We start from the raw sequence: 57,671 nt of genomic DNA on the forward strand, positions 1-57,671 counted from the left end.
TGTTCGATTTCTTTAACAAACAGACCTTTCCCTCCCACCTTTGATAAAGTCACATCCAGGATTTCGTCACCTTTTGTAACGATTTCCTTAACCTCAAACTCAAAAGGCACGCCAAGCTGCTTAAATTGGTCAATGACCCAATTTGTTTGCGTTAGTGCCAGCTTACTTCTCCTTGAGCCCACGATAATTTTTCTCATTTTATCCTCCTATGTATACCAGAAGTGGAATTTTGAAAGAGTCCCGAACAGGGAAAAATTAATAATCACGACTAAAAATGAAGCTATATTGATTAAAGCCAATGTTTTACCGTAAACCTGCTTCCGTACTTTTAAATATAGATATACACTGTAGGCGGCCAATACTGTGAACGAGCCGATGATTTTCGGATCGAACCAGAAAAGGTCAGGAACTTTAATGTAAGCCCATTGCAGTCCGAGAATCACTGAGAATAAAAGCATTGGCACTCCAATGACTGAAAGAACATACGACATATGCTCGAGTTTCGACAGATCTCCCAGCCTTACGAGCCGCTTCCCCCATTTTTTCCTCTTAAGTAAATCATATTGTATTAAGTAGAGCAATGAAAACACAAAGGCAAGGGAAAAAGCTCCATACGAAAGGATAGCCATTGTTATATGGATAAGGAGCAGTTCCGAAACCAGTCTCTGGGCATGTACGGATGACTCCATCTGTACCGGTGCGAAGGTGTGTACGGCCATCACGATAAAACCAAGTACATTTGTAAAGAAAACCGTAAAGTCTACTCTTAGCAATCTATTAATGGCAAGTGACAGGGTAATCAAAACCCACGCATAGAAATACAATCCTTCAAAAATGGTGAGCACCGGGAATCTTCCCGTCTTTACCATATAAAGAAATAAAAAAATTGTTTGTAAAAGCCAAACAATTGCAAGAAGCCAGAAGGCAATGCGGTTTGCCTTCCGGTTATTATGAAGAAAATCGATAAAATATAATAGCACGCTTAACGCATACAGCAGTACGGTACCTTCATGCAATCTAGTTAATGATAACTCTAACATAGGATACCCCGTTTAGGCCTGGGCAGGCATGGAATGTAGAGCTGGTATTGAATTCTCTTTATGCTCTTGCACTGCCGGAGTCTGTTCCATCACCAAATCCTCAAGATTGAAGATTTTCATAAATCTGTTCAATGCATCACTTGCATCGGGATCATCAGCAATTTCCTTCGCATATAGTATAGGATCCTTCAGCATTTGATTAATAATGCTCTTCGTATGCTTGTTCAGCACCTTAAAATCTCGTTCGCTTAAATGAGGCAGCTTTCTCTCAAGGCTGTTCATCGTTTCTTTCTGGATGGTTAATGCCTTTTCACGTAGAGCTGAAATAACCGGTACAACGCCAAGAAGGTTAACCCACTGGTTGAATTGCACAATCTCAGCTTCAATCATGATCAAGATTTTTTCGGCCGCAACCTTTCGTTCCTGCAGATTGGCCTGCACGATTCCTTCAAGATCATCAATATCATAAAGGAATACATTGTCATTCTTCGCAAGCTTAGGGTCTAAATCCCTCGGAACAGCGATATCCACCATAAAGATCGGCCGTCCCTTTCTCAGCTTGTTTACCGAATCCATCATTTCATGGGTTACAACGAAATCCTTTGACCCAGTTGAAGTAATTAATATATCAGTCTCTATCAATGCACACTGCAATTCCTGCAGCTGTCTTGCATGTCCCGAAAAACGTTCTGCAAGTGCCACAGCCTTTTCAAATGTACGGTTAATTACAGTGATATGATCCGCACCGTTGCTGTAAAGGTTTTGAATAGCAAGCTCTCCCATTTTCCCGGCACCTAAGATGAGGACATTCTTACCTGAGAGACTGCCAAAGATTTTTTTAGCAAGCTCAACAGCAGCATAGCTTACAGAGACAGCATTTGTGTTAATTTCTGTTTCTGCATGCGCCTTTTTAGCAAGCGTCAGCGCCTGCTGGAATAGATGATTGAAGACAGTTCCGATGGTTTGTTCCTGTTGGGCAAGCATGAAGCTGGAACGGACCTGTCCAAGAATCTGCGTCTCTCCAAGAACCATTGAATTCAAGCCGCAGGTTACATGGAAAAGATGCTCGACTGCACCATCGCCTTCATATATAAATAGAAAAGGAGAAAATTCTTTTTGATCTATTTCGAACCACTCAGATAGAAATTCTTTTATATAGTATCTGGCTGTATGGAGCTGGTCTGCCACAGCATAAATTTCCGTTCTATTACAAGTGGAAACAATGATATTTTCCAGGATACTTTTTTTATTTGAAAGAGCCTTCATTGCATCCGCAAGTTCGGCTTCGTTAAAAGATAGTTTTTCACGAATTTCTACTGGGGCGGTCTTATAGTTTAATCCAACTGTCAGAATATGCATGCTTAACACCCCCAGCTAAATAAGAAGTTTATAATCCTCAACCATTATAACATGTATAATACAAATTAAACGCAAAAAATATGAACAGTTAATGAATTCATATGCTACCATATTAATGATACAAACAATATTCATCCAACATTCAATATTTACCCAATTCGACATACCGTACAAAAGTACCATACCAAAATCGATACATAACATCAAGTATTCGAACTGACTTAGGAGGCTATAATTTGAAGACACAAAGAATTTTCCCTGGCGTCATACTTATAGGTTTTGGGCTCTATTTTTTTCTGGAACAGTCCCAAGTGGATATTTTCCCTGGTTTTTATACATGGCCCACTCTTTTATGTATTGTAGGGATTGCTTTTTTGGCCCAGGCCTATGCTGGCAAGGATAATGAATCCATTCTTCCCGGAGTGATTCTTTTCGGGTTTGGACTGCATTTCCATATGATTGAAAGATTTAAAGCCTGGCCTGATCACATAGGGATATTCATATTGATCATCGCCCTGGGGTTTATTCTGAAGGCAAGAAAGACGAACAGCGGGATGTTTCACGGGCTGCTTTTATTAGTTGTTTCCATACTCACCTTATTTTATGACAAGGTATTTACCTGGCTGGGGACTTTAGAATCAAGCTTTTCCAACGCATTAAAATTCTGGCCATTTGTCCTGATTGCTGCAGGAGGTTATATGCTTTTCTTCAAAAAGAAATGAGAATCAGGCTTATTCCTGATTCTCATTTCTTTCTCTTTCAAAAACAGCCCCAAGCCTCTGTTGTAAAAAAAGATTAAAGTAATCATTCATGGGAGTCACTTCTTCATTTATTAACACCCTGTACCTTACATTCGCCGTTTTTGCTAGAGTCGGCAGCATATTGACAGGAGAGACAGAAAGGGAAGTGCCCATCACCAGGAAAAGGTCAGCTTTCATGACTGCTTCTTCTGCTTCTTCCCATCCATGTATGGCGTCCCCGTATAAAACAATCCCTGGATTCAAGACTGTGCCGCACTGTTTGCACACCGGGGTATCATATTCCAGCACATAAGAAAACTCATAGGAGCATCCGCATAATGGACATTCTGGGGTCATTACAGAACCATGGACTTCAATCACCTTGCTGCTGCCCGCCTTATGATGCAGGCCATCAACATTTTGAGTAATAATCGTGACATCCTTTCCTTGCCTTTCAAGGGCTTTAAGAAATAAATGTGCGGAATTTGGTTCATACTGATCCAGGGATGAGAGATGAAAAATTTGTTTATAATTGTTCCAGAATTTCTCCGGATTCCGGTTGAAATAGGGCCTTGAAAGATAGGCTTCGATCGGCTCATCCTTGTTAAACCATCCCGCCTCTGAGCGGAAATCCTTTAGGCCGCTTTCCGTGCTCACACCTGCCCCCGTCAAAACAGCTATCCTGATGCTGCTGTCTATCCAACTCTCCAGTTTATCAAGCTGCTCTGCCTCTTTCATCGGTCAACAACCCTTCCGTAGGATATGTATGTAGTTCCTTGTTCGTTCTATAGCAACACTGCAGCTAGCGTTAATATAAGAAAGTAATGGCATTTTGATAAAAAGAGGCAAGGGGATCCCCCTGCCTCTTTAACTATCTACATAAAACTTTGCAGGGCAGCCCAAGCCTGATCCTTCCCCTGGCCTGTTTCCCCTGAAAACAATATCAACTCATCTTCTTTATCCATATCAAGAGTCTCTCTTGTTACCTTTAGATGCTTTTGCCACTTTCCTTTAGGAATTTTATCTGCCTTGGTAGCAATGACGATACATGGCAAGTCATGATGCTTTAAAAAATCATACATCAACACATCGTCCTGTGTTGGCGGATGGCGTAGATCTACAATCAACAGTGCAGCTCTTAATTGCTCGCGCATGGTAAAATACGTCTCGATCATTTTTCCCCAGGCTGCGCGCTCGGACTTAGAAACTTTGGCATAGCCATATCCGGGAACATCCACAAAATGCATGGAGTCATTGATGATATAAAAATTCAATGTCTGAGTCTTTCCCGGCTTTGATGAAGTCCTTGCAAGGTTCTTCCTGTTTATCATTTTATTGATGAAACTTGATTTACCTACATTCGATCTCCCAGCCAGAGCAAACTCTGGATATGGTTCAGCCGGGTATTGTTCAGGCTTGACAGCACTGATTACAATATCCGCGCTTGTCACTTTCATTCATTGTCACCTGCCAGTGCATGCTCAAGAACTTCATCGACATGAGAGACAAGAACAAATTCCAGTTCGTTGCGGACTGTTTCTGGAATATCCTCGATATCCTTTTCGTTGTCCTTAGGGCATATTACTTTTGTCAGGCCTGCCCGGTGTGCGCTTAAGGATTTCTCTTTAAGTCCGCCAATAGGCAAGACCCTGCCTCGTAATGTAATTTCCCCTGTCATACCGACTTCCCGTCTTATCGGTCTTCCAGTAAGGGCGGATATCAGTGCAGTAGCAATCGTAATACCTGCAGACGGTCCATCTTTTGGCACGGCCCCTTCAGGCACATGGATATGAATATCATATTTCTCATGGAAGTTTGGCTCTATGCCCAGCTGTTCTGTTTTGGAACGGATATAACTGAATGCAGCCTGAGCTGACTCTTTCATAACATCCCCAAGCTTTCCGGTTAACACAAGTTTTCCTTTTCCCGGAGCCAATGATACCTCGATCTGCAAAGTGTCCCCGCCTACAGTTGTATATGCAAGTCCTGTTGCCACTCCTACCTGGTCCTCAAGCTCCGCCTGTCCATAACGGAACATTGGCTTCCCTAAAAATTCCTCCACATTCTTATCAGAGACCACTACGCGTTTCTTGTCTCCTGATACCACAATTCGAGCGGTTTTGCGGCAAATGCTTGCAAGCTGACGTTCCAGGCTCCGCACACCTGCCTCCCTTGTGTAGTAGCGGATAATTCTAAAGAAACCATCATCACGGATTTGAAGCTGGGATTTTTGCAGCCCATGCTCCTCCAGCTGGCGTGGAAGCAAATGGTCCTTGGCAATGTGGAGCTTTTCGATTTCAGTATAGCCCGCTATTGAAATGATTTCCATACGGTCTCTCAAAGGGCCCGGTATCGTGGCCAAATTGTTGGCCGTTGCAATAAACATTACTTTTGAAAGATCATACGGTTCCTCAATGTAATGATCGCTAAAATTATGATTTTGTTCAGGGTCCAATACTTCTAACATTGCTGCGGATGGGTCTCCCCGGAAATCATTGGACATTTTGTCGATCTCATCAAGCAGGAATACCGGATTGACGGTTCCCGCTTTCTTCATACCCTGAATGATCCTGCCCGGCATGGCACCAACATATGTCCTTCTATGACCGCGAATTTCTGATTCATCCCGTACACCTCCCAGTGAGACACGGACAAAATTGCGGTTTAACGATGTAGCTATAGACTTAGCCAAGCTCGTTTTACCGACTCCCGGAGGTCCTGCAAGACAAAGGATGGGACCTTTCAATGAACGTGTCAGCTGCTGCACTGCCAGGTATTCCAATACACGTTCCTTTACCTTTTCAAGACCATGATGATCACGGTTCAGGATTTTTTCTGCCTTTTGGACATTTAAGTCATCCTTGGTCGAGTTTGTCCACGGAATGGATACCAGCCAATCTATATAATTGCGAATTACAGCACTTTCAGCTGAAGTCGTAGGCACTTTTTCATATCGATCCAGTTCTTTGAACGCTGTTTCCTTCACATGGTCCGGCATCCCTGCCGCCTCAATTTTCTCGGTAAGCTGCGCGACCTCTCCGGTTTTCCCTTCCTTGTCTCCCAGCTCCTTCTGTATTGCTTTCATCTGTTCGCGAAGGTAGTATTCCTTCTGTGTTCTTTCCATAGAGCGTTTGACCCGCTGGCCAATTTTCTTTTCGAGATTAAGGACTTCCTTTTCGTTGTTGATGATCTCGATTACACGGCTAAGGCGTTCCTTTACGTCTATTGTTTCAAGGATCTCCTGCTTTTCCTTTGGTTTCAGCGGCAGATGGGAAGCGACTATATCGGCCAGTCTGCCTGGCTCTTCGATGTCAGCAGTAGAAGAAAAGGTCTCATTTGAAATTTTCTTGGACATCTTAATGTACTGCTCAAAATAATCGAGCAGGGTCCGCATAAGGGCCTCATGCTCGGTTTCTTTCTCTGTGCTATCCTCATATACTTTAAGCCGGGCGCTGAAATATATGTCATTATCGTAAAATGCGTCTATTTCCGCACGGTTTAATCCTTCGACTAAAACACGGATTGTCCCGTTAGGAAGCTTAAGCATCTGCTTTACTTTTGTGAGTGTTCCCATTTGATATATGTCATCTTCGCCTGGCTCATCCAGGGATATATCTTTTTGTGTCGTTAAAAAGATAAGATGCTCTTCCACCATTGCTTTCTCAAGGGCTTGTACAGATTTTTCCCTTCCAACATCCAAGTGAAGCACCATAGTCGGATATACAAGCAGTCCTCTAAGCGGCAGGAGGGGGACGATGATTTCGTTATCAGCCATTGCCTGACACCTCCAAATCTAAAATTGCATGGTTATGCATTTGGTCTATCGGTTTCTTTTGCTAAAGTGTAACATTATTTGTGTCAATGCGTTAATGATACACTTTGAAATTTTTCCAAAGAGTTAAAAAATATTACCAGTCATGCCAACCTTTAAACAATTCTAACTTATTTACAAACAAATTGTCTATCTGTTTGTATCACTGATGTTTTTCCCTATATTAGATAAGAAAAAACGGTTTATTTTCGATTGCTCCGTACAGATACTTCGATGCATGCGCCTAAAATTAAAAATCAGATGCTCTCTCTTTTTGGTAAATCTCCCAGCTCTGAAAGGATATCCTCCGCTATAAGTTCCTTCTTTAGCGTTCTTTCAAATACTTCTTTTACATGGCGGACAGGAATTATTTCTATTCCCTCTATATCCTTAATAATCGACTGAGCATTATCTGCCGGAATGATCACAGCAGTGACACCGGCCTGCTTCGCCGCCTTAACCTTTGGTATTACACCACCGATTGGTTTTACATTCCCATGTATGCTTATTTCGCCTGTCATGGCAATGGTATGGTCCACCGGAATTTTATATATGGCAGAATAGATGCCTGTAGCCATTGAAATCCCCGCTGACGGTCCGTCGATCGGCACTCCTCCTGGAAAGTTAACATGGATATCGAAGCGGTCTGCAGGAACACCAAGGGATCTTAGAACGGTGATAACATTTTCGACAGAGCCTTTCGCCATGCTCTTTCTTCGGATGGATTTTCCGCCGCCTCCAATGCTCTCTTCTTCAGCGATTCCGGTTATATTTATGCTGCCTTTTTCAGCTGCAGGCACCACAGTGACCTCAATTTCCAGAAGCATCCCGCTGTTCGGTCCGCTTACCGCCAGGCCATTAACCAATCCAACTTTTGGCTTTGTTCCAATTTTAGCATCCAGACGCGGATTCAGCTGGCTGCTATTCGCAATCCATACGATATCCTCGTCCAAAATTTCTGTTCTGTCCTCCGTTATTGCCAAACCAGCCAGGGTTTGAACCATATTTACAGCTTCACGGCCATTCCGGGCGTAATCGGAAATCATTTTAAGCCCATTCTCACTTATACGCAGGTTTACTTTGCGAACCGCGTTCATTGCGACCTCAACAATTTCATTCCTGTCAAGTTCCCTGAAAAATACTTCCAGGCATCTTGAACGAATCGCAGGAGGAATTTCATTTGGTGTTCTGGTGGTGGCTCCGACCAGCCGGAAATCTGCAGGGAAGCCATTTTTGAAAATATCATGTATATGTGTCGGAATATTTGCATTTTCCTCTTGATAATAGGCGCTTTCCAAAAACACTTTACGGTCCTCAAGTACCTTTAACAGTTTATTCATCTGGATAGGGTGCAATTCACCTATTTCGTCGATAAAAAGAATCCCGCCATGCGCATTGGTGACAGCTCCCTGCTTGGGCTGAGGTATTCCTGCCTGCCCCATTGCGCCTGCCCCCTGATAAATCGGGTCATGAACCGAGCCAATGAGCGGGTCTGCAATTCCTCTTTCATCAAAACGTGCTGTAGTTGCATCCAATTCAACAAACACAGCAGAAGACTTAAAAGGAGATTTCGGGTTTCTTTTTGCTTCCTCTAATACTAGTCGGGCGGCTGCTGTCTTGCCCACTCCCGGCGGCCCATAGATGATAACATGCTGCGGATTGGGGCCGCATAATGCAGCCTTCAAGGTTTTGATCCCGTCTTCCTGGCCAACAATGTCAGCAAAAGCAGCCGGGCGGACTCTCTCGGAAAGAGGTTCGGTCAACGAGATTGACCGCATCTTCCTCAATTGGTCCATTTCCTTTCTGGATTCCCTGTCTATGGTAACCTTTTGTGACCTTTGCCCCTTTAATAAATTTAAAAAGTAAAGGCCAATTACAATTCCAAAAAATAATTGGATTAACAACGCAATTCCAGTCCAGCTCATCACATTCCCTCCTGCAACCCTTGTATGTAGTACTGCTAGTATCCCCCTTGATGAATCTAATTAATCCAATTATTCAGAGGATCGTTTTCGTACATTGCATCAAAAGTTTGTGCAGCAGGGCGGTGAATTGATGCTTGAAAGCAATAAAAAAGAGCGGCCATGTTGGCAGCTCTATTCTAATGCTTAAGCAGAGGTTTTCTTTTCTTCACCTTTTACAGTCGTTCCGTCAGTTAACACCAGCTTTGGAGGTTTGCCTTCAGAAACAGTTTCCCCGGTGATAATACATTTCTCGATATCGTCACGGGAAGGCAAATCAAACATGACTTCCAGCATGATTCCTTCAATGATTGATCGTAAGCCACGTGCACCAGTCTTGCGTTCAATTGCCTTTTTAGCGATCTCGACAAGTGCTTCTTTTTCAAATTCCAAGTCCACGTTATCGAGCTCAAGCATTTTTTGATATTGCTTGACTAGAGCATTTTTTGGCTTTGTAAGTATTTCAATAAGCGCATCCTCATCAAGTTGTTCAAGGGTAGCGATTACCGGCAAACGACCGATAAATTCAGGAATTAGTCCGAAACGCAGCAAGTCTTCAGGCAACACCTTGGAAAGAAGTTCTTTTTCCTTTACATCATCCTTCTTATTATCTGAACCAAAGCCTATTACTTTTTGCCCAAGTCGGCGTTTGATGATTGGCTCAATTCCGTCAAATGCTCCTCCGCAGATGAAAAGGATGTTCGTTGTATCAATTTGGATGAATTCCTGATGAGGGTGTTTGCGTCCTCCTTGAGGCGGCACGCTTGCAACCGTTCCTTCAAGGATTTTAAGCAATGCCTGCTGAACACCTTCACCTGAAACGTCACGAGTGATGGATGGGTTTTCGGATTTACGGGCCACTTTATCGATTTCATCGATATAGATTATGCCTTTTTCCGCCTTTTCTACATCATAATCGGCAGCCTGGATTAGTTTTAGCAGGATATTTTCTACATCCTCCCCCACATAGCCAGCTTCTGTTAAGGAAGTAGCATCAGCAATTGCAAACGGAACATTCAATAATCGGGCCAATGTTTGTGCAAGAAGGGTTTTACCGCTTCCTGTCGGTCCTATTAACGCAATGTTGCTCTTTGAAAGCTCTACATCGTCTACCTTGCTATTGGAGTTAATCCTTTTATAATGATTGTACACCGCAACCGCAAGGGATTTCTTCGCCTGCTCCTGCCCGATCACATACTCGTCAAGAATTTCGCGGATTTCTTTTGGCTTTGGTACGTCCTTAAATTCCACTTCTTCTTCAGTACCAAGTTCTTCCTCCACGATTTCTGTGCAGAGCTCAATACATTCATCACAAATATATACACCAGGACCCGCTACGAGCTTGCGCACCTGTTCTTGTGTTTTGCCGCAAAAAGAACATTTTAGCTGTCCTTTTTCATCATTAAATTTAAACATGAACTCTCACCCCTTTTAAACTCTTCCAATCTATACACAGAGAAGGCTCTGTTAATGTTTAGACATTCCTTCTTTGTAAGCACCTAATGTTATGTGTTGATTTGCATTGTAGCATGTTCCCGCCCGTAATGTAAGAAAAATGCTTATAACAATGTAAGTTGTCCAAAAAAAATCCATTAATATGTATTTTGCCCTTTACCAGTTTTCCCAAACCTTTAGAAATAAAAAACAAGGATCATACAAATATGTATATGCAGCGTTAGCATTAATCTACACTGAAAATAGCAAAAAATCAATCAGGAAAAATTTGCAAAAGTACAAAAAGGGGCCGCTAACTTTTCATCCATTCAAGATATGTATAAAACAAGGCACGAATATTCGCGCCTTGTCCCGTAATATGCATTATTATTCAGCTGATGCTTCTACAGTTTTGCTGTTTTCAACAAGAAAATCAATGGCTTTGCGGATTCTTAGATCGGATTTAACTCCGTCAAGGCTTCCAAGCGCTTTCTTGATTGTTTCAGCATCCATGTTATACATTTCAGCCATTTTTTCCACTTCTGCATTAACATCTTCTTCAGTAGCTTCAATATTTTCTGCATCAGCGATTGCTTCAAGAGTTAAGCTTGTACGTACACGTCCTTCAGCTTCCTCTTTCATTTGGCTTTTTAGAGCTTCCTCATCTTGGCCGGAGAATTGATAGTAAAGCTCAAGGTTCATGCCCTGGCTTTGAAGACGCTGTTCGAATTCCTGCATCATCCGCTCAACTTCATTCTCAACCATGACTTCCGGAATATCGATTTGTGCATTTTCAGAAGCTTTTTCAACCAAAGTATCCTGAACAAAATGCTCTTGCTGATGCTTTTTATCATGCTCAAGATTTTTTCTTGTCTTTTCTTTAAGCTCAGCAAGTGTTTCTACTTCATCATCTGCATCCTTCGCAAACTCATCATCAAGTTCGGGAAGCTGTTTTGTTTTGATTTCATGCAGCTTGACTTTGAATGTTGCAGGCTTGCCAGCTAGTTCAGCAGCATGATATTCCTCTGGGAAAGTAACTTCGATGTCCTTTTCCGCACCAGTTTCAAGGCCTACCAATTGATCTTCGAAACCAGGAATGAAAGAATTAGAACCAAGCTCTAATGAATAGTTATCAGAAGCTCCGCCTTCGAATGCCTCACCGTCAACAAATCCCTCGAAGTCGATTACAACTGAATCTCCAAGCTCAGCTCCGCCTTCTTCTTTCACTACTAGCTCAGCGTGGCGCTCCTGAAGGGACTTGATTGCTTCTTCAACTTCTTCATCTGTTACGTCTGTGTCGGATTTTTCAACTTCCAAACCTTTATATTCGCCTAGTTTCACTTCAGGCTTTACAGTTACAGTTGCCTTGAAGATTAGGTTTTGTCCCTTTTCCATTTGCTCTACGTCAATTTCAGGACGGTCAACCGGATTAATTCCAGCCTCTTCTACAGCTTGCGCATATGCGTCCGGAAGAATGATGTCAAGAGCATCCTGGTATAATGATTCTACACCGAATCTCTTTTCAAACATTTGGCGTGGCATTTTCCCTTTACGGAATCCAGGCACGTTTACTTGCTTCACTACCTTTTTGAAAGCAGCGTCAAGGCCCTCGTTAACTTTTGCAGCATCTACTTCAACAGTTAGGACGCCTTGGTTTCCTTCTAGCTTTTCCCATTGTACAGACATGTGTTTCCCTCCAAAAATCTATATACTTCATAAATTAAGTAACGGATGAATATGCTGGTCTTTTAAACAAGTCATCCTTCGGATATACCTAAATTCTTATGTACATCCGCAGTATTCGTGTATTATATACATTACAACCACTACATTATAACACAGGTTCGGCCTGTTTCAACAACTATAGCTTAAATAATGGGGTAAGAAATTTCTTCAATTTCCTTAAGATATGCGATGATATCGGCTATATCCTCAATATCTGCATCATAAAGTGCGGAGAGCTCATCCAGGTTTGGTTCGACCCCCTGATATTCCGCAGCTAAGGCATGGTAGGCAGCTGCCCACAGAGCAAATTCCCCTTCAGATGGGTCAAGTGGATAAAAAACGAAATAATGCCTTTCTATCAAACCTTGGACAATATCATTCAGGGTAGGATTTTCCTGCCCCAGATTCTTTTCTGCCAGATCACCAGTCTGAACCAGAAAAGAATCCTCCGATAAATCTCCAAGGGCGGCAGGAATGAGATCAATTGTCCTTGAAAACTTATGGACTTTAATTTTTTTGTCATATTCCTGTTCCTTTAAGATATTCAATAGGATAGTCTTTAAAAATGGATGCCTATGCTCGTCGACCAGGAACTTTTGTATATGGGGAATATATGGGCGGACGTTAACCTCCGCAAGCTTGGTGATAGCCAAAAGTATTTCCGTATCATTTTTGTTTTCGATAAGCTCATCCCAATTTACCGGCTGTTCCGGTTCATCCTTCTTCGCTGTTTGCGCTTTTTTTTCCTCGCGTACCCTCTTGCTGAATTGCAGCATTTTCTCGAAGTGTTCGACCTTATCCGGCGGCACCAGATTATCATCAAGCAAAGCTTCTATCACGGAAGTCATTTCATCATGCTCACCTAACTGAAGGAGCACCATTAAATAGATATTGACTACCTGGAAATAATCTCCTATCCCTTTTTTCAAGAGTTCATTGCAAAGGTCCCTGGCTTCAGGATAAAACCCTAGTTCTACCAATGACACAACAAGTCCTACATTCAGATCGGCGTTATCAGGTTCAAGCTCGCGCGCCTGGGAAAATAATTGTGCTGCCTGCCGGAAATCCTTTTGTGAAAGTCTCTCCAGTCCTTTATTTATAAGTCTTTCCGCCAAATTCGGAATCGGAATGATGTTATCATTTTTGTTTTGTCCGTTCATATGCAACTCCGCCCTGTGCTTATCATTTAATGAAAAACAGTTTAGCACGTAATTGTATGAAATACAAAATTTTCCGCCATTGCCGATCCTGCCATCCTTTCATTTGGCACTGCATGATGTAACTATAAATTTTATCCGCAGATGGAAAGTGTCCTATATACAGAGCTGGATATATCAGTCATTTGCCAGGCTATCAAAAAATGACCCCATTAGGCTAATTGTTGTACACAATTAAGCCTTATGGAGTCAATCATTCTTTCCGAAACTCTTTTTTGCACTATATAATAGAAGAAAATCCGGTTTGTTTTGCCTCGAATTCATCAATAAAACTATCGTATTGCTCAGTAATAGAAATTTCATCCCAACCATTGATCAACATTTGCTTCCAATATGGAAGTATTTCAAAGCTCGCACCGAACCCTCGGACATCCGACACTGTCTGATTTGGCAGGTCTACGGTTAATTCATAATCAGCCTGGTCAGAGGCTTCCAATAAATAAGCAATTTCCTCATTTTGCAATGTGATAGGCAAAATTCCATTTTTAAAGCAATTGCTCTTGAAAATATCAGCAAACGAAGGAGCAATCACGATGTCAAAGCCATAATCCTGAAGTGACCATGGCGCATGCTCCCTGGAGGAGCCGCATCCGAAATTCTCTCCCGCAACGAGGATGCTTGTCCCTTGGTTGTGCGGTTGATTTAATTCAAAGTCTTCATTTTCATTGCCTGCCGAATCGTAACGCCAATCATAGAATAAAAACTGTCCAAAACCAGTGCGCTCAATCCTTTTTAAAAATTGCTTCGGGATGATTTGGTCTGTATCCACGTTTGCCCTATCTAATCCTGCAACTTTTCCTGTATAAACGGTAATTGGTTTCATACATCTGCATCTCCCACTTGATATTTGGCTTGTCAATCCTTAGAAACTGGCAGTTCCGGCGGTTTCCCTTGTTTCCTCAAATGTTCGGATATCCACGAATCTTCCGTGCAAGGCTGCTGCTGCTGCCATGGCAGGACTGACCAGATGGGTTCGGGCGCCAGACCCCTGTCTGCCTTCAAAGTTGCGGTTTGAAGTCGATGCACAATGCTCACCTGCCGGCACTACATCCGGATTCATGCTCAAGCACATGCTGCAGCCCGATTCTCTCCACTCAAAGCCCGCATTCTCAAATATTAAATTCAGCCCTTCTCTTTCAGCCTGACGCTTTACATTCTGTGAACCAGGAACCACCATTGCCCTGACGCCTTCTTTAACTTTATGGCCTTTCACCATTTCAGCAGCCTGGCGCAAATCTTCAATTCTGGAGTTTGTACACGATCCGATAAATACATGCTGAACAGGTATATCCTTTATGGCCATGCCCTGCTCCAGACCCATATATTGCATCGCACGATTCAGGGATTTACTATCGTAATGAGTCTCGCCTTCCCTAGGGATATATCCATCAATCGGGCTTGTCATCCCAGGATTTGTTCCCCAGCTTACCATTGGTGATATCTCACTTCCATCTATGGTAATTACCCGGTCATATTCTGCTCCTATATCACTGGAAAGACTTTCCCATTCTTCCACATATTGATCGAACACTTCATCGGAAGGCGCATGCTTCCTGCCCTTCAAGTAAGCAAAAGTCGTTTCATCAGGGCTAACCAATCCTGCTCTTGCACCGCCTTCGATCGACATGTTGCAAACTGTCATTCTTTCTTCCATTGACATATTGCGAATGACATCGCCGCAATATTCAATGATATGACCAGTTCCAAACCCTACTCCAAACCTGGAAATAATATAAAGGATGACATCCTTTGCATTGACACCTTTTCCAAGCTGCCCATTGATTTCAAGCTTTAATGTTTTAGGCTTATCCTGCCACAGAGTTTGTGTAGCAAGGACATGCTCCACTTCACTCGTGCCGATTCCAAAAGCTATGGCTCCAAAAGCTCCGTGTGTCGATGTATGGCTGTCGCCGCATACTATGGTCATTCCAGGCTGTGTCAGCCCAAGCTCCGGCCCAATAACATGGACAATTCCCTGGTCGGGGCTATCCAAACCGGCAAGCTGTATCGAAAAGTCCCGGCAGTTTTGCTCAAGTGCGTTCAATTGCTTTTTGGCTATATCATCATGAATCAAGAACCTGTTCACAGTTGGAACATTATGATCCATCGTGGCAAAGGTCCTGTCAGGCCTCCTCACCTTCCTGCCCTTCATCCTTAAGCCCTCAAAAGCCTGGGGAGAGGTCACTTCGTGGATATAATGCAAATCAATATATAACAAATCAGGCTTATTTTCTTCCTGAAAGACAACATGCCGATCCCATATTTTCTCAATGATTGATTTTTTCATCGTCTTCCTCCTTAATGACATGACCGCCGTAAAAAATCCACCAGCATTGAAGTTCCGGTCCATTTGCGCTGTAATATCCAGATGCGTTGTTTATAAAAAAGCACAGCCCGGTTGAAAGGCCATGCCTAAATGATTTCCAATGTTACGCGTAAGCTCCCATAATATCCGAGATAGCAGCCTGATCCAGGATGGCAGCCTTAATTTCAGCAACCATCTCAGTTGTGGTGAGCGTTCGTGCCCCTGTTTTCGAGATATCGCTTGTTCTAAAGCCGGAATCCAGAACATCCTTCACTGCCCTTTCGATCGCTTCGGCCTCTTCTGTTAAACCAAAGGACAAGCGCAGCATAGAAGCAGCCGATAGGATCATCGCAATTGGATTAGCAGCATTGGTTCCTGCGATATCAGGTGCAGAACCATGAATGGGCTCATAAAGATTAGGGCCATTTATGGACAGTGATGCTGAAGGCAGCATGCCTAGCGACCCAGTCAATACCGAAGCCTCATCGCTCAAGATATCCCCAAACATATTTTCCGTTACGACGACATCAAATTGTTTTGGATTTCGTATTAACTGCATTGCTGCATTGTCCACAAGCATATGTTCCAGCTCTACATCTGGGTATTTTGCCGAAATCTCTTCAGCAGTTTCACGCCATAGCCTGCTCGATTCAAGCACATTGGCCTTATCGACCGAGGTTACTTTCTTTCTTCTTGACCGGGCAAGCTGGAAGGCAAGCTCTATTATTCTGCTAATCTCTTCTTTTTGGTAAAATAAAGTATCGATTACTGCTTCCTTACCTTTGTAGGTCGTTCTTTCACTCGGCTTGCCAAAATACAAGCCTCCAGTGAGCTCTCTTACAATCACAAAATCTACTTCTTCGATAATTTCTTTCCTTAAAGGAGAAGCCTCTGACAAACTCGCATAATAACTGATGGGACGAAGATTAGCATACAGGTTCAGGTCTTTGCGAATCTTGAGCAGCCCCCTTTCAGGCCGCAGATTGGACGGCTGATCGTCCCATGCTGGACCGCCTACCGCACCGAGAAGTACGGCATCGCTGCTCCTGCATATTTCGGTTGTTTCATCAGGAAGTGGAGAGCCTGTCTTATCAATTGCACTGCCGCCAATTTCTCCATACTGGAACTGGAATAGATGGTCATACCTTTCTGCAACTGCTTCAAGAACCTCTATAGCACCCCTTGTCACTTCTTTTCCAATCCCGTCTCCGGGCAGCACTGCTATTTTCTTCTTCATTCCAGATCCCTCCTTTTGTGAGTAACTAGCGTTTCACCTCGATGGCTGTAAGACTTGATCCTTTCCTCCTACAAAAATGACCCGATTCACTGCATTGAGATAAGCCCTTGCTGAGGCTTCCAGCACATCCTGCGCCAGACCGCGCCCGCTGGTTTCGACGTCTTGATAGCGAAGCTTCACATAAACCTGCGCCAGAGCGTCACGGCCGGCGCCTACCGACTGAATTCGGTAATCCAGTAGATTCACCTTGCCTCCGATACATCTTTCCAAAGTATTGTATAAAGCCTCTATACTTCCGGCACCTGTAGCCGCTTCCTGGATCATCTCATTATCGCAGTCCCTTAGTGATACAGTAGCAGTAGGAACCTGGTTGGTTCCGTAAGTAATCTGCATCGAAATAAGGTCGAAAAATCTATCATCCTTGGAAAGCTTCTCTTCAAGAACAAGAGCAGCAAGGTCCTCGTCCGTCATTTCTTTTTTCTTATCTGCAAGTTCCTTAAATAAGGTGAATAAGTGATTCATGTCTTCTTCACTAACAGTTAGATTCAACTCTTCCAGCCTGCTCTTGAAAGCATGCCTTCCTGAGTGTTTGCCAAGAACCATTGCATTCGATGCAATGCCGACAAGATCAGGGGAGATGATCTCATATGTTGTCTTTTCCTTCAAAACCCCGTCCTGGTGAATGCCTGATTCATGGGCAAACGCATTTCTTCCTACCACAGCTTTATTAGCAGGTACCGTAATCCCTGTCAGTTTGCTGACCATGTCACTTGTTCGCTTAATTTCATTCAATTTCAATCTTGTATTTGCATTATAGTAATCCGCCCTGGTATGGAGAGCTACTGAAAACTCCTCCAGTGCCGCGTTTCCTGCCCTTTCACCGATTCCGTTAATCGTTCCTTCGACCTGTCTTGCACCAGCCTCGACTGCAGCAAGAGAGTTCGCAATAGCCATTCCCAAATCATCATGGCAATGGGCGGACAGGTTTACTTTATCAATGGAAGGCACGTTTTCGATTAGATATCGGAATATATTGCCGTATTCCAGCGGGGTGCCGTATCCGACCGTATCAGGAATATTGACGATTCGTGCACCGGCTTTAATTACTTCTTCAACCACCTGTGCAAGAAAATCAAGCTCCGTCCTGCTGGCATCCTCTGCAGACCATTGGACGATCGGAAAGCGGGAGGCCGCGTACTTTACTGACTGTACCGCCTGCTCGATTACCTGTTCTTTCGACAGCTTTAATTTGTACTCTCGATGGATCGGAGAGGTGGCCAAGAAGATATGGATCCTCGGCTCTTCTCCTTCCTTCAGAGCCTCCCAAGCTGCATCCATATCGCTTTTTATACAGCGGGCCAAGCCGGTCACCGAGGAATTTTTAATTTTCTGTGCTATTTCCTTTACTGAGTTAAAGTCACCTTTCGAGGCAGCCGGAAAACCTGCCTCGATAATGTCTACTCCTAGCCGCTCGAGCTGCAATGCGATTTCCATCTTTTCAGAAAAGTTAAGATTTACACCGGCGGATTGCTCTCCATCTCTAAGTGTAGTGTCAAAAATATTAATTTTTCGCAACGGCTTTCACTTCTTTCTTATTCTGCTGCACGAAAGGCATCATTTTTCTTAATTCACGTCCAACTGTTTCAATAGGATGCTCCTTCTCTCTTTCATTGATCGCATTGAATACCGGACGATTGGCCTGGTTTTCCAGGATCCAGCCCTTTGCAAACTGCCCTTCCTGAATATCCTTGAGCACATTCTTCATTTCTGCCTTCACTGCATCGTTTACGATACGGGGCCCTGTAGTAAAATCTCCCCATTGCGCAGTGTCTGAAATGGAATATCTCATATTTTCAAGTCCTCCCTCATACATGAGGTCGACAATCAGTTTTAATTCATGTAAACATTCAAAGTATGCGACTTCAGGTTTGTAGCCAGCTTCTGTCAATGTCTCAAAACCAGCTTTAACGAGTGCACTTACACCGCCGCATAATACAGCCTGCTCTCCAAAAAGATCGGTTTCTGTCTCTTCTCTGAACGTGGTCTCAAGTGCTCCAGCTCTTAACGCACCAATTCCTTTAGCATAAGCAAGTGCCAATTCCTTAGCTTCTCCGCTTACATCCTGGTAGATAGCGAATAGTGCTGGTACTCCTGCACCCTGCTCATACGTTCTGCGTACCAGATGTCCCGGTCCTTTAGGGGCTACCAGCAGCACATCCACATCAGCAGGAGGAACAATTTGATTGAAATGGATGTTGAATCCATGGGCAAACATTAAAGCCTGGCCTGCTCTTAATACAGGATCGATTTCTTCCTTATACACCTTTGGCTGCAATTCGTCAGGCAAGAGAATCATAATAACATCAGCAAGATCTGCTGCATCTGACACGTTCTTTACCAGAAATCCATCCTGCTCGGCATTATCCCATGATTTCCCTGGGCGGAGCCCTACTACTACATCAACACCACTGTCACGCAGGTTTTGGGCATGGGCATGACCCTGAGAACCATAGCCGATTACAGCTACCCTTTTATTTTGAAAATACGCTTCATTCGCTTCTGCATTGTAATAAACCTTTGTCATGTCCTTACATCTCCTTTTATATATACAATTGATGGTTATACGATAGAAAAACTTTTATTTTCAACAGAGCGCTGAGTGCCTCGCGGGAAAGCAGTCGTGCCTGTTCTTGCCATTTCCTTGATCCCATAGGGTTTTAACAATTCGATGAAAGCCTCAATTTTTTCGGATTCGCCCGTAATCTGAATGGTTAGGGTGTCTTTGCTGACATCGATTACTGACGCCCTGAAAGGCTCGATTAAACTGTATATTTCCGACCGTCCTTGAGCGGAAGCGGAAACCTTGATCAGAGCAAGCTCCCTTGCAACGATAGCCTGGTTGCTTATATCAGTTACCTTTAATACGTCAATTTGCTTATTAAGCTGCTTTGACATTTGTTCTATTACATTTTCATCCTCGACATGGACAACAACAGTCATCCTTGAAATCCCTTCCTGTTCGGAAGCTCCGACAGTAATGCTCTCTATGTTGTAATTTCTTTTTGAAAACAAGTTGGTTATTCTATTTAATACACCAGGCCTGTTATTAACAGTTAGTGTGAGGATTCCTTTCACAATGTAACACCTTCCATTTCATGAATCCCTTTGCCGGGAGAGATCATTGGATAGACATTCTCCCCGGCCTCCACATGGATATCCAGAAGAATAGGGCCATCATATTTAAACGCTTCTTCCAGTTTTGCTTCTGCCTCTTCCTCCGTTGTGATCCGGTATCCCTTGATTCCATATGCATCTGCCAGTTTCACGAAGGATGGCTGAGAGTGAAGCAGGCTGTGCGAATATCGTTCCTTATAAAACAATTCCTGCCATTGCCTTACCATCCCAAGCGCATGATTATTGATAATTACAATTTTCACAGGCAGGTTCAATTCCGCTATGACACCCAGCTCCTGGCTTGTCATCTGGAATCCGCCATCACCTGCCAGAGCGATTACTGTTGCATCTGGCTCTGCCAGCTGGGCCCCAATCGCGGCCGGCAAGCAGAATCCCATCGTCCCAAGTCCACCGGATGTAACCCAGGCATGAGGCCTGTTGAATTTATAATATTGGGCTGCCCACATCTGATGTTGTCCTACGTCAGTTACTACGATTGCATTGCCGTTTGTTTTCTCATGGAGGATTTCCATCACTCGCTGTGGTTTCAGCACATTTTCTCCTTTTGCATACACAAGCGGGAATTCCTTTTTCCATTGATCGATTTGGTTTACCCATTCCGAACATTCCGGACGCTTTCCATTCTGGGCAATTAGCTGAAGCAGTGCATCTTTGGCATTTCCTACAACCGGGATTTTAGTCGGTACATTTTTTCCGATTTCCGCTGGGTCAATATCGATGTGTGCCACTGTAGCCTTTGGTGCAAAGGTCTTCAAATTGCCAGTAAGCCTGTCATCAAAGCGAGCACCAATGTTTATAAGTAAATCGCATTCGTAAAGGCCCATGTTTGCAGCATATACTCCATGCATTCCTCCCATTCCGGCGAATAACGGATGATCTGCCGGAAAGCCTCCGAGCCCCAGAAGAGTGTGGACAACCGGGATGCCTTGCTGCTCGGCATATTCCCTCAGTTCTTCTGATGCTTTTGAATGGAGGATGCCGGCACCAGCTAGGATTACCGGTTTTTTTGCATTGCTAACGGCTTCCACCAATTTTCTTATTTGCAGGAAGTTCGGCTTCAGATTAGGCTGATAGCCAGGAAGATCCATTTCCGGGTCTTCTTCGGCGATCGCCTCGTTCACTGCCACATCCTTTGGAATGTCAATCAACACAGGGCCAGGACGCCCGCTGGAAGCAATATAAAAGGCTTCTTTAATGATGCGAGGCAAATCCTCGGGTCTCCTTACTTGATAATTGTACTTGGTGATAGGAGTGGTTATCCCTAACACATCAGCTTCCTGGAAAGCATCCGACCCAATTACACCTGTTGCCACCTGCCCTGTAAAAACTACAAGTGGAAGGGAATCAATCATCGCATCTGCCAGCCCAGTCACGATATTTGTTGCCCCAGGACCCGATGTAGCAATAACCACTCCAGGCTTCCCTGTAATTCTGGCATATCCCTCGGCTGCGTGGATTGCCCCCTGTTCATGCCTGGTCAGGATATGAAATACTCCGGAGTCGTACAGGCTGTCATAAATCGGCAAAACCGCCCCGCCTGGGTACCCAAAAATAACCTCTACCTCCTGTTTCTTCAAGGCATCAATTAGAAAATTGGCACCGCTTTTAGCTGCGGTTTTTCCCACTCTGTCGGCCATTACTGCTTTTTGCGTCATGCTATGATCTCCTCCACTTTGTAGAAATTAAAACCTTCAATCAAAATAAAAAACCCTCCACCCAAATAAGCCCGCTTATAGCAAGCTAAAGGGGTGAAGAGGTCTTTAACCTTTCCACGGTACCACCCTTTTTCGTACCAAACCGGTACGCACTTGAAACTTTTGGTAACGGGTGCTGGTATGCACCCGTCCAGCTCTACTGGGCTTGCCTTTCAAGCTGAAACTCTGAGGTGAGTTCATCTTTGGGGGCAATACCGGTTCTCAGCAACCCGGTTCTCTGTAAATGCCTTTCAAAAAGACTACTTATCCTCATCAATGCTTTTTATTATCAATTTTTTGGTTACCTTTTCCCGAAGCAACTGCAACTTTACTTTTCTTGTTTTATGCCAAAAAGCTTTACACAGCTAAAGAGTGACATCAGTAAATGTTATCTAGCTGAGGAAAGCAAGAGTTTTTGCTTGAAAATTGAAAACCGCTCAGCGTTATTTGTCCTTGTTATTTGTGGATTATATTACGCCCATTTCCAAAGGTAGTCAATAGGTTTTTTTGAATTATTAGATAATTCAAACAAGTAAATCATTTTTGTATACGCTTACATCCGCATCGTTAATGCATATGCACAAAATATGAATTTTGTGATTTTTTTACTTATCCTGTTTCTTGGAACGCGCATTCCCATCTTGATTCCAACTATTTATATGTAAAAATTGCCATTGCAAAATTACTGGATTTCCCCGATAAATAAAGTAATACATTGTTAGGGGGAAATTAAAAAATGTATAAATTAGACAAAGGTTCAATGGAAGAAGTTCTTATTCACTTGCAAAATATCGGCCTGCAGCTTAATGAATATGAGAAGACAAATACAATGGTGTCAGTAGCCGCATATAGAGAATTACTGGAGTTCAGCATTTCTATCGCCAGAAGAACAAATGATGTATCAGAGACAATCGATGAGATCATTGAGGAAATCGAAAAAATCAAATAGAACGTGGATGATTGAAGCTCCCGTACGGGGGGTCTTTTGTCTGTCTGCAAAAATGCAAAAAAATCGCAGCTTCCAGCACTTTATATGTTGGAAGCTGCGATTTTTTCAACTTAGCGTCCCAGGAGAGATTCGAACTCCCGACCGACGGCTTAGAAGGCCGTTGCTCTATCCTGCTGAGCTACTGGGACATAATTAGGAATAAACTATAATTTGTGCATTCACATTCTTGAACCCATCCTGATCTCAGAATGATCATCCAAGATGCGGCTCGATCAGTATGCTGTCGCTTTTCAAGAAGATTATCGAGCGTGCTGAGCTACTGGGACATAATTAGGAATAAATATAATTTTTGCATTCACATTCTTGAACCCATCCTGATCTCAGTATGGTCATCCAAGATGCGGCTCGATCAGTATGCTGTCGCTTTTCAAGAAGATTATCGAGCGTGCTGAGCTACTGGGACATAATGTTACAAAAAAATGTTTCATCATTATCTCAACGACATTTTCTATTATAGTGCTATAGTTTTCAAAAGTCAACGCTTTTTTAATGAGACAGGAAGTTTTTTTGCTTCCTGTCTATTATACTAAATATCACGCTAATGTGTAAGTCGAACTGAGATGTTCAATGAAATTTCCTTCCACATCATAAAAATCGACTTTAGCCTCTCTGCCGTCTAATTCAAGCAGGATATATGTTTTTGAGCTGATTCTGCGCGGCAGCCTCATGCTTCCCGGATTGATGAATAATCTGCCATCAACCATTTCAGAGCCTGCAAGATGGGAATGACCAAAACAAATAATATTCGCTCCTGTTTCCTCACTTTTATATGAGAGATTCATTAATGTCATTTTGACATTATATAAGTGGCCGTGAGTAACATACAATGTAATTTCCCCAATATCCCTTATTAATTCAGTTGGGTAAGGTTCCATGTCACAGTTTCCCTGAACAGCCAGGAAGCCGTCCATAGCAGGATCATCCATTCGCAATTCTGAATCACCGCAATGTATCAAATAGTCGCAATCCTTATGCCTTGCCTTTACATTAAGCAGCTCCTCTGTAAGCCCATGGCTGTCGCTGACTATCAATACTTTCATATATTTCCCTCTTCCCTCCGAATGAATTCATCCAATTGGGATTCCAACGCCTTTAGTGCTTTTGCCCGATGACTGATTGCATTTTTTTCTGAGGGTTCCAGCTCCGCCATTGTTTTGCCTTTCTCGGGTATAAAGAATACCGGATCATACCCAAACCCATTTTCGCCAGTTGGCTTCCTGGCGATCATCCCCTCTACTGTTCCTGATACGGTTATCGTCTCTTGATAGGGAGAAGCAAGAGCAAGCGCACAATAAAACCTCGCTGTTCTCTCGCTCATGGGTACGTCTTGAAGCTTCCGCAGTACTTTCTCTGTATTTGCAGCATCATTTTTGTCTTCCCCTGCGTATCGGGCCGAGTACACTCCCGGCTCCCCGTCAAGGACATCGACAATCAGGCCGGAGTCATCTGCTATGACAAGCTGTCCAAGTTCACGTGAAATAGCTTCCGCTTTTAATATAGCATTCTCCTCAAATGTACTCCCTGTCTCCTCCACATCAGGTGCTTGGTCGTAATCAAGCAGAGTTAATACTTTATAACCCTTCGAGTGAAAGAGGCTTTCAAACTCTTTCGCTTTTCCTGCATTTTTTGTTGCTATGATGACAGACTTCAATTATTTCTCACCCTTTTCGCAAGATCGCGGCAGTTTTTCAGCTATTTCTCCTAAAGCTCTGCGTTGATATTCAAATAGATGCTGTAATCCTTGCTGTGCACCAGACAGAAGCTCTAAAAGCTGGTTGTGGGAGAAAGTGGCTTCTTCTCCTGTTCCCTGCAGTTCAACAAATTCACCTGCACCTGTCATTACCACATTCATGTCGACGAGCGCAGCCGAGTCCTCGACATAATTCAAGTCAACAACCACCCCATGGTCTTCAATTATGCCAACACTGGTTGCAGCCAAATAATCCACGATCGGAAATGTGGAAAGTTTTTTTTCTTCATGCAGCTTATTTACCGCCAGAACCATGGCTATAAACGCACCTGTGATGGATGCAGTCCTGGTTCCCCCATCTGCCTGTATCACATCGCAATCGATCCACAGCGTGCGTTCTCCCAGCGCTTCCAATTTTACGACTGCACGGAGTGCCCTCCCAATAAGACGCTGGATTTCCATGGTTCTCCCTGTTACCTTGCCTTTAGAGGATTCACGGATCGTCCTCTGATTTGTAGCCCGCGGCAGCATGGAATATTCCGCTGTGATCCAGCCCTTCCCCTGGCCTCTCATGAATGGCGGCACCCGCTCTTCGATGCTGGCTGTACAGATGACTTTGGTATCGCCAACTGATATCAGAACGGATCCTTCCGGATGCTTCAAATAATTGGTTTCAATATGTATCTCGCGTATATCCTGATTTAACCTGCCATCGTGGCGCATTCGGATTCCTCCCAGATGAAGCTAAAATCTATTCTATGTGCCTGAAAATAAAAGAAGGCAGCTGTACGCATGCCTTCGCACCAGATACATTATAGTATAACAAAAAAGGTAATTTAAAAACTACCAGTGTTCACTTTTTCAGGACGGGTGACCGGCTCAGACAACGGCTTGCCATCCTCATTGAGCAGCTTAGTGCTGCCATTCACCTGTACTTCTACACTGTCTATACCTTTTTGCTCGGTTAAAGAAAGAACCAATGCGTCCAATACATTCTGTGATACTTTTTTCTCCTTGAAGCTGCCAAGAATCGATTCATTAAAATTTAAGGTAACCTTTCCTTTTGCTACAACCGGAGTGCTAAGAAGCTGTAAATCCGGCATGAAATCGGAAAGCAGCTTAGAAGAATGGGAAGGTCCTTTAATCAGCTCCTGGACAGCCGCTGTGACATTATCATCCTGGTTTTCGCTGACACGGCGGGTAACAGGGACATAATAGTAGGTTCCTTCATCACCGCCAATGTAATATACCGTAAGTGGTTTTGTATTCGTAATATCAGACACATTGGAGGTATCAAGATTAATACCGTCTGCCCTTGTCAGCGTTTCTTGGATCGGGGTTCCATTCACAGGCATTTCCTTGAGCTCTTTTCCATTCATTTTTAGCTTAACTTTCTGAATTGAATCAAATTGTGTTAAAGTCCATGTAATGGATTGCAGGATTTTCATTTCATCCTCTTTTTTGTACTCTTTAAATTCTGGAGAAAAATCGACGGTAGCCACACCTTCTTTCACACTCAAATCCACCTGGGTGTCAGCTGGGATTACCGCTCTAAAACCATTGGGCAGCACCTCGGTGACCGGACCATTTTGAACAAGGTATTCAAGTGCTTGTTTAGCAACTGCTTCGGCTTTTGGAAGTACCAGGGTTTGCGGGACTACATAGCCATTTTTATCGATCAGATAGAGTTCTGTTTTAACCCCTTTGACTTCACCCTCCTCTTTAGCGCCCGCGTTATCATTTTTTTCTATCTGTGCTTCATTTTTCATGTCATAGGATGTAGTTTTCGGAGGATCGATCTTGTTCTTTTCCTCTCCCCCAAAAAGGCCGCAGCCAGACAATAATACTGAGGAAATCAGGATTGTCGAAGCAGCCGCCGCCTTTGTTACTTTAGACATAATAATCCCTCCCAGGACAGTTTGTACTACTATTTATACGAGCCCCGGGGAAAAATAGACCGAAATTATTTAAGAGCATTAAAAAAGAGAATCCGAACAGTCCTATTACATATGTTGAGTGCCAAAAATGATTGATATTGATACGGACTTGCCCTGTGTGTTTCACCACGAAAAAAAAGCCTCCAATATGGAGACTTGTTTAGTCTATTTTTACCGTTCGTACGGAATCAATCTGAATTCCCAGCCATGATGACGCAATCTTCCCAAATATATCCCGTGACCCGGTAGTGAAGAAGATATGTTCAGCATGGTTTCCAATTGTATTCAGCATCTTGCTGTGGTGCAGGATTACACTCGCCTCCCTGGCTGTTTCTTCCCCGGAAGAAATAACCTTTACTTCGTCCCCCATATATCTGCTGATTACCGATTCAAGCAGGGGATAATGAGTGCAGCCCAGAATCAATGTGTCTATATTCTTTTCCCTCAGCGGACTTAACGTTTCCGCGACCACCTTTTCGACAATGGGCCCCTCGAATTCTCCGCTTTCAACGATCGGAACAAATTTCGGGCATGCAATGCTGTCAACCTCCACCTCGTTATTAATCGAGTAAAGGGCTTCATCATAGGCTTTGCTCTTTACTGTACCGATGGTTCCGATTACACCGATATGTAAACTCTGTGTCACCTTTAGAGCAGCCCTGGCACCAGGATGGATCACTCCCAGCACTGGGATTGTCAGCTCGTCCCGAATCTCCTCTAAAACAGCTGCTGTTGCCGTGTTACAGGCTATAATAAGCATTTTTATGTCATGTTTAAGCAGGTATCTAGTCATCTGCCACGTAAACTTCTTAACATCTTCCATAGGACGCGGTCCATAGGGGCACCGGGCCGTGTCCCCCACATATAAGATATTTTCGCGGGGCAGCTGCCGCATCACTTCTTTCGCTACGGTTAAGCCTCCCACTCCAGAGTCTATAATGCCAATCGGTCGTCTCAAAAACCTCGCCTCATTCTTCTCTCATTTCTTGATGTAATTTAATTAAATTTTGTTTGAGGGAAGCTGTTTCCTCGCTGGAAAAATTAGTAAGAACATCCGTCAGATACTGCTGTCGTTTTTTTATTACCTCGTCTATTATTCTTTTTCCTTCATCAAGGAGGTGTATTCGGACCACCCTGCGGTCTTTACTGTCCTTTACACGCATCAATAGTTCATTCTTTTCCATACGGTCCACCAGGTCGGTTGTTGTGCTGAAAGCGAGAAACATTCTGGTAGACAACTCGCCGATCGTCATGTCACCGACTTCAAAAAGCCATTGAAGCGCCACGAATTGAGGCGGGGTTATATTATAATCGCTTAAAATTTCCCGGCCTTTTTGCTTTATTAAGGAAGATACATACCGCAGCTCTTTCTCTATTTCTGCAACATGTTCCATGGATTTATTTTCCGTCATAACAAAACAGCTCCCCAAATAACATCACACATGTATTCTTTATTATTTCTATTGTCTATGAAATCATGGCAAATATCAAGATACAACATCTTTACAATAATGGCATGTATATAACGGCATGTAACATCAATAGCAGCCGTAAAGAAAGATGACCAACGAAATTTATACTAAAAGGAAGGCACATTCGGGAAATAAATAAAGCAGTAACGGCCAGACAAACAATTACAAAGGCTTTAGTCGCTACCTCTTGATTGTCCTCTGTCAATTACTGCCATAACCTGGGGAATGCAAGCCATAAGTTTCATCTCTTTCTATCTGAAAGCCTTAGGCCAAAACATTAAAGCTCCAGTTCTCCCATTCGAAGGAGTTCTACTACTGCTTGTGAACGCCCTTTAACTCCAAGCTTTTGCATCGCATTCGAAATATGGTTTCGAACCGTTTTTTCGCTGATAAACAATTCACCTGCGATTTCTTTCGTTGTTTTGTCCTGTACTAATAACTCAAATACTTCTCTTTCTCTTTTGGTGAGTAATGGCTTATGAGTGAATTCGTTCTCCTTCAAGTATTGTAACCCTCCTTGCCTTCACCAGCATAAACCCGGAATGGGTGTCTATTTAGTCAAGATATAGTATGTTTAAAAGGCACAGGGAGTGACTGATTTCCTTGAAGATACTCAGGTAATTATCCAGCTTTGTTTCACTTTTTTTCCAGTAACATTTTATTTTTTTCCATTAAGTTTTTTGCATCCGCTGCCCACTGGATTGGCTTTCCGGTACTTTTCGAAATCTGGACAATTGTCCCCCTGCCCGTAAGGCAAACAGAGCCATCCTGTTTAGTTGCCATGTAATGAATATCCACCGAGGAATTTCCTATTTTTTCGGCCTTAACATGAATGGACAATTTATCATTAAAAAATATTTGTTTTAGAAAATCGCATTGTAAATCTGCCACTACTGGTATGGCATCTACATCTGCCGCCACCCATTCCTGCATGAAACCCAACGATTTAAAGTACTCTATACGTGCTTCTTCGAAATACGTGAAAGGCACCGTATTATTCAAATGGCCAAACATGTCGGTTTCTGAAAACCGTACGGTTATCTGGTGCTGAAATAGGAAGGATGATGCCCATTCTTCCAAATTGGTAATATAAGATATTCTGCTCATACGAAAATCTCCTTCTGCTCCAAAAAATGAATGGTTATTCATTCATTTTACACATAAATACTGTATTTTGGAACCGAGACTCATTTTCTTTTGCAAAGTTTGTTGAAATTTGCATAAAAAAGAGCCTTTAACGAAAAATAAATGAGGTAAATCTCACCAAGGAGTGATTAAAATGGATGCAAACAGAATAAAACAGATATTGTCATCTCCAGATGATATTCATGTAGAGTATAATGGCGCATCAGTATGGATTGATTCTTTAAATGAAGACGGAAGAACTGCTACTGTCCATTTGCGGGGAGGCCGTGAAGGGGAACGAAGCGATGTTGAGATAGGGGAACTTAGGGAGCATTAATACGAAAACACCCTGCCATGGTCGGGTCAGGGTGTTTGTCATGCCAGTATACTAAAAACAACGTTACCGATTATGAGGATTTCCGCAGGGTTTACCTTTTGGAGGATTTTCCTTCTCTTTTTTTTGTTTCTTATCCTCTTTGTGCCCGCCTTTATTATCAAGTTTTTCAGGGCATTTTCCGTTCAGCGTATCAGGAGTTTCCTGATCTGCTTTAGAGCCACTTAATATTCTTCCCTCAATTTCTAGGGAGACCGAATTGTGTTTGGCCAGATATTCGGATAGTATTTCATAGTCGACAGTATATAGTTCTTTGCTTCTGCCCTTACTTGGCCTTTATGAACATGGTATAACCCGTCCTCCGCCGTCAGCTGCAAATGCGTTCGTGTCGACAGTATCCGTTTTTGTGGGTACGAGAGCAGATAATCCAGCATCCTCCCTTACTTCCACCTTATACTCTCTCACCGGCTGGATATGAAGGATCATATCTAAACGTATTCCTGCCACCTGCATATATTGGACGGCAGCCGTTTCCACAGAAAGGGGCACTTAGCTTAGATAGCCGATTCTTTGCATAGCCATACCAAAATGGACAAAGCCGTCGTATATAGGGGATGAGACAGATTCAGAGAATCCGGATTTGACCGCCATGCATACGAATGGCAATCCTGCGAGGGGGAACAACCCGTACAGCCTGCATGATCTTTTTCCTCTTCAAATATTATCCCCAAACGGCTGAGTCTCAGATAAAACAGACATGTCTGATATAATACGAATTTGTAAGTATTGTACGAATATTTGCTATACAAATAGTAAATATGGAAAAATGATAAATGATGCCTGCTGGTTATATCTGACAAGTTCCCTATTTTGGGGCATACAAAAAAGCTGCCTAAAAAGTGATCTCTTAAGGCAGCTATCATTATATTCTCTATCATATTCTATTTATCGAAACCGATTATGTTTTATAATTATACTTCGTCACTGCCAAAGAAATTGCGGAAGGACTGCAGTGTTGTCGCTCGGTTTAGAGCAGCGATTGAAGTAGTCAACGGTATGCCTTTAGGGCATGATTGCACACAGTTTTGAGAATTACCGCAGTTTGCAAGCCCTCCGTCACCCATGATTGCGTTCAAGCGCTCGCCTTGGTTCATTGCCCCTGTTGGATGTGCATTGAACAAACGAACCTGAGAAAGCGGTGCCGGCCCAATGAAGTCTGAATTGCTGTTAACGTTCGGGCAGGCTTCAAGGCACACACCACAAGTCATACACTTGGAAAGCTCATATGCCCATTGGCGCTTCTTTTCCGGCATACGAGGCCCTGGTCCAAGATTATAGGTACCATCAATCGGTATCCATGCTTTTACCTTCTTCAAGGAATCAAACATACGGCTGCGGTCTACCTGAAGATCGCGGACCACCGGGAATGTACGCATTGGCTCAAGGTGGATTGGCTGTTCCAATTTGTCAATCAATGCAGTACATGATTGCCTTGGCTTCCCGTTTATGATCATGGAACAAGCTCCACATACCTCTTCAAGACAGTTCATGTCCCAGGCGATTGGAATAGTTTTCTCTCCCTTTACATTTACAGGGTTTCGGCGAATTTCCATAAGCGCGGAAATGACGTTCATATTAGGGCGGTATGGTAATTCAAATTCCTCTGTATAAGGGGCCGATTCAGGTGTATCCTGTCGAGTGATTACAAAACGTACTGTTCTTGTTAATGTCTCAGTCATTCGTTACTCCCCCTTGTTCTTTGAATAATCGCGTTTACGCGGCTGGATCAGCGAAACATCGATATCTTCATAGTGGAAAGCCGGTGCCGAAGTTCTGCCTGTGAAATTAGCCATTGTCGTCTTCATGAATTCTTCATCATTGCGATCAGGGAATTCAGGCTTATAATGAGCACCGCGGCTTTCATTACGGTTATATGCACCAAGTGTGATAACACGAGCAAGCTGAAGCATATTTTGAAGCTGTCTCGTAAAGGCAGCACCCTGGTTGCTCCATCTGGCTGTATCGTTGATATTGATATTTTCATAGCGTTCCAGAAGCTCCTGGATCTTTTGGTCAGTCTGAAGAAGTTTATCATTGTAACGTACAACCGTTACGTTATCTGTCATCCATTCACCTAGTTCTTTATGAAGGATGTACGCATTTTCTGTACCGTTCAGTGACATAATATGGTTCCACTTTTCTTCTTGCTCTTTAACAGCATTGTCAAATACTGAAGAAGAAACGGAATCAGAACTCTTTTCCAAACCGTTGATATATTTCACAGCATTTGGTCCGGCTACCATTCCGCCATAGATGGCAGACAGAAGAGAGTTAGCGCCCAGGCGGTTTGCACCGTGCTGTGAATAATCACATTCACCTGCAGCAAAAAGGCCTTTGATGTTTGTCATCTGATCATAGTCAACCCATAAACCGCCCATGGAATAGTGAACGGCCGGGAAAATTTTCATAGGGACCTTGCGAGGGTCTTCGCCCATGAATTTCTCATAGATTTCAATGATACCGCCCAGCTTGATATCAAGCTCCTTTGGATCCTTGTGGGAAAGGTCCAGATAAACCATGTTTTCTCCATTAATGCCAAGCTTTTGACTGACACAAACATCAAATATTTCACGCGTAGCGATATCACGCGGCACAAGATTTCCATACGCCGGATATTTCTCTTCCAGGAAGTACCAAGGCTTTCCGTCCTTATATGTCCATACACGGCCGCCTTCACCGCGGGCTGATTCACTCATCAAACGAAGCTTATCATCGCCCGGCAATGCTGTAGGGTGAATCTGGATAAATTCTCCATTTGCATAAGTGGCTCCCTGCTGATAAACAATGGAAGCAGCAGAACCGGTATTAATAATGGAGTTAGTAGATTTTCCGAAAATAATGCCAGGACCGCCTGAAGCCATGATGACAGCATCTCCGGCAAAAGATTTGATCTCCATTGACTGAAGGTTTTGGGCCACCACACCACGGCAGATTTGCTCTTCGTCAACTACCGCACCAAGGAATTCCCAACCTTCAAACTTGGTAACCAATCCATCTACCTCATAGCGGCGTACCTGCTCGTCCAATGCATACAATAGCTGCTGTCCTGTAGTGGCTCCAGCAAATGCAGTACGGTGATGCTGGGTTCCGCCAAAACGCCGGAAATCAAGAAGGCCTTCCGGAGTACGGTTAAACATAACACCCATACGGTCAAACATGTGTATGATGGATGGCGCTGCTTCACACATAGCTTTTACTGGAGGCTGGTTTGCTAGGAAGTCGCCGCCATAAACTGTATCATCGAAGTGAATGTATGGAGAATCTCCTTCACCTTTTGTATTAACTGCACCATTTATTCCACCCTGAGCACAAACAGAGTGAGAACGTTTTACAGGAACCAATGAGAACAATTCAACCTGCTGCCCTGCCTCTGCTGCTTTGATGGTAGCCATGAGACCTGCCAGGCCGCCACCAACAACGATTATTTTACCTTTACCCAACCTTGCTCACTCCCTTATTTACCTAACACAAATGTAAACGTATATTTCGATCTACGATTTAAATATTTCGAATTTAAACAAAAGCAAAAATTGTACTTACACCCAGCACTGACAATGCAGCAAAAAGAACAAGGGTGACATAAGTAGAAATCCTTTGTGACCTTGGTGAAATTGTTAGGCCCCAGCTTACGGCAAAAGACCATAGACCGTTAGCAAAGTGGAAAGTGGTAGAAACGATTCCTATTATGTAGAATGCAACCATAAAAGGATTGGAAAGAATATCTGCCATCATATTGTAATCCACATGCGTTCCAAGCGCTGCCTGGACTCTTGTCTCCCATACATGCCAAATTACGAAGACAAATGTTATGATGCCTGTCACACGCTGAAGCATAAACATCCAGTTACGGAAATAGCCATACCTGCCTACATTATTTTTTGCTGTAAAAGCAATATAGACCCCATATACTGCGTGGTACAGTAATGGAAGGAAAATAATGAATGTTTCGAGCAAGATACGGAATGGCAAGCCTCCCATAAAGTCAGCTGCACCATTGAATGACTCTGCCCCTCTTAACGCAAAACTATTGACCACCAAGTGCTGGATCAAAAACACACCCACTGGAATGACTCCCAATAAAGAATGAAGTCTGCGATTGGCGAACTCACGATTACCTGCCACGAAGTGCCCCCCTTAAATAAGTAAGAAATATAGTTTCTTGCAGAATCATATTATTTTATAAAAGTTAATATAACTACAAAAATATGATTCTACAAATATAACAATTATGTGACATGTACATTTTACTCCTGACAGACAGAAGCGTCAAGAAAACGGATACAGAAAAATTTTATTAAAATATAAATATTTTTACTATTCCAACTAAGCTTCTGCGAAGCTGGATACATTACGATATAGTATTATTGTCGCGTTAAATAATTATTGTGAAATAACGTACATATATAATTATATTTAATAGATTTCAGAAAAAATAATGATTCAAACACAAAAATGTATATAATGAATATAGGCAATGGAAAGAGGGGATCAGAATGGATAAAAACAATATAAATCTATTAGACGATGAACAAATGAACAAGCAGCAAATCCCCGCATTCGGTTACGAAATTATAAGAGAATTTGTATTGGCTGACATCCTCGGTAAAGAGTCGCCGCAAATCCTTTATTGGGCTGGAAAGCAACTCGCACGAAAGTTTCCTCTGACTGGAAAAGATGAAATAATTGCTTTCTTCTACAATGCCGGCTGGGGAAATCTGCAATTTATCAAAGAAACCAGAGATGACCTTGAACTCACGCTTTCCGGCCAGCCTGTTGAGCGTCGTTTTGAGCTCAATGAAGACTGCCACTTTCAACTGGAGGCCGGTTTCCTTGCTGAACAATTCACATTACAAAGGAAATTCACAGCGGAAACATTAGAAGAAATAAAACGCCGCACCAAAAAAGTGATACTCACGGTTAAATGGGATACAAAAGATCCTATTGGATAAAGGCTTGCACTGCTGCAGGTCTTTTTTTATATTATTTCTTGATTCTGTTGCCGCTGGCTACCAAACCATTCAGGTGGTCACATAGCTGGTGCAACCACCTGTGTTTGTCTTTCGTTTACACTTACGATCTGACGGCAGGTATTTCATCCAGGCGGAAGGCTACGTGGAGAGCTTCAACTGCCTGAACCATTTGCTCTGCGGAAATAACCGTAGATACCTTGATTTCAGAAGTGCTGACCATTTTAATTTGAATTTCCGAATCCGCAAGTACCGAGAACATTTCAGCTGCCACACCTGGATTAGACACCATGCCTGAACCTACAATGGAAACCTTTGCGAGCCCTTTTTCTGTTTCAACTCTTTCAAATTGCACACTTTCCTTAATTTCATCAAGCACCTTTAAAGCAGCCTCCATATCCTCTGTTTTTATGGAGAACGAAAGATTGGCGGTTTGCTCCTCAGAAATACTTTGGATGATGATATCGACATTAATATGATTTTCTGCCAACGCGCTGAAAATAGATGACAAAGTCCCCCGCTTAACAGGAAGCCCAAAGATTGTAACCCGTGTAATGCCATCCTCAAAAGCAATGCCCCTGACAACTAAATTTTGTTCCATAGATACTTCCTCCTCAATTAACGTTCCTTCTACTTTTTCCAGACTAGATCTTACTTCAAGCGGCATTTGGTAGTTCTTTGCAAACTCAACCGCCCGCGGATGCAGTACCCCTGCTCCAAGATTGGCAAGCTCAAGCATTTCGTCATAAGAAACGGATTGAAGCTTCCTTGCACTTTTCACATAACGTGGGTCCGTCGTAAAAACACCCGTTACATCCGTATAGATATCACACCGGTCTGCTTTTAAGGCCGCTGCCAAAGCAACTGCTGTGGTATCAGAGCCACCCCGGCCGAGCGTAGTGATCTGGCCTGATTCATCCATGCCCTGAAAACCTGCAACTACAACAATTCTTCCTGATTCAAGCTGTTCATTGATTCTAGTAATATTGATATCCAGTATTCTTGCATTTCCATGGACGGATTCCGTTTTTATACCTGCCTGCCAGCCTGTATAGGATATAGCTTCGTAGCCTTTTTTCTGCAGGGTCATCGCCAGCAGCCCTATCGTAATCTGTTCGCCTGTAGTAAGCAGCATATCCATTTCCCTTTTACTTGGATTGGCCGAAATTTGCTTTGCCATACCAACCAGATGGTCGGTGGTTTTCCCCATGGCGGACACAACGACCACTACCTTGTTTCCCCGGTTCGCTTCTTCAATCACCCTGTCGGCAACATTATGTATCCTGTCAACGTCCCCTACTGATGTTCCTCCAAATTTTTGAACAATTAGTCCCATATTCTTGCTGCACCCTCTCCATGTTTTTGGCCATAAAAAAAGCAATGAGATATATCTCATTGCTGTTGTAATAACGTAAAGAAGAACGCCCAACGCAGTGAGATAGCTCTCCAAGATAAGAATCTTGACAATCTGCCGCTTATTCAGCGTAAGACCAGCATGAACAAGCTATGAGCCCTGCCCTGCTTCGGCGATTTCCCCTTTCAAAATCCTTCAATGAAGCTCACACTTCTCCAGATTTCTACTATTGAATCTCGCACCTCTATCAGCACTTTAAAACAATAATGTTTTAATGTTATCAAATTTGTTTTGATTATAGCACACCGGATTGGAGGCATCAACCTATTCTTGCAATTTCGTATACAATTGCTCGGCAACTCCCTTTGGCATGCCGGCTTCGATGAACTCCTGAATCGATGCTTCCTTCATTTTTTTAATCGAGCCAAAATGCTTCATGAGCTGTTTTCTTCTTTTCTCGCCTATTCCCTCAATATCATCCAGGATCGACTGAATGGCATTCTTTCCTCTTAGTTGGCGATGGAAGGTAATGGCGAAACGATGGACCTCATCCTGAATACGCTGCAGAAGGTAAAATTCCTGGCTGGTTCTGTCCAACGGCACCAGTTCCAGCGGATTCCCAATCATGAGCTGTGAAGTCCTGTGCTTTTCATCTTTCACCAGCCCTGACAGAGGAATATCAAGGCCAAGTTCATTTTCCAGAACATCCCTGACACCTTCCACATGGCCTTTTCCACCGTCGATAATAATCAGGTCAGGCAGGGGCAGTGCCTCTTTCAACACCCTTGAGTATCTGCGGCGGACGACCTCTCTCATGGATTCGTAATCATCAGGCCCTTGCACAGTTTTGATTTTATATTTGCGATATTCCTTTTTCTCCGGCTTCCCATCTATAAATACGACCATGGCAGAAACCGGGTTGGTCCCTTGTATATTTGAGTTATCAAACGCTTCAATCCGATGCGGAGTATAGATGCCCAGCTGCTTGCCCAGATTCTCTACTGCATTGATTGTCCGGTCCTCATCACGTTCAATGAGTGCGAACTTTTCTTCGAGTGCGATCTTCGCATTCTTATTAGCAAGGTTCAGTAAATCCTTCTTAGGGCCACGCTTCGGATGCAGAACCTTGACTTCCAAAAGCCCCTCTGCAAGACTTACATCAATTGATTCAGGCAGAAGAATTTCCTTAGGCTTAAAATGATTCACCTGCGAGTAAAATTGGCCTAAAAAAGTCAATAATTCCTCTTCCGGTTCATCGAAGATCGGAAACATGGAAACATCGCGCTCAATCAGCTTTCCTTGGCGAATAAAGAATACCTGTACGCACATCCAGCCTTTATCAAAGGAATACCCGAAAACATCCCTGTCCGTAAAATCGTTGGTGGTCATTTTCTGTTTTTCCATGGTTACTTCAATATGTGTAATTTTGTCGCGAAGTTCTTTTGCCCGCTCGAAATCAAGCTCCTCTGCAGCCGCATGCATTTTTTCAGTGAGTTCCTTTTTAACATCCTTAAATCCGCCATTCAGAAACCTTGTGATTTCATCGACCATTGTTTTATATTGATCTTCCTTGACCTCATTTACACACGGAGCAAGACATTGTCCTAGATGGTAGTACAAGCAGACACGGTCAGGAAGCGTGTTACATTTTCGAAGAGGGTAAATTCGGTCAAGCAGCTTTTTGGTTTCATTGGCTGCCATGACATTTGGATACGGACCGAAATATTTCCCCTTATCTTTTTTTACCTTCCGTGTAGTGATCAGCCGCGGGTGTCTTTCTGCAGTAAGCTTAATGAAAGGATAGGTCTTGTCATCCTTAAGCATGACATTATATTTTGGGTCATGCTTCTTAATCAAGTTCAGCTCCAGGATCAAGGCCTCTATATTCGAAGAAGTTACGATATATTCAAAATCCTCGATTTCATTGACAAGCCTGAGGGTTTTCCCGTCATGGGAGCCCGTAAAATAGGATCGCACCCTGTTTTTCAGCACTTTCGCTTTACCAACATAAATGATAGTGCCCTGCCTATCCTTCATCAAATAACATCCTGGCTGGTCAGGAAGCAATGCAAGCTTATCTTTAATCATCTGATTCAATCGTTAACCTCCTTTCCCAAACAATCCTCTATATAAAATGTCATTATCAAAAAATAAAAGAACATACTTTCTTATTATATAAAAAACATCTCTGATTTACCAAGAATCAATTTATAGAAACTAGGGAAGGAACAGGGGTATAACTGGAATCCGGCCCTCTGAATTTAATTAAATCATAGAAGAGGTCTGATTCTCTGGAATGCGTTAAACTTTTAAAGGGAGCTGACCCTGTGAATTGGGTTAAACTATGAAAAGGAGTCTGGTTCTCAAAATTGGTGCGTTAAATCCGAATAGGGGTCGGCCTGCATTAAATCGTCAAACGGCATCAGGCTCCGTCATCCGATAAAAGTTTTAAGGGGCGCTAAACTTTGGTTCCCATAAAAAAACCCCAAGCCATCGACTTGGAGTTTGAATGATTGCGGATGATTAAGCGTGTCTTGAAACTAATTCAGCTAATGCTTCTTTAGGCTGGAAACCGACCACTTTATCAACAACTTCACCATTTTTGAATAGAAGCAATGTTGGGATGCTCATTACACCGAATTTCCCAGCGGTTTCCTGGTTTTCATCAACATCGACTTTTACGATTTTAACAGTTTCACCCATTTCAGAATCTAATTCCTGAAGTACAGGTGCGATCATTTTACAAGGGCCACACCATGGAGCCCAAAAATCTGCAAGAACAAGACCTTCACTTGTTTCATTTGTAAAAGTTTGGTCTGTAGCATTTACAATAGCCATATTAAAAGCCTCCTAAATAGTACTTTCTTGAACCTACACACAGTATATCATCGTGATTGGAACCCTTGCTATTATTTTGCTCATTGCTAAGATTCCCACAAGAATTAGTTTTATGTATGGAAAAAGGCATTTGCCACATGAGCAAATGCCTTTTCCCAGTGATTTTTACGTGTATTCATCGTACAGCTTCCTTTTCTCTTCTAAGGACAAGGGCTGTGAATCAAGCATTTACCTTAAGCTTTTTGAATTCTTCTGTTAATAGAGGTACGACTTCAAATAAATCGCCGACAATTCCGTAATCTGCTACCTTAAAGATGCTTGCTTCAGGATCCTTGTTGATGGCAACGATTACCTTAGAGTTGGACATGCCTGCCAGGTGCTGAATGGCCCCGGAAATTCCGCAAGCAATGTACAAATCAGGTGTTACCACTTTACCAGTCTGGCCGATTTGTAATGAATAGTCGCAGTAGTCTGCATCACATGCTCCACGAGATGCACCGACGGCGCCTCCGAGGACCTGTGCTAATTCTTTTAATGGTTCAAAGCCTTCCACACTTTTAACTCCACGGCCTCCGGCAACAATAACCTTCGCTTCGGAAAGGTCCACACCTTCCGTTGCCTTGCGGACTACATCCTTGATAATAGTACGAAGATCCTTGATTTCCACCGAAAGAGAGGATACATCGCCAGAGCGGGACCCATCCTTCTGCAAGGGCTCAATATTATTAGGGCGGATTGTAGCAAACACAAGGCCATCGGTGATAATCTTTTTCTCAAATGCCTTACCGGAGTAGATCGGGCGAGTAAACACCAGATTGCCGCCTGCCGCGTCAATGGAAGTGACATCGGAGATAAGGCCGGAATTCAATTTCCCTGCGATGCGTGGCGCAAGGTCTTTTCCTAGAGCCGTATGCCCAAAGAACAGTCCTTCCGGCTTTTCAGAATCTATAACAGCCAGCAGAGCTTGGGAAAACCCATCAGAGGTATACTGTTTTAACTTTGCATCCTCTACTGTAACGACACGGTCAGCACCATATTGCACCAGTTCATTCGCAAGTCCGCTTACACTTTCGCCGATCAATACACCGACAATTTCTCCGCCATCAGCCGCAAGCTTTGCAGCTCCTATTGCTTCAAATGATACATTCCTTAATGAACCATCACGAACTTCCCCTAATACGAGAACCTTTCTAGACATTATAAAAACCTCCTGTGCTCTTGTTATTTCAATAACGTAATGAGAATTAGAATCCGCCTGACAAATGAGTTTGTCAAGGTACCATGCTTAGACTACTTTCGCTTCAGAGCGAAGAAGCTGAACCAATTCTGTTACCTGATCGCTGATTTCACCGCTGAGGACCTTTCCTGCTTCCTTCTTAGGAGGAAGATAGATTTCAATGGTTTTAGTTTTTGCTTCCACATCATCTTCTTCTAAATCAAGATCATCCAGTTCCAATTCGTCAAGCGGTTTTTTCTTTGCCTTCATGATTCCCGGTAAAGAAGGGTAGCGAGGCTCATTTAACCCTTGCTGTGCAGTTACAAGCAACGGAAGTGTTGTTTCAATCACTTCAGAATCACCCTCTACATCACGGGTAACGCTTACATTCGTGCCGTTGATTTCAAGCTTGGTGATAGTAGTGATGTAAGGAATATCCAAAATTTCAGCTACCCTAGGCCCCACCTGTCCTGAACCTCCATCGATCGCTACGTTCCCCGCCAGGATAAGGTCAGCCTCTTTATCCTTCAAATACTCTCCAAGAATCTTCGCAGTCGTAAACTGGTCGCCGTTTTCCACATCATCTTCTATATTAATAAGAACCGCTTTATCGGCACCCATAGCCAAAGCTGTACGGAGCTGTTTTTCTGTTTCTTCATTACCGACAGATACAACGGTTACTTCTCCACCTTGGGCATCGCGGACCTGGATCGCTTCTTCCACTGCATACTCATCATACGGATTTATAATAAATTCTGCTCCATCCTCATTGATCTTGCCGTTTGAAAGAGTTATTTTCTCTTCAGTATCAAAGGTTCTTTTTAATAATACATAAATATTCACGATTATCCCTCCTGAATTCTTTAGCTTTCGAATATTTGGAAAACTCGTAATAAAAGTGTGTGGCAACTGCAAGCTTGCAGGTACCACAGCCTGTTTATTTCATTTTATGAAAGACTGAATGTCTATTCAACTTCCGACTGGCCAAATTCTGAAATTTTAAGGTTTAGCCAGATTAACCATTACCATTTATCCTGGTTACAATCGGCTTTTTTTACTTGCCTTTGAAGACAGGCTCCCTTTTTTCAATGAAAGCACCAATTCCTTCCTTGGCATCCTCTGTAACAAAAACTGAACCAAAAGCTGCTGCTTCCTCTTCAACACCTTTATAGAAGCCATCATGTTTCGTATACCTTAATAGTTCAATAGCGGTTTTGAGGGCTATAGGGCTTTTCTTGGCAATCTTGAAAGCCATTTCCTTTGCTTTTGGCAACAGCTCCCCTTCGGAATATGCCTTGTTTGCCAATCCCAATTGAGCTGCTTCGTTGCCGGTAATAGGCTCACTCGTAAACAGCATTTCCGCTGCTTTGGCCGGGCCAACGAACCTTGGAAGCCTTTGCGTTCCGGCAAATCCAGGTACTAACCCTAGCTGGAGTTCAGGCAGTCCCAGCTTGGCATTTTCCGTTACAAGACGAATATGGCAGCTCATTGCAAGCTCAAGACCGCCTCCTAAGGCAGCACCATGAATGGCGGCAATAACCGGTTTAGGGAAATTTTCAAGCTTTTCAAAAACCTTCTGGCCTGCAGCAGCCACCCGTGAAAATTCTTCTCCGCTTGTCACGGTAGTGAATTCTTTAATATCAGCTCCTGCTGAGAAAAACTTGCCTTCTCCATGGATGACTATGACCCTTATTTCGTTATTTGCTTCGACTTCATCTAAAAAGGCCGAAATTTCTTTAATTAAACCAGATGACAGAGCGTTTGCTGGTGGCCTGTTAATTGTAAGAAATGCAACCTGGTTCTCAACTGTATATTGTAAAAAATCCATAGCCCATCCCCCTCCAGCTCTCCATGAGCAAAATAATATGTATTTGTGTTTTTCTTGATACAGTAAGCTGCAGCTTCTTAAACGACGGATTACAGTCGGCGTCCGGCTTTACATTTTTCCAGCACAGCCGCCGATCAGTAACCTGTGAACCTCTTCAGCCAGGTCGGTCAATGAATATTTTTGTTCATTCATTACCCAGGTGGTGGCCGTTTCATCAATGGTCCCGAAGATCATTTGCCTGGCCAGCCTTACATTTAAGTCCGGATGGAACTCACCTTTTTCCATCCCCTCCCGAATCAGCTGATCAATAACATTTAGGTAACCCCTCAGAACATCATTGATTCTAAGTCGAAGCTCTTTATTGGATTGTCTTAACTCTAGCTGGGTCACGACCGCCCAATCATGATCATCAGCAAGGTTTTGAAAATGTCTTTTAACCAGGGCTAGCAATTTGTCCGAAGTATTTTCTATCCCGATAATATCTTCCTGGATCTGTTCGACGAACTGGCCCATCTTCTCGTGAAATAATGAGATAAGGATATCCTCTTTATTTTTGAAATAAAGATAAATGGTCCCATCAGCAACGCCTGCTTGCTTGGCGATTTTTGAAACCTGGGCTTGATGGTACCCGTTCTCCGCTATCACAATGACAGCGGCATCAATAATCTGTTTATACTTGGGCCTGTTTTTCTTCACTGGACTTCCCCTTTCAGAGAAAATGAATGAATAATCATTCATATTTCTATAATAGAACGACACTTCGCTTCTGTCAAGATTTATCTCCCAATATCGACGTCTGTCTTTTCTTAAAGTTTGTCCAGTGTTTCTTTAAAAAAACAAGATTATGATTGTTACGCTTCTTTTTGGCGATCTTCAAGCTTTCTTGTTTCTTCTTCAACTAACGCTCTCCTCAGGATCTTTCCTACAGTCGTTTTTGGCAGCTCTTTTCTAAATTCATATATACGCGGAACTTTATATGACGCAAGATGTTTTCGTGCAAAAGCATTTAGCTCCTCTTCGGTTACGGAAGTCCCTTCCTTCAGGACAATATAGGCTTTTACCGTTTCTCCTCTGTATGGATCCGGCACACCTGCAACAACCAGTTCCTGAATTGCCTCATGCTCATATAATATTTCTTCTATTTCACGAGGATAAATATTGAAGCCTCCGGCAATTATTGTATCCTTTTTGCGGTCTACAACATAGAAAAATCCCTTTTCATCCATATATCCGAGGTCACCTGTCAGGAGCCATCCATTTCTAAAAGTCTGTGCCGTTTCTTCAGGCCTGTTCCAATATCCTTTCATAACTTGCGGCCCTTTTATGGCAATTTCTCCTATTTCCTTCGGCGGTAACGGTTCTCCGGTTTCCAAGGATAAAATAGCTGCATCGGTATCTGGCCATGGAACCCCTATACTTCCCTTTACACGAGGCTCATCCCACAGGAAATTTGAGTGTGTAACTGGAGATGTCTCAGATAGGCCATATCCTTCCACCAGTTTTCCGCCGGTTACTTTTTCAAAGCGTTCCTGAATTTCTACGGGCAGCGGTGCAGAGCCGCTGATGCAACAATCGATAGACGAGAGATCATATTTAGAAATATCAGGGTGGTTTAATAGCCCGATATAGATAGTTGGGGCACCTGGGAACATGGTAGGACGCTCTTTCTGAATTGTTTTTAGCGTAGTGGTGGCATCAAATTTAGGCAGCAATATCATCTCATTCGCTTCCATTACAGACAAAACCATAACCGCTGTCATTCCATAAACATGGAAAAATGGGAGTATACCCAGAACCTTTTCTTCTCCTCGCTTGCACTTGTACAGCCATGCTGAACTCATCTTTGTATTGGCAAGCAGATTTTTATGTGTCAGCATGACACCCTTTGGAAAACCTGTAGTTCCCCCTGTATATTGAAGGAGCGCCAGGTCATTTTCTATATCGACTGGCTCTTCTGTCAATGTCGGTACTGGTCCCTTCATTATTTCGGTAAACAGATGGTGGTTGCCTTCATGCTCGACCTTCACTACAATGCCGTATTCTTTCTTTTGGATGAAAGGATAAATTAAATTTTTTGGAAATGGAAGATAATCCTTGATAGCGGTTACAATAATATGTTTTATGTTGGTTCGTGGAGCAGTGCGTGAGACCCTGGGAAACAATATATCCATAGTGACAATCATTGATGCTCCCGAGTCATTCATTTGATATTCGATTTCACGCTCAGTATAAGTCGGATTAGTCGGCACTACTACTCCTCCAGCCATTAATATACCGAAGTAGCTGATGACGGCCTGCGGAGTATTCGGCAGCATGATTGCTACCCTGTCCCCTTTTTCAATCCCCAGATTATTTAAATAAGCTGCAAATTTTAAAGAAGATTGATATACTTCCTGGAAAGTTAATTTCTTTCCCATAAAATTGACGGATACCTTGTTCGGAAAATCTCCTGCGGACTCCTTTAAATAAGATTGCAAAGGTTTGTCTCCATAGGTCAGTTCCCGCGGTATTTGCGGCGGATAATAATCGAGCCACGATTTATTCGTCATAATACTCCTCCCTTGGGTTTTGTAGAAAAATTCTTACTATTTCCCATTATATTATAAGGTACTTATAGTGACAATTGTCTCCCCTAAAAATGTGGATTCTTCGGAATACGGAACATACAGAATAATAGAAAATAGAAAACTTAGCGTTGGCTGTTTATGTCCTACTGTGCATTTGAATAAGATGGCCAAATGGATCTGGCATTTAGGCAGCTATTGTTTGCGTTCCAGCGCGAAGACTCCTGCCAGCGGGACAGTTGAGGCCCCTCGGGGATTGATAGTGACGGAAGCTCACCGCCCGCACCGCGGAAAGCGAAGCGCCTGGAATGCTAATCAACTCCTCCGTTATGAGGCGAAATAAAAAACTGTAGGCAAGCACGATTTTTTATCGCGTTTGTCTACAGTCTGTACATCGAACATACTTTTTGGCTGAACAATCAAAGTGCATACATTATATAAATAAAACCCAAAATTAAGAAAACCCCGCTTATGACCATTAAAATCTTGGCTAGTCTCTCCAACCCGTCCCTCTCCTCTTTTTCTGGCAATTTCATGAAATGCCGGCTCCTATGACCAGGGAGAGGCCGGCCGAGATTATCAGCGAAACCAGTCCCACTGCCCGGTTATCCTTCTCAATTTCCTCGTCGATTTTGTAGCCCGGAGTCAAAAATTCAAATATAAAATAACCAGCCAGCAAAAGAATAAATCCAAAAATACCCCAGCCAATCATGGTCAGCAAGGAATCATGCTGTATAATGGAACTTCTGAAAATATTGGAAATACCTAAAATTTTTCCTCCTGTCGCCATGGCCACAGAAAGATTTCCTTTTTTGATTTCTTCCCAATTCTTATATTTTGTCACCAATTCAAACACAGCTAAAAATACGACGATACAAAGAATGACCACACTGTAATAAGCAGCTATGTTCACATACTCATTTTCCCAAAATTTTTCCATATAGAATTCCCCCGACTAATGGTGGGTTATTTAAATTCTACCACTGTGACCCCGGTTCCTCCTTCTCCGGCTTCCCCAAACCGGATCCGTTTTACGGAACGATGGTTTTTCAAGTATTCCTGCACACCTTGCCGTAATGCACCTGTGCCTTTCCCATGTATAATCGATACACGCGGATATCCTGCAAGAAGTGCATCATCTATATATTTCTCAACTCGTGAAAGGGCATTTTCAAAGCGTTCTCCGCGGAGATCAAGCTCGAGGCTGACATGATAGTCCTTGCCTTTTATATTTGTAAGCGGCTTTGTTTCTTTTTGTTTAGCAGCTTTAATGTATTCTAAATCCGATTCCTTTACTTTCATCTTCATTATACCAATCTGGACCTGCCACTCCGTATCTGAAATTTTCTCAATCAGATGGCCTTTCTGGTCGAAACTGATGACCTTTACCTCATCTCCCTGAGTGAAGGCATGGGCCTGTTTTTGCAGCTGTGGCTTTTGCTTCTTTGCCCTGCCAATGAAAGGTGCCGATTCTTCAAGTCGCCGCTTAGCTTCAATCAATTCGTGTTCCTTTACTTCCGCATTCTTTTCGAAGCGCAGGCGCCTTAGGTCAGAAATGATCTGTTCCGCTTCCTCTTTTGCCTTATCTACAAGCTCTGCTGCTTTTTCGGCTGCCTTTTCAATCATGGAATCCTTTTGTGCATAGTATTCGACGATTTGCTGCTGCAGGTCTTTATGAAGCTTCTCTGCTTGTTTTAGGTAATCCTCTGCTTCCTCCCTGTCCTTTTCAGCCTGTCTCCTGCTGTCTTCAAGTGAAGCAATCATGTTTTCCACTTTATTTGTGTCAGTGCCGACATGGCCGCGTGCGTGTTCAATCACCCAATCATTAAGTCCAAGGCGTTTGGATATTTCAAAAGCATTGCTTCGTCCCGGGACACCGATCAATAATTTATAGGTTGGCCTCAAGGATTCAACATCAAATTCCACGCTTGCATTTATGACTCCTTCACGGTCATATCCATACGCTTTTAATTCAGGATAATGCGTTGTCGCGATTACCCGTGCCCCTCTATTGTACACCTCGTCCAGGATGGAAATTGCAAGTGCTGCTCCTTCCTGCGGGTCTGTGCCTGCACCGAGTTCATCGAACAAGACCAGGCTGTTACTTTCGAAATTCTTTAGGATCTCCACTATGTTCACCATATGGGAAGAAAAGGTACTTAAACTCTGTTCGATGGACTGCTCGTCTCCTATATCCGCAAAAACCGACTGAAATACCGCTGTTTCCGAACCATCCAATGCCGGGATGTGTAAGCCCGCCTGCGCCATAAGCGTGCATAATCCGATTGTCTTAAGGGTAACTGTTTTTCCACCGGTATTTGGGCCGGTTATTACTATAGTTGAAAATTCCTCACCCAAATAAATATCGTTTGGCACTACTTCTTTCTCGTCGATCAACGGGTGCCTTGCCTTGTAAAGCTTCACCCTGCCCTCATTATTCAGTGCAGGTTTAGAGCCTTTGATTGCCTTGGCATATCTCGCCTTGGCATACAAAAAGTCAATATGGGCCAGTACCTTTACATTTTGCAAGAGCTCATGAGTGTGTTCACCAACTACAGCAGACAATTCGATCAGGATCCTTTGAATCTCCTGCTGCTCCTTCACCCGTGTTTCCTGAAGGACATTGTTCAATTGGACAATGACCTGAGGTTCGATGAAAAGAGTCTGCCCTGAAGATGACTGATCATGAATAATGCCGCCATAGTTGCTTCGATATTCCTGCTTTACCGGAATAACAAATCGGTCGTTTCTGATTGTTATAATTGCATCTGAAAGCATCTTCTGCGCATTCGAAGACCGAATCATGCTTTCAAGTTTCTCCCTGACCCGAGCTTCATTCGTCCGCAGCTGATTTCTTAACATCCGTAGATTTTCGCTTGCGGAATCCAGTACTTCACCATGCTCTCCTATGGCATAGGAAATAGTCTGCTGAAGGTCATGAAGCGGTATAAGATTATTTATATATTCAAGGATAAACGGAAGTTCATGGCCATCTTCTGTCATTTCCTCAAAAAAGCGAGAAAGAACCCTTCCGGCACGGATCGTGCTTGCAATTTCCATTAGTTCCTGAGGGCTTAGCATCCCTCCGATTTGAGCCCTTTTTGCATGAGGACGGATATCAAAGATGCCTCCTAGAGGGATGTTGCCTCTCAATCTGAACACCTTGGCTGCTTCGTCGGTCTCCTCCTGCCATTTTGCCACTTCCTCTAAATCGCCGGAAGGCTGCAGCTGGGCAGCCCTTTCCCTACCTATTGCAGAGCTCGTATAATTCAAGAGCTGTTCTTTAATTTTATCGAATTCCAATGTTCTTATTGCTTTATCATACATGGAGTCAAATCCTCCTCTAGTCAATAACAATGTGTCGTAATCAGTTAATCATTACGTTTTAAGAATGCTAGTAAGCCATCTTTATCTTTGGCATTAAGCACAGTTGATTTTTTAAGCCAGCCCTTTTTAGCATAAGATACGCCAATCGGCATGTCTTCAAGCATATCTATACTATGCGCGTCGGTATTGATCACAATGGTAATTCCAGCGTCCTGCGCTGCCTTCAAATAAGGAGCCGCGAGGTCGAGCCGGTGTGGATTCGCATTAAGCTCGAGAGCAGTGTTGGTTTCTTTGGCCAATTGAATGAGTACCTCATAATCTACCTCATAGCCTGTCCTTCTTCCTATTACTCTGCCCGATGGGTGAGCAATAATGTCAACATGCGGATTTTGAAGGGCTGTTTTTAAACGTTCCATTATTTTTTCTTTCGGCTGTGAAAAACTGGAGTGGATCGATGCAATTACCAAATCCAGCTCTGAAAGCAGGGCATCCTCATAATCCAATGAACCGTCAGGAAGTATATCCATTTCAATACCGGATAGTATGGTGATATCCTCATATTTATCATTAAGGCTGCGGATTAATTCTTTTTGTTCCCGTAACCTTTCGACAGAAAGACCGTTAGCCACTCTTAAATACTTGGAATGGTCGGTTATCGCCATATATTTGTACCCTTTTTTGATGCATGCCTCTATCATTTCTTCTATGGAATGGGCCCCATCACTCCAGGTCGAGTGCATATGAAGGTCTCCATTTATATCTTCCAGAGATATTAACTCCTTCTCACCCTGGAACTGTTCCACCTCAGTTCCATCCTCACGGGCTTCCGGAGGGATAAAAGGAAGGCCAAAATGAGAAAAGAAATCTGACTCTTTTTCAAATGTAATAATCTCGCCTGTTTCTATGACTTCCACACCATATTCACTGATCTTTTCTCCTCTATCCTTGGCAAGCTGTCTCATTCTGACATCCTTTGAACCAGTAAAATGGTGCAGGGTAGTGATGAATTCCTGATCCTCCACTAGCCTGAAATCAACAGAGACATCATATTCATAGCCAAGGGTCACTGACACCTTTGTATCGCCAGCTGCAATCACCTGCTTCACGCCCGGCAAAGCCAGCAATTGTTCCTTTACCTCGGATGGACTGTCGGTAGAGATGATAAAATCTAGATCTTTTATAGTTTCCCTCATCCGGCGGATACTGCCAGCTCTTGAGTACCTGATTACATGTGGCAACTCTGCCAGGTAGGTTTCAATTTCTTCTGCAATCGGAAGCATAAAGGCGAGCGGAAGCCTTTCCGGACGCGACCCCACTTCTGCTATTGCAGCCAGGATTTTCTCTTCGGTCTTTTTCCCAAAGCCCGCAAGATCCCTTACACGCCCTTCTTCACAGACACGCTTTAAATCGTTTATGTCATTAACATGCAGTTCCTTGTGCAGCTTGGCTATTTTCTTGCCACCCAAGCCCTGGAGCTGAAGAAGAGGAATAAGCCCCTTAGGAACTTCCTCCTGGAGCTCTTCCAGCACAGTGGACTTTCCCTCCTGCAAATATTCTTCTATAACGGCAGCTGTACCCTTGCCTATGCCATTTAAAGCAGTGAAATCTTCAATGGCTGCCAATGTGCGGTCGTCAGTTTCAAGCGCACCTGCCGCTTTCCTGAAGGCTGAAACCTTAAACGGATTCTCACCTTTTAACTCCATATATACAGCTATTGTTTCAAGCAATCTAATTACATCTTTTTTATTGAGTGCCATTCTATTTCACCTGCCATCAAATATTTTAATATAGAAAACTGATATAGTACTGTATTGTCATGAATTAGTAAACCATAAGCTCATCAAAATGCTGGGCTTTTATCCCTCTCTAACATACAATCCGCCGCGAAAAATCACAAGCCGTACGGATTTCAGCATTATATATACGTACCCGTCCGACATAAAGTTTCAACAGGAAATCGGGCATTAAAAGGTCCCTCTCCAATCTGATAAACAGGCCAAACACAGCCAGCATCCAATTAAGAGAGAGACGAAAATAATTTTTCATATGAATTTACAATTTTATGTACGCAAACCAAAGGTCCTTTACCATACCGGAAAGCAACGGGGTCTTCTCTATAATTGCACTGGCCAGAACAGAATTGGAAATAGGCCCTTGAACTTGTTCAACAGGAAGAAGGGCGGCTATGTATAATACAATAAACATGATAAGATATACTTCTATAAATCCAAGAATTCCCCCTGCCCACCTGTTGATCTGCTTTAAAATGGGCAAATGTGCGATAAAATCCAGCATGGAACCTATCATTTGCCAAATGATTTTGGCAGCAAAGAAAATGATCGCAAATGAAATCGCATTATAATAAGCATGATCCAACCCGGTGCCATCAAATATCATTTTTATGGCGGACGAATTTCCGAGAGAAGGGTAAGGTATCCATAGCTTTAATTTAGGGGCCAGCTCATCGTAGTACAAGTACGCAATTACGAAGGCTGCTATAAAGCCAGTCAGGTGAATAAGCTGAAGAATGAAGCCTCGCCTTAAGCCGATCAGAAAGCCCAGGATAAGGATGGCTAAAATCGCTAGGTCAAGCATTTACTCAGTCCTTTTCGTTCTTTATTTCCAGTTCCAGCTGGTGTATTTCATCTTTAAGTTTCAAATAATCATGCATAGCATTTACTGCTGTCAGCACGGCCAGTTTGCCAGTGTCTAAATGCGGGTTCTTCGAGCTGATCTCGCGCATTTTGTCATCGACCATAGATGCGACAAGACGTATATGACTGGAGCTTTCAGTGCCCACAATGGTATATTGCTGCCCATATATATCAACCGTAATTTTATTTTTTTTCACGTCTGACAAGGTGATATGCCTCCAATCTAAAGAATCCTAATCTATATCATATCATGAACCTTTTCACGGTGAAAGAGAGAGGATACAAATGCCGCTGACATTTTCCAAAAAACGACATTTACACATTGATAAAGGAGTGTACTAAATGAGCCAAGTAGTTTTAAAACGATCCCCAGCAGAAATCACAAATATGCAAAGCTTCTATCAGTCTTCGCTTTCACCCAGCCAGCCGCCTGGAAGTGTTTTTTTCGCCAAAATTCCGGGATGCTCAATTACTGCATATAAATCCGGAAAAGTATTATTCCAGGGAACACAAGCCGGGTTGGAAGCCAAAAGATGGGCAAAAGATACCGAAGAACAGCAACCAGGCAAGAAAACAGGCACAGCAGTTTCTGTTAAAACGCATAGCTATTCTCCTCCCGCTGACATTGGAAAAATGTCGATCATAGGTTCGGATGAAGTTGGGACTGGTGATTATTTCGGTCCCATAACTGTAGTTGCTGTGTATGCAAAAAAAGAACAAATTGCTCTTTTGAAGGAACTCGGAGTCAAGGATTCCAAAAACCTGAACGATAAACAAATTGCTGAAATAGCAACCCAGATCAAGCACATTGTACCTTTTAGCCTTCTAACCTGCGATAATGCTAAATATAATGAATTACAGTCCAGAGGAATGTCCCAGGGAAAGATGAAGGCCATATTGCACAATCAGGCCATAAAACATGTCATCAAAAAAATTGAGCCTGATGCCGCAGAAGCAGTCCTGATAGATCAATTCGCTCAGCCCGATGTATTTTTTAATTACTTAAAAGGACAAGAACTATTCAAAGCAAAAACCATTTATTTAAGCACAAAAGCGGAAGGGCTACATGTTGCAGTTGCAGCCGCCTCCATCCTTGCAAGATATGCCTTTGTTAAGCATTTTGAAAAATTAAGTGAAAAAGCAGGCTTCACCATACCAAAGGGGGCAGGTCCTGCTGTGGACGAAGCAGCCGCAAGACTAATCAGTCAAAAGGGACAGACTGCCCTTCGAGAGTTTACGAAAATTCATTTTGCAAACACTGAAAAAGCAACCAGGATCTATAATAAAAAATTCAAATAAAGGCAGCTGTACTCCAATGAATTCCAATCCAAACCGAAGCGGAATATACACTGTACCACAGGCTTCCGATATACAGTACAGCTTACTACGACGGCAAGTTCGATAGACTTACATAATACACTCTCTATTTTTGACCAGACTTCGACCCATGAAGCACCATGAATGGCCGCATTTTAACGATATGGAATCAGGTTCTGCAAACCGAATGGAGGAAAAGTATATTATTAGGATTGTAATCTCCTCCTTATAAGCGGATGTTTTACCAACTAATGGATCGGTTACAGGCAGCTTGCAGAATAAAAACTCTTTTGCGGGTACAAGACCGTACAAATGGAATACGAAAAAACGGTTTTGGCAATTTTTATAACTGGTGTAACTCGGGATTGGAATGCGTTTCGCGCAGCAATACCCCGACGTTAATGCTACATTAAAAAGCAAACTGCCTGGATATTTTTATCCAGGCAGTTAACATATTAACCCCTTAATTCCGCACCTGCTTTATCCTTTACAGCCTGCAAAACTTTTTCATGGGTTTTAGTTACTTCTTCATCAGTAAGTGTACGTTCCGGATCAAAGTACTTCAGAGAGAAAGCGATGGACTTCTTGCCCTCTTCCATTTTATCTCCTTCATATAAATCAAAGATATTCACTTCTTTAAGCAGGCGGCCGCCAGCTTCAACAATCACACGCTGAATGTGTCCGGCTACAGTTTCCCTGTCCACGACAAGCGCAATATCTCTGGTTACAGAAGGGAAACGCGGGATTGACTGATATTGAATTGGTTGTACTTCCGCTTGCGCAAGAGCCTTAAACGACACTTCAAAAATATAGGTTTCCTTTAAGTCCATTTCCCTTTGTATAGCTGGGTGAACCTGCCCTACATATCCAATGACCAGATCATTCAATAGGATTTCTGCAGTACGGCCCGGATGTAAATTCTTCACCTGAGCCTGCCTGAATGAAATACGATCCAGTACTCCAAGAGCATCAAATACCGTTTCTAATATTCCTTTGGCTACAAAGAAGTCTGCTTGTTTCTTTTCTGCCTGCCAAGGATGGGATTCCCACAGTCCCGTAATAGCTCCAGCAAGATGTTCCCTTTCTTCCGGAAGTGAATCATCTTCATTTTTCAGGAACACAGAACCAATCTCATACAAGGCCACTGAATCAATTTGACGTGCGATATTGTATTTGACTGCCTCTAACAGCTGAGGTACAATGCTGAGTCTCAGTTGGCTTCTTTCCTCACTCATCGGCATCGCAAGGCCAATGGAATCACGAGTTTCCAACGCAAACTGTGCAGCCTTTTCCAGGCTGGTGAGTGAGTAGGTTGTTGCCTGATACAGGCCTGCCCCTTCCAGCACCCGCCTTACCTGACGGCGCTTTTTCTGATATTCTGTCAGTTGCCCTGGTGTAGCTGCCCCTATCGGAAGGGTAGTAGGGAGGTTATCATAACCATATAACCTTGCAACCTCCTCAATAAGGTCTGCTTCAATGGTGATATCGCCTCGGCGTGTCGGAACAGTGACAGTAATCATATCATTCTCAGTTACTGTTTTGAATTGGAGCCTTGCAAAAATATCTTCTACTTCCTGAATCTTCAAATCCGTTCCAAGCGATCTATTTATCCGGTCAAGCGTTATGCTGACCACTTCGGGCTCGAATGTAAGATTATTTACTTCAACTGTTCCCGACAACACAGTTCCATTTGCGTAATCCGCCATTAGCTGTGCAGCGCGCTCTGCTGCTGGACGAACACGCTCTGGATCAATTCCTTTTTCATAACGGGCACTTGCTTCACTGCGAAGACCATGGTCCTTGGATGCCTTCCGGATAACACCGCCAGTGAAATACGCTGATTCCAGCACCACTGTGGTTGTGTCACTGGTAACCTCAGAATTTGCTCCGCCCATTACTCCTGCCAGGGCGATTGGCTGCTGGCCATTCGTAATAACCAAATGGTTTGAAGACAATACCCTTTCCACATCATCCAATGTGGCAATTTTCTCGCCTTCATTTGCCCTGCGTACCAGGATTTCTTTGGTCCCAATTTGATCGTAATCAAAGGCATGGAGCGGCTGGCCGTATTCCAACAGAATATAGTTGGTAATATCCACTATATTATTGTGTGGACGGATCCCGCTTGCCATCAATCTTGCCTGCATCCATAGCGGAGATGGTCCAATCTCTACATTTTTGATAACCTTTGCGATATATAGTGGATTATCTTCTTTCGCATCAACAGTCACTTTAATATAATCTGAAGCCTTTTCATCCGAATTTTCAGCATTCCCGGATGGCCATTTCACTTCTCGCCCAAGAATGGCCCCTACTTCATACGCGACACCCAACATGCTCATGGCGTCGGCTCGGTTCGGAGTCAAGCCCAATTCCAGTACTTCATCATGAAGGCCCAGATACTCAAGTGCATCAGCCCCAACCTCAGCGTCTTTTGGAAATACATAAATCCCTGTTGCAAAATCCTTCGCAACCAGTTTTGCTTCAATCCCCAATTCCTGTAGGGAGCAAATCATCCCATTAGATTCCTCGCCGCGCAGCTTAGCCTTTTTAATTTTAAAATTTCCTGGAAGTACCGCACCTACAGTGGCGACAGCAACCTTCTGCCCTTTATCGACATTGGGCGCTCCGCAAATGATTTGTACAGGATGTTCCTGGCCAATATCCACAAGACACTTATTTAATTTATCCGCATTAGGGTGCTGTTCCCTTTCAAGGACATGGCCTACTACCACTCCTTTTAACCCTTTGCTCTTTTGCTCTACTCCTTCTACTTCGATACCGCTTTTCGTGATTCTCTCTGCCAGTTCATCTGCCGTGATGCCTGAAAGATCCACGTAATCCTGCAGCCATTTATAAGAAACAAACATTAAAAATCCTCCTATTAAAAAATCGTATTTGTCACACGATAAGACGCTTTGTTGAAATGCATTCCTCAATCGTAAAAAATCTATCGAATTCTATTCCTGGCGATGGAATTGTCTTAAGAAACGCACATCGTTTGTATAGAAATGACGAATATCATCGACCCCATATTTCAGCATGGCAATACGCTCAGGTCCCATTCCGAAAGCGAAACCGGAATACTTGCTTGAATCGAATCCTGCCATTTCAAGGACGTTAGGATGGACCATGCCAGCACCCAATATTTCAATCCAGCCCGTTCCCTTGCATACACTGCAGCCGGTCCCTCCACAGAATTTACATGAAATATCCATTTCTACTGATGGTTCAGTGAATGGGAAGAAGCTTGGACGAAGGCGAATTTCGCGTTCTTGCCCGAACATCTTTTTGGCAAAGACCTCAAGCGTTCCTTTTAGGTCACTCATACGGATATGTTCATCGATTACCAGGCCTTCGATCTGCATAAACTGATGGGAATGAGTGGCATCATCGTTATCTCTCCGATATACTTTTCCCGGACAAATAATCTTAACCGGCCCTTTTCCTTTATGCTTTTCCATCGTTCTTGCCTGTACTGGAGAAGTGTGTGTGCGCATCAAGATTTCTTCTGTGATATAGAAAGAATCCTGCATATCACGTGCCGGATGCCCCTTCGGCAGATTCAGCGCTTCAAAATTATAATAATCTGTTTCCACCTCAGGACCTTCCGCTACCTCATACCCCATTCCAATAAATAAATCTTCAATTTCTTCAATGATTTTCGTTAGCGGATGGTGACCGCCTTTCTTTACAGGACGGCCTGGCAAAGTAACGTCAATTTTTTCTGCTGCAAGTTTTTCATTTACGGCAGCATCTTCAAGGGCCTTTTGCTTTTCCTCAATTCTTGATGCAATTTCTTCTCTTACTTCATTGGCCAATGCTCCAATCCTTGGTCTTTCTTCGGCGGAGAGCTTTCCCATTCCGCGAAGCACCTCAGTAATCGGCCCCTTCTTTCCTAAATAAGCTACTCGGATTTCATTCAGCTGCTTTAAATCCGATGCATTTGAAACCTTGTGCAGTGCTTCTGACTGCAATTCCTGTAAGCGTTCCTGCATGTTTTAGTCCTCCTTCAATGATTTGAATGTTAATTATGGTCTTTCGGCATTTTCACTGCGCTCTTTCAAGCACAAAAAAACCTCCTCCCAAAAGGGACGAGGTTTATGTATCGCGGTACCACCCTTATTAGTGCCAATTTCCAATAGCACTCACTCAAATAGGATAACGGCTTATGCCGATGCATCTTTCGGATACGCGCCAGGTTTCATAAAAGAAACTGGAATGCTCACCTTCCCGATGCCGACTCGAGAGGTGAATTCACTAGGGCAGGGCCGTAAAAATGCTTTCAGTCTGCGGCATTTTCTCCCTAAACGGTTTTCCTTAGTTACTATTCTCTGTCTTCGTCTTTAAATATTATAAAATTTGTGTTTAATTATAGTATATTTTTCGTCCGTTTTCAAATTGATTATTATTTTTTTAGAGGCTGTCAGATGTGCTACTGTTTCCGGAGTGAATACATTAAAATGCCTGCTGCAATACCGACATTAAGCGACTCACTTCTTCCATATATCGGGATATAAAGGTTTTGGGTTGTCTGTGACAGCAGCTCTTTACTGACTCCCTGGCCTTCATTACCAACCAGAAGAGCAAAGGATTCACCCTTCTCTGCTTCTTCGTAATGAACACCGTTTTCAAGTGCAGTGCCGTAAACTGGAATTCCCTTTTCCTTTAAGTCGGCAACCACATAATCCAGTTTTTCTTTTATCAAGGCAATATGAAACAGACTCCCTTGAGTTGCCCTGATCACCTTTGGATTATATGGGTCGGCACATCCTTCTCCTAAAAAAATGGCATCCATCCCTGCGGCATCTGCAGTACGGATGATCGTGCCCAGATTTCCCGGGTCCTGAATATGATCGAGCAGAACGGCTCTCCTTATATCAAGCTCTTCTTTTGCAATCTGCTTTTGCTCACAAACCGCCGCAATTCCTTGTGGTGTTTCCGTATCGGAAATTGCTTTTAAAACCTCATTTGCCGCATAGGTAACTTCTACGCCAGATATATCCAGGGATGCAGGCAGTACAGCATCACGGCTGATGATGACCTCTTGCACGAGGTCCTTCTCTTTAAGTGCCTCCTCTACCAGATGAAAGCCTTCTATTATGTATGTCCCAGTCTTATCTCTTTCCTTCTTGGCCAACAATTTCTTCCATTGTTTCACCTTCGGATTTTTGGCACTTTCAATGTATTTCAAAAGTAACTCTCCTTTTACATGTTCCTGATTTTCCTATTATATCGTAATCCTGATACATAATGCATGCCATAACGTGAAAAGATATGGATGTGAGATATCATGACTGAATGGGAGGCTTGTCAAATGAACTTTAACCTTCGGAATGCCATTTATCAAAATATTTCAGGCAACACGCAGGAACAGCTTGAAGACACAATTGTGGACGCCATTCAGGCTGGTGAAGAAAAGATGCTGCCCGGATTAGGGGTATTGTTTGAGGTAATTTGGCAAAATTCCTCCGAAAAAGAAAGAAATGATATGCTCCAGGCTCTAGAAAGTGGATTAAAACAGCGATAGCCGTAACGGCTATTGCTGTTTTACGATGATCGTAACCAACAAAAAGGAAGCCCGGCAATAGCCGGGCCTATTTGTTACAGTTTATCTGTATCTATTTTATTATCGATATATCGCTTATCTGCTCGAATGCTGTTATCTGCATCATTTAAATCCATTCTGGTCCTTCTGTCACCATCCAGGAGAGCTCTGCCATCTTCGGAAATCTCAACATCCTCTTTCTTTACCGTATCCTGTACCTGCTGTGTTTCCTGAACAGTGCGTTTGCCAATGATGACTTCTTCCGTTACAACCGGCCTCTTCGTCACTTCCACTCGCTCTTCCGTAAGAGGAATCCTGATTGATTCTCCATCCGTAATCGGTCCTGCATTCAAATCGTCCGTTCCCTCAGTCACCGGGCGGCGCTCTACATATAGTTCTTCGCGTTCGACAGGCACATTCACTGTTTTGACTTCTTCCGTTACTTCCTTATTTAACACCACTTCACCAGCACTTACTTCTTCTTTGTTTACCTCAAGCTGTTCCTCCCTTAGCCTGATGGTGCGTTCTTCATCATCTAGATCACGATTTAGATTCCCTCGAATAGTGCGGTCTTCCTCGGTTAGTTCGCTATTCCAATTGCCGCGCATGGTGCGTTCTTCGGCGGTTAAATCGCGATCCCGGTCCCTTCGTGCGGTACCTAGTGAATCTGAAAATTCTGGGCTGCCAGTAGTCGCCAGGGTATCAGGGAACAC

Annotated in this window: 52 protein-coding genes, 1 tRNA gene, 1 riboswitch and 2 other annotated features (2 of these 56 running past the window's edge); of the genes, 6 read left to right on the plus strand and 47 right to left on the minus strand. The window is 43.2% G+C overall.

Features of this window, described 5'->3' with window-relative positions; all coding sequences use genetic code 11:
* The 3 genes in view from hemC to hemA are tightly spaced (at most 12 nt apart) and all read right to left on the minus strand, a layout consistent with a single transcriptional unit that may run on beyond the window.
* On the minus strand, window positions 1–197 hold the beginning of the coding sequence (gene hemC / locus V1500_RS19945; protein WP_409301992.1) for a hydroxymethylbilane synthase. Its footprint begins 733 nt before the window's first position; only the first 197 of its 930 coding nucleotides appear in the window; the start codon lies at window positions 195–197; its stop codon lies off the left edge, out of view.
* Window positions 198–206: 9 nt separating this feature from the next.
* Window positions 207–1,040, minus strand: a complete 834-nt coding sequence (locus tag V1500_RS19950) for an inner membrane protein YpjD (protein WP_409301994.1) — start codon at window positions 1,038–1,040, stop codon at window positions 207–209.
* A 12-nt stretch (window positions 1,041–1,052) separates the two neighbouring features.
* Window positions 1,053–2,399, minus strand: a complete 1,347-nt coding sequence (gene hemA / locus V1500_RS19955) for a glutamyl-tRNA reductase (RefSeq protein ID WP_409301996.1) — start codon at window positions 2,397–2,399, stop codon at window positions 1,053–1,055.
* Window positions 2,400–2,635: 236 nt separating this feature from the next.
* On the opposite strand from hemA, the gene V1500_RS19960 reads away from it, so the two are divergent.
* Window positions 2,636–3,121 carry a LiaF transmembrane domain-containing protein gene (locus V1500_RS19960; RefSeq protein ID WP_409301998.1) on the plus strand — a complete coding sequence of 162 codons (486 nt, stop codon included), beginning with the start codon at window positions 2,636–2,638 and terminating at the stop codon, window positions 3,119–3,121.
* Between the two features lie 9 nt (window positions 3,122–3,130).
* On the opposite strand, the gene V1500_RS19965 is transcribed toward V1500_RS19960, so the two are convergent.
* From V1500_RS19965 to ilvB, 14 genes are all read right to left on the minus strand, one after another.
* Window positions 3,131–3,877 (minus strand): NAD-dependent protein deacylase, encoded by a 747-nt coding sequence (locus V1500_RS19965; RefSeq protein WP_409302000.1) that lies wholly within the window; start codon window positions 3,875–3,877, stop codon window positions 3,131–3,133.
* A 137-nt stretch (window positions 3,878–4,014) separates the two neighbouring features.
* Window positions 4,015–4,596: a ribosome biogenesis GTP-binding protein YihA/YsxC gene (gene yihA / locus V1500_RS19970; RefSeq protein ID WP_409302002.1), complete on the minus strand. Its 582-nt coding sequence runs from the start codon at window positions 4,594–4,596 to the stop codon at window positions 4,015–4,017.
* Complete coding sequence (lon, locus tag V1500_RS19975; RefSeq protein ID WP_409302004.1) at window positions 4,593–6,914, minus strand: endopeptidase La; 2,322 nt, start codon at window positions 6,912–6,914, stop codon at window positions 4,593–4,595. Before lon ends, yihA begins: the two co-directional genes overlap by 4 nt.
* Window positions 6,915–7,207: 293 nt before the next feature.
* Complete coding sequence (gene lonB, locus V1500_RS19980) at window positions 7,208–8,875, minus strand: ATP-dependent protease LonB (protein ID WP_409302006.1); 1,668 nt, start codon at window positions 8,873–8,875, stop codon at window positions 7,208–7,210.
* Between the two features lie 183 nt (window positions 8,876–9,058).
* On the minus strand, window positions 9,059–10,327 hold the full coding sequence (gene clpX / locus V1500_RS19985; RefSeq protein WP_409302008.1) for an ATP-dependent protease ATP-binding subunit ClpX: 1,269 nt from the start codon (window positions 10,325–10,327) through the stop codon (window positions 9,059–9,061).
* Window positions 10,328–10,732: 405 nt separating this feature from the next.
* Window positions 10,733–12,031 carry a trigger factor gene (gene tig / locus V1500_RS19990; protein ID WP_409302010.1) on the minus strand — a complete coding sequence of 433 codons (1,299 nt, stop codon included), beginning with the start codon at window positions 12,029–12,031 and terminating at the stop codon, window positions 10,733–10,735.
* Between the two features lie 182 nt (window positions 12,032–12,213).
* Window positions 12,214–13,230: a tetratricopeptide repeat protein gene (locus tag V1500_RS19995; protein ID WP_409302012.1), complete on the minus strand. Its 1,017-nt coding sequence runs from the start codon at window positions 13,228–13,230 to the stop codon at window positions 12,214–12,216.
* A gap of 277 nt (window positions 13,231–13,507) precedes the next feature.
* Window positions 13,508–14,110: a 3-isopropylmalate dehydratase small subunit gene (gene leuD / locus V1500_RS20000; protein ID WP_409302014.1), complete on the minus strand. Its 603-nt coding sequence runs from the start codon at window positions 14,108–14,110 to the stop codon at window positions 13,508–13,510.
* 39 nt (window positions 14,111–14,149) lie between these two features.
* The gene (leuC, locus tag V1500_RS20005) at window positions 14,150–15,574 is read right to left on the minus strand and encodes a 3-isopropylmalate dehydratase large subunit (RefSeq protein ID WP_409302016.1); all 1,425 of its coding nucleotides are present in this window, start codon (window positions 15,572–15,574) and stop codon (window positions 14,150–14,152) included.
* 142 nt (window positions 15,575–15,716) lie between these two features.
* Window positions 15,717–16,829, minus strand: coding sequence for a 3-isopropylmalate dehydrogenase (gene leuB, locus V1500_RS20010; RefSeq protein ID WP_409302018.1), 1,113 nt, complete (start codon window positions 16,827–16,829; stop codon window positions 15,717–15,719).
* 33 nt (window positions 16,830–16,862) lie between these two features.
* Window positions 16,863–18,404, minus strand: a complete 1,542-nt coding sequence (locus tag V1500_RS20015) for a 2-isopropylmalate synthase (RefSeq protein WP_409302020.1) — start codon at window positions 18,402–18,404, stop codon at window positions 16,863–16,865.
* Window positions 18,391–19,413, minus strand: a complete 1,023-nt coding sequence (gene ilvC, locus V1500_RS20020) for a ketol-acid reductoisomerase (protein ID WP_409302022.1) — start codon at window positions 19,411–19,413, stop codon at window positions 18,391–18,393. Before ilvC ends, V1500_RS20015 begins: the two co-directional genes overlap by 14 nt.
* A gap of 35 nt (window positions 19,414–19,448) precedes the next feature.
* Window positions 19,449–19,964 carry an acetolactate synthase small subunit gene (gene ilvN, locus V1500_RS20025; RefSeq protein WP_409302024.1) on the minus strand — a complete coding sequence of 172 codons (516 nt, stop codon included), beginning with the start codon at window positions 19,962–19,964 and terminating at the stop codon, window positions 19,449–19,451.
* Window positions 19,961–21,679, minus strand: coding sequence for an acetolactate synthase large subunit (ilvB, locus tag V1500_RS20030; protein ID WP_409302026.1), 1,719 nt, complete (start codon window positions 21,677–21,679; stop codon window positions 19,961–19,963). The genes ilvN and ilvB overlap by 4 nt, the downstream gene beginning before the upstream one ends.
* A gap of 86 nt (window positions 21,680–21,765) precedes the next feature.
* Window positions 21,766–22,004, minus strand: a binding site (T-box leader).
* A gap of 450 nt (window positions 22,005–22,454) precedes the next feature.
* Here ilvB and V1500_RS20035 point away from each other — a divergent pair.
* On the plus strand, window positions 22,455–22,667 hold the full coding sequence (locus V1500_RS20035) for a hypothetical protein (protein ID WP_409302028.1): 213 nt from the start codon (window positions 22,455–22,457) through the stop codon (window positions 22,665–22,667).
* A 114-nt stretch (window positions 22,668–22,781) separates the two neighbouring features.
* On the opposite strand, the gene V1500_RS20040 is transcribed toward V1500_RS20035, so the two are convergent.
* From V1500_RS20040 to V1500_RS20080, 9 genes are all read right to left on the minus strand, one after another.
* Window positions 22,782–22,855, minus strand: a tRNA-Arg gene (locus V1500_RS20040).
* A gap of 405 nt (window positions 22,856–23,260) precedes the next feature.
* Window positions 23,261–23,767 carry a metallophosphoesterase family protein gene (locus tag V1500_RS20045; RefSeq protein ID WP_409302030.1) on the minus strand — a complete coding sequence of 169 codons (507 nt, stop codon included), beginning with the start codon at window positions 23,765–23,767 and terminating at the stop codon, window positions 23,261–23,263.
* On the minus strand, window positions 23,764–24,378 hold the full coding sequence (locus V1500_RS20050) for an XTP/dITP diphosphatase (protein ID WP_409302032.1): 615 nt from the start codon (window positions 24,376–24,378) through the stop codon (window positions 23,764–23,766). The genes V1500_RS20045 and V1500_RS20050 overlap by 4 nt, the downstream gene beginning before the upstream one ends.
* Window positions 24,379–25,140, minus strand: coding sequence for a ribonuclease PH (rph, locus tag V1500_RS20055; protein WP_409302034.1), 762 nt, complete (start codon window positions 25,138–25,140; stop codon window positions 24,379–24,381). It lies immediately after the preceding gene.
* Between the two features lie 113 nt (window positions 25,141–25,253).
* Entirely contained in the window at window positions 25,254–26,315 is a 1,062-nt protein-coding gene (locus V1500_RS20060; RefSeq protein ID WP_409302036.1) for a GerMN domain-containing protein, read from the minus strand.
* A gap of 199 nt (window positions 26,316–26,514) precedes the next feature.
* A complete protein-coding gene (racE, locus tag V1500_RS20065; RefSeq protein WP_409302038.1) occupies window positions 26,515–27,312 on the minus strand; it encodes a glutamate racemase in 798 nt (265 codons plus the stop codon).
* Window positions 27,313–27,322: 10 nt separating this feature from the next.
* Complete coding sequence (locus V1500_RS20070; protein WP_409302039.1) at window positions 27,323–27,766, minus strand: MarR family winged helix-turn-helix transcriptional regulator; 444 nt, start codon at window positions 27,764–27,766, stop codon at window positions 27,323–27,325.
* 337 nt (window positions 27,767–28,103) lie between these two features.
* Window positions 28,104–28,328: a spore germination transcription factor GerE gene (gene gerE / locus V1500_RS20075; protein WP_101593148.1), complete on the minus strand. Its 225-nt coding sequence runs from the start codon at window positions 28,326–28,328 to the stop codon at window positions 28,104–28,106.
* Window positions 28,329–28,462: 134 nt separating this feature from the next.
* On the minus strand, window positions 28,463–28,933 hold the full coding sequence (locus tag V1500_RS20080; protein ID WP_409302041.1) for an acyl-CoA thioesterase: 471 nt from the start codon (window positions 28,931–28,933) through the stop codon (window positions 28,463–28,465).
* Window positions 28,934–29,105: 172 nt separating this feature from the next.
* On the opposite strand from V1500_RS20080, the gene V1500_RS20085 reads away from it, so the two are divergent.
* Entirely contained in the window at window positions 29,106–29,288 is a 183-nt protein-coding gene (locus V1500_RS20085) for a small, acid-soluble spore protein, H family (RefSeq protein WP_409302043.1), read from the plus strand.
* 333 nt (window positions 29,289–29,621) lie between these two features.
* Here V1500_RS20085 and V1500_RS20090 read toward each other — a convergent pair whose 3' ends face one another.
* From V1500_RS20090 to V1500_RS20105, 4 genes are all read right to left on the minus strand, one after another.
* Window positions 29,622–29,822, minus strand: coding sequence for a hypothetical protein (locus tag V1500_RS20090; RefSeq protein ID WP_409302044.1), 201 nt, complete (start codon window positions 29,820–29,822; stop codon window positions 29,622–29,624).
* A gap of 434 nt (window positions 29,823–30,256) precedes the next feature.
* Entirely contained in the window at window positions 30,257–31,024 is a 768-nt protein-coding gene (gene sdhB, locus V1500_RS20095) for a succinate dehydrogenase iron-sulfur subunit (protein WP_409302045.1), read from the minus strand.
* Between the two features lie 3 nt (window positions 31,025–31,027).
* Window positions 31,028–32,785: a succinate dehydrogenase flavoprotein subunit gene (gene sdhA / locus V1500_RS20100; RefSeq protein WP_409302047.1), complete on the minus strand. Its 1,758-nt coding sequence runs from the start codon at window positions 32,783–32,785 to the stop codon at window positions 31,028–31,030.
* Window positions 32,786–32,858: 73 nt separating this feature from the next.
* Window positions 32,859–33,467, minus strand: a complete 609-nt coding sequence (locus V1500_RS20105; protein ID WP_409302049.1) for a succinate dehydrogenase cytochrome b558 subunit — start codon at window positions 33,465–33,467, stop codon at window positions 32,859–32,861.
* A gap of 371 nt (window positions 33,468–33,838) precedes the next feature.
* Between V1500_RS20105 and V1500_RS20110 the strand changes: the two genes are divergently transcribed.
* The gene (locus V1500_RS20110) at window positions 33,839–34,294 is read left to right on the plus strand and encodes a YslB family protein (RefSeq protein ID WP_409302051.1); all 456 of its coding nucleotides are present in this window, start codon (window positions 33,839–33,841) and stop codon (window positions 34,292–34,294) included.
* Window positions 34,295–34,415: 121 nt separating this feature from the next.
* On the opposite strand, the gene V1500_RS20115 is transcribed toward V1500_RS20110, so the two are convergent.
* The 13 genes from V1500_RS20115 to zapA form a co-directional block, all read right to left on the minus strand.
* Window positions 34,416–35,648 carry an aspartate kinase gene (locus V1500_RS20115; protein ID WP_409302052.1) on the minus strand — a complete coding sequence of 411 codons (1,233 nt, stop codon included), beginning with the start codon at window positions 35,646–35,648 and terminating at the stop codon, window positions 34,416–34,418.
* 95 nt (window positions 35,649–35,743) lie between these two features.
* Window positions 35,744–35,921, minus strand: a riboswitch (Lysine riboswitch).
* Window positions 35,922–35,990: 69 nt separating this feature from the next.
* Window positions 35,991–37,754 carry an excinuclease ABC subunit UvrC gene (gene uvrC / locus V1500_RS20120; protein WP_409306055.1) on the minus strand — a complete coding sequence of 588 codons (1,764 nt, stop codon included), beginning with the start codon at window positions 37,752–37,754 and terminating at the stop codon, window positions 35,991–35,993.
* Between the two features lie 435 nt (window positions 37,755–38,189).
* Window positions 38,190–38,504, minus strand: a complete 315-nt coding sequence (gene trxA, locus V1500_RS20125; protein ID WP_409302054.1) for a thioredoxin — start codon at window positions 38,502–38,504, stop codon at window positions 38,190–38,192.
* 220 nt (window positions 38,505–38,724) lie between these two features.
* Window positions 38,725–39,702, minus strand: coding sequence for an electron transfer flavoprotein subunit alpha/FixB family protein (locus V1500_RS20130; RefSeq protein ID WP_409302056.1), 978 nt, complete (start codon window positions 39,700–39,702; stop codon window positions 38,725–38,727).
* Window positions 39,703–39,789: 87 nt separating this feature from the next.
* Window positions 39,790–40,563: an electron transfer flavoprotein subunit beta/FixA family protein gene (locus tag V1500_RS20135; RefSeq protein ID WP_409302058.1), complete on the minus strand. Its 774-nt coding sequence runs from the start codon at window positions 40,561–40,563 to the stop codon at window positions 39,790–39,792.
* 211 nt (window positions 40,564–40,774) lie between these two features.
* Window positions 40,775–41,548, minus strand: a complete 774-nt coding sequence (locus V1500_RS20140; protein ID WP_409302060.1) for an enoyl-CoA hydratase — start codon at window positions 41,546–41,548, stop codon at window positions 40,775–40,777.
* A 108-nt stretch (window positions 41,549–41,656) separates the two neighbouring features.
* Window positions 41,657–42,244 carry a TetR/AcrR family transcriptional regulator gene (locus V1500_RS20145; RefSeq protein ID WP_409302062.1) on the minus strand — a complete coding sequence of 196 codons (588 nt, stop codon included), beginning with the start codon at window positions 42,242–42,244 and terminating at the stop codon, window positions 41,657–41,659.
* A gap of 155 nt (window positions 42,245–42,399) precedes the next feature.
* Entirely contained in the window at window positions 42,400–44,097 is a 1,698-nt protein-coding gene (locus V1500_RS20150) for a long-chain-fatty-acid--CoA ligase (protein WP_409302063.1), read from the minus strand.
* Between the two features lie 547 nt (window positions 44,098–44,644).
* Window positions 44,645–45,052, minus strand: a complete 408-nt coding sequence (locus tag V1500_RS20155; protein ID WP_409302065.1) for a DUF350 domain-containing protein — start codon at window positions 45,050–45,052, stop codon at window positions 44,645–44,647.
* Window positions 45,053–45,078: 26 nt separating this feature from the next.
* Complete coding sequence (locus tag V1500_RS20160) at window positions 45,079–47,439, minus strand: endonuclease MutS2 (protein WP_409302067.1); 2,361 nt, start codon at window positions 47,437–47,439, stop codon at window positions 45,079–45,081.
* A gap of 44 nt (window positions 47,440–47,483) precedes the next feature.
* Window positions 47,484–49,196 carry a DNA polymerase/3'-5' exonuclease PolX gene (gene polX, locus V1500_RS20165; RefSeq protein WP_409302068.1) on the minus strand — a complete coding sequence of 571 codons (1,713 nt, stop codon included), beginning with the start codon at window positions 49,194–49,196 and terminating at the stop codon, window positions 47,484–47,486.
* Window positions 49,197–49,491: 295 nt separating this feature from the next.
* Window positions 49,492–50,034 (minus strand): CvpA family protein, encoded by a 543-nt coding sequence (locus V1500_RS20170; protein WP_409302070.1) that lies wholly within the window; start codon window positions 50,032–50,034, stop codon window positions 49,492–49,494.
* A 4-nt stretch (window positions 50,035–50,038) separates the two neighbouring features.
* Window positions 50,039–50,299 (minus strand): cell division protein ZapA, encoded by a 261-nt coding sequence (gene zapA, locus V1500_RS20175; RefSeq protein WP_409302072.1) that lies wholly within the window; start codon window positions 50,297–50,299, stop codon window positions 50,039–50,041.
* Between the two features lie 136 nt (window positions 50,300–50,435).
* On the opposite strand from zapA, the gene rnhC reads away from it, so the two are divergent.
* Window positions 50,436–51,392, plus strand: a complete 957-nt coding sequence (gene rnhC / locus V1500_RS20180; protein WP_409302073.1) for a ribonuclease HIII — start codon at window positions 50,436–50,438, stop codon at window positions 51,390–51,392.
* Window positions 51,393–51,865: 473 nt separating this feature from the next.
* Here the strand turns inward: rnhC and pheT are convergent, their stop codons facing one another.
* From pheT to V1500_RS20195, 3 genes are all read right to left on the minus strand, one after another.
* Window positions 51,866–54,280, minus strand: coding sequence for a phenylalanine--tRNA ligase subunit beta (gene pheT / locus V1500_RS20185; RefSeq protein ID WP_409302075.1), 2,415 nt, complete (start codon window positions 54,278–54,280; stop codon window positions 51,866–51,868).
* Between the two features lie 90 nt (window positions 54,281–54,370).
* Window positions 54,371–55,408, minus strand: a complete 1,038-nt coding sequence (pheS, locus tag V1500_RS20190; protein WP_409302076.1) for a phenylalanine--tRNA ligase subunit alpha — start codon at window positions 55,406–55,408, stop codon at window positions 54,371–54,373.
* 89 nt (window positions 55,409–55,497) lie between these two features.
* Window positions 55,498–55,760 (minus strand) — a binding site (T-box leader).
* Between the two features lie 85 nt (window positions 55,761–55,845).
* Complete coding sequence (locus tag V1500_RS20195) at window positions 55,846–56,604, minus strand: TrmH family RNA methyltransferase (protein WP_409302078.1); 759 nt, start codon at window positions 56,602–56,604, stop codon at window positions 55,846–55,848.
* Between the two features lie 123 nt (window positions 56,605–56,727).
* Between V1500_RS20195 and sspI the strand changes: the two genes are divergently transcribed.
* Entirely contained in the window at window positions 56,728–56,940 is a 213-nt protein-coding gene (gene sspI, locus V1500_RS20200) for a small acid-soluble spore protein SspI (RefSeq protein WP_409302080.1), read from the plus strand.
* Window positions 56,941–57,014: 74 nt separating this feature from the next.
* On the opposite strand, the gene V1500_RS20205 is transcribed toward sspI, so the two are convergent.
* Window positions 57,015–57,671: the 3' portion of a YsnF/AvaK domain-containing protein gene (locus tag V1500_RS20205; RefSeq protein ID WP_409302082.1), read on the minus strand. Its footprint extends 435 nt past the window's final position; 657 of the gene's 1,092 nt are visible here — the last part of the coding sequence; its start codon lies beyond the right edge, outside the window; it ends in the stop codon at window positions 57,015–57,017.

Origin of the sequence: Peribacillus sedimenti, assembly GCF_046237635.1 — a bacterium.
Classification (GTDB): Bacteria; Bacillota; Bacilli; order Bacillales; family DSM-1321; genus Peribacillus; species Peribacillus sedimenti.

Coding starts and splice junctions, on each gene's coding strand:
- V1500_RS19950 (WP_409301994.1), bottom strand. CDS start 1,040: ATGTTAGAGTTATCATTAACTAGATTGCATGAAGGTACCGTACTGCTG.
- hemA (WP_409301996.1), bottom strand. CDS start 2,399: ATGCATATTCTGACAGTTGGATTAAACTATAAGACCGCCCCAGTAGAA.
- V1500_RS19965 (WP_409302000.1), bottom strand. CDS start 3,877: ATGAAAGAGGCAGAGCAGCTTGATAAACTGGAGAGTTGGATAGACAGC.
- yihA (WP_409302002.1), bottom strand. CDS start 4,596: ATGAAAGTGACAAGCGCGGATATTGTAATCAGTGCTGTCAAGCCTGAA.
- lon (WP_409302004.1), bottom strand. CDS start 6,914: ATGGCTGATAACGAAATCATCGTCCCCCTCCTGCCGCTTAGAGGACTG.
- lonB (WP_409302006.1), bottom strand. CDS start 8,875: ATGAGCTGGACTGGAATTGCGTTGTTAATCCAATTATTTTTTGGAATT.
- clpX (WP_409302008.1), bottom strand. CDS start 10,327: ATGTTTAAATTTAATGATGAAAAAGGACAGCTAAAATGTTCTTTTTGC.
- tig (WP_409302010.1), bottom strand. CDS start 12,031: ATGTCTGTACAATGGGAAAAGCTAGAAGGAAACCAAGGCGTCCTAACT.
- V1500_RS19995 (WP_409302012.1), bottom strand. CDS start 13,230: ATGAACGGACAAAACAAAAATGATAACATCATTCCGATTCCGAATTTG.
- leuD (WP_409302014.1), bottom strand. CDS start 14,110: ATGAAACCAATTACCGTTTATACAGGAAAAGTTGCAGGATTAGATAGG.
- leuC (WP_409302016.1), bottom strand. CDS start 15,574: ATGAAAAAATCAATCATTGAGAAAATATGGGATCGGCATGTTGTCTTT.
- leuB (WP_409302018.1), bottom strand. CDS start 16,829: ATGAAGAAGAAAATAGCAGTGCTGCCCGGAGACGGGATTGGAAAAGAA.
- ilvC (WP_409302022.1), bottom strand. CDS start 19,413: ATGACAAAGGTTTATTACAATGCAGAAGCGAATGAAGCGTATTTTCAA.
- ilvB (WP_409302026.1), bottom strand. CDS start 21,679: ATGACGCAAAAAGCAGTAATGGCCGACAGAGTGGGAAAAACCGCAGCT.
- V1500_RS20035 (WP_409302028.1), top strand. CDS start 22,455: ATGTATAAATTAGACAAAGGTTCAATGGAAGAAGTTCTTATTCACTTG.
- V1500_RS20045 (WP_409302030.1), bottom strand. CDS start 23,767: ATGAAAGTATTGATAGTCAGCGACAGCCATGGGCTTACAGAGGAGCTG.
- rph (WP_409302034.1), bottom strand. CDS start 25,140: ATGCGCCACGATGGCAGGTTAAATCAGGATATACGCGAGATACATATT.
- V1500_RS20060 (WP_409302036.1), bottom strand. CDS start 26,315: ATGTCTAAAGTAACAAAGGCGGCGGCTGCTTCGACAATCCTGATTTCC.
- V1500_RS20070 (WP_409302039.1), bottom strand. CDS start 27,766: ATGACGGAAAATAAATCCATGGAACATGTTGCAGAAATAGAGAAAGAG.
- V1500_RS20080 (WP_409302041.1), bottom strand. CDS start 28,933: ATGAGCAGAATATCTTATATTACCAATTTGGAAGAATGGGCATCATCC.
- V1500_RS20085 (WP_409302043.1), top strand. CDS start 29,106: ATGGATGCAAACAGAATAAAACAGATATTGTCATCTCCAGATGATATT.
- sdhB (WP_409302045.1), bottom strand. CDS start 31,024: ATGACTGAGACATTAACAAGAACAGTACGTTTTGTAATCACTCGACAG.
- V1500_RS20110 (WP_409302051.1), top strand. CDS start 33,839: ATGGATAAAAACAATATAAATCTATTAGACGATGAACAAATGAACAAG.
- V1500_RS20115 (WP_409302052.1), bottom strand. CDS start 35,648: ATGGGACTAATTGTTCAAAAATTTGGAGGAACATCAGTAGGGGACGTT.
- uvrC (WP_409306055.1), bottom strand. CDS start 37,754: ATGATTAAAGATAAGCTTGCATTGCTTCCTGACCAGCCAGGATGTTAT.
- trxA (WP_409302054.1), bottom strand. CDS start 38,504: ATGGCTATTGTAAATGCTACAGACCAAACTTTTACAAATGAAACAAGT.
- V1500_RS20130 (WP_409302056.1), bottom strand. CDS start 39,702: ATGTCTAGAAAGGTTCTCGTATTAGGGGAAGTTCGTGATGGTTCATTA.
- V1500_RS20140 (WP_409302060.1), bottom strand. CDS start 41,548: ATGGATTTTTTACAATATACAGTTGAGAACCAGGTTGCATTTCTTACA.
- V1500_RS20150 (WP_409302063.1), bottom strand. CDS start 44,097: ATGACGAATAAATCGTGGCTCGATTATTATCCGCCGCAAATACCGCGG.
- V1500_RS20155 (WP_409302065.1), bottom strand. CDS start 45,052: ATGGAAAAATTTTGGGAAAATGAGTATGTGAACATAGCTGCTTATTAC.
- V1500_RS20160 (WP_409302067.1), bottom strand. CDS start 47,439: ATGTATGATAAAGCAATAAGAACATTGGAATTCGATAAAATTAAAGAA.
- polX (WP_409302068.1), bottom strand. CDS start 49,196: ATGGCACTCAATAAAAAAGATGTAATTAGATTGCTTGAAACAATAGCT.
- V1500_RS20170 (WP_409302070.1), bottom strand. CDS start 50,034: ATGCTTGACCTAGCGATTTTAGCCATCCTTATCCTGGGCTTTCTGATC.
- rnhC (WP_409302073.1), top strand. CDS start 50,436: ATGAGCCAAGTAGTTTTAAAACGATCCCCAGCAGAAATCACAAATATG.
- pheT (WP_409302075.1), bottom strand. CDS start 54,280: ATGTTTGTTTCTTATAAATGGCTGCAGGATTACGTGGATCTTTCAGGC.
- pheS (WP_409302076.1), bottom strand. CDS start 55,408: ATGCAGGAACGCTTACAGGAATTGCAGTCAGAAGCACTGCACAAGGTT.
- sspI (WP_409302080.1), top strand. CDS start 56,728: ATGAACTTTAACCTTCGGAATGCCATTTATCAAAATATTTCAGGCAAC.